We start from the raw sequence: 57,051 nt of genomic DNA on the forward strand, positions 1-57,051 counted from the left end.
TCGCGACTTGCGAGATGGGCACATTCGAGCCGTAGTAGTCGACCTGGATGTGGTCGAGCAGGCCCGTGTGCGCACGGCCCGTGCGAATCTTGGCGAGATCGGCCTTGAACGCTTCGATCGACCGCTGCATCTTCTGGTCGACGCCCTTTTTAATGTCAGCCACACTCATTTGAACCTCCAAACCTGGGTTTTACTGGCGAAAAGCGGCGCATTTCGCGCGCGGCGTTTGCCATGCCGCACGGCGCCTGATATCGCGTGAGTTTACACGTGGACGAGCGTCCCTTCGTCGTCGCCCTGCACGATGCGCTTCAACGCGCCCGGCTTCGTGATCGAGAACACGCGGATCGGCAGCTTCTGGTCGCGGCACAGCGCGAACGCCGTGGCGTCCATCACCTGCAGATTGCGGCCGATCGCTTCGTCGAAGCTGATCGTGCTGTAGCGCGTCGCGTGCGGATCTTTCTTCGGGTCGGCGGAGTATACGCCATCGACCTTGGTCGCCTTCAACACCACTTCGGCGCCGATTTCCGAGCCGCGCAGCGCGGCTGCCGTGTCCGTCGTGAAGAACGGGTTGCCGGTGCCGGCCGCGAAGATCACGACCTTGCCCTCTTCCAGCTGACGGATCGCGCGCGGGCGGATATACGGCTCCACCACCTGATCCATGCGCAGCGCCGACTGCACGCGCGCTTCGATGCCCGCGTGACGCATCGCGTCCTGCAGCGCGAGGGCGTTCATCATCGTGGCGAGCATCCCCATGTAGTCGGCGGTTGCGCGGTCCATGCCGGCCGCGCCGCCCGCCACGCCGCGAAAGATGTTGCCGCCGCCGATCACGACGGCCAGTTGCGTGCCGATCCGCACCACCTCCGCGACATCCGCCACCATCCTTTCGATCGTTGCGCGATTGATGCCGAAAGCATCGTCGCCCATCAGGGCTTCGCCGGAGAGTTTGAGGAGTACGCGTTTGTAGGCTGTGGGCATATGAGTTTCCGATCGCGCCGAGGAGGGTTGCAACAACGTAGAACTGTAGGGGTGAAACAATGCTTACTGCAAGCGGGCCGGATCGGGCGGCGGGCGCGGTGAATCAGGGTTTACCCCTAGTTCACCGCGCCCGCTCGGGTGCGAACCGGATCGCTGAATACTGGCGGCGGGACGTTCCGCCGCAGGTCATGCCGGGCCGGCGCGCGGCCGCGCTATGACAGCACACGCGCCTTAAGCGAGCCTTAGGACTGCTTGGCCGCCGCGACTTGCGCCGCAACTTCGGCGGCGAAGTCGTCCTGACGCTTCTCGATGCCCTCGCCGACCACGAACAGCGCGAACTTCTGCACCGACGCGTTGCCAGCCTTGAGCATCTGTTCGATCGTCTGCTTGTCGTTCTTCACGAACGGCTGGTTCAGCAGCGACACTTCCTTCAGGTACTTCTGGACCGAGCCGTCGACCATCTTCGCGACGATCTCGGCCGGCTTGCCCGATTCAGCTGCCTTCTGCTCGGCGATGCTGCGTTCCTTGGCGATCAGATCGGCCGGCACTTCGTCCGACGACAGCGAAACCGGCTTCATCGCGGCGACGTGCATCGCGACATCCTTGCCGATCTGGTCGTCGGCGCCCGTGAACTCGACCAGCACGCCGATACGCGTGCCGTGCAGGTACGACGCGACCTTGTTGGCCGACTCGAAACGCACGAAACGGCGGATCGACAGGTTCTCGCCGATCTTGCCGACCAGCGCCAGACGCACGGCGTCGACCGTCGAACTTTCCAGCGGCAGCGCCGACAGCGCGGCCACATCGGCCGGGTTGCTCTTCGCGACCAGTTCGGCGATCGTCTTGCCGAAGGCCAGGAAATCGTCGTTCTTCGCGACGAAGTCGGTTTCGCAGTTCAGCTCGACGAGCGCGCCCACGCCGCCTTCGACGTGCGCCGTCACGATGCCTTCAGCCGTCACGCGCGATGCCGCCTTGCTCGCCTTGTTGCCGAGCTTCACGCGCAGCAGCTCTTCCGCGCGCGCCATGTCGCCGTCGGCTTCCGTCAGCGCCTTCTTGCATTCCATCATCGGCGCATCGGTCTTCGCGCGCAGTTCTGCCACCATGCTTGCGGTAATTGCCGCCATCATTCGCTCCTTGAGTCTGTTTGATACGTGCCGCCGACTTTACGACTAGCCCACGGCAGGAAAATTGGCATTTCTATCGCTTCGACTAAAAAAAAGGGGCCTTTCGCAAAGCCCCCTTTTTTGTCGGCCGCAGGGCGCGCTTACGCCTCTGCGTTGACCTCGACGAACTCGTCGCCTTCGCCGTTGCGCACAGCCTGGACCACGTCGTTCACCGCGTTCGCGCGGCCTTCGAGGATCGCGTCAGCAACGCCTTCGGCGTACAGTGCCACGGCCTTCGACGCGTCGTCGTTACCCGGGATCACGTAGTCGATGCCTTCCGGCGAGTGGTTCGTGTCGACCACGGCGATGACCGGAATGCCGAGCTTCTTCGCTTCGGTAACAGCAATCTTGTGGTAGCCGACGTCGATGACGAACATTGCATCAGGAATGCCGCCCATGTCCTTCACGCCGCCGATGGACTTTTGCAGCTTGGCCATTTCGCGTTCGAACAGAAGCGCTTCCTTCTTGCTCATGCGCTCGGTTTCACCCGATTCCAGCGCCGCTTCCATGTCCTTCAGGCGCTTGATCGAAACCTTCAGCGTCTTGAAGTTGGTCATCATGCCGCCGAGCCAGCGGGCGTTGACGAACGGCATACCGGCGCGCGCTGCTTCCTGCGCGATGGTGTCGCGCGACTGGCGCTTCGTGCCGACGAAAAGAATCGTGCCGCGGTTCGCTGCCAACTGGCGCACGTACTTCAGCGCGTCGTTGTAGAGCGGCAGGGTCTTTTCGAGGTTGATGATGTGAATCTTGTTGCGATGACCGAAGATGTACGGGGCCATCTTGGGGTTCCAGAAGCGCGTTTGGTGACCGAAGTGGACACCGGCTTCCAGCATTTGACGCATCGTGACTGCCATGGAAATTCTCCGCGAGGGTTGGGTCTTAAGCCGGCTGCCGCATCCCGCGCCCGGTTTTTTCGCTTTCCGGACGCCGGACACCCTGGGTGCGCCGGCTTGCTAATCGACTTGAAACTACATTCCAAGCCGTGATCCGTGACTGCGTTCAGATGATCCGATTGTCCCGGAAGATCGTGACGGCAAGATGGATTACGACTTAGCCTGCGAGTATAGCATGTGAGGATTGGTCGGCTCAAGCCGCACGACCGGACCGGATTTCGTGCGCGCACCCCGCCGGCACCTTGCCGCCGCGCTTGCGGCCCCAAACTATCCGGGTGCGGCGCATTTCTTAAGGTGCGATAATGCCGCTTTCGCGGCTCACTGCCGCATACACGCATTTCTGAGCCAAGTCATGTCCATTACGCTGAAAAACGATCACGATATCGCGCAGATGCGCGTCGCCTGCCGGCTCGCCAGCGAAGTGCTCGATTTCATCACGCCGCATATCACGCCCGGCGTGACGACCGAGGAACTCGATCGCCTCTGCCACGAATACATGGTGAAGGAACAAGGCACCGTTCCCGCACCGCTCAACTATCAGCCGCCCGGCTATCCGCCGTATCCGAAGGCCACCTGCATCTCGGTGAACGACGTCATCTGTCACGGCATCCCCGGCGAGAAAGTGCTGAAGAACGGCGATGCGCTCAATATCGACATCACCGTTATCAAGAACGGCTATTTCGGCGATACGAGCCGCATGTTCATCGTCGGCGAGGGCTCGATTTTGGCGAAGCGCCTCGTGCAGACGACCTTCGACTGCATGTGGCTCGGCATCGATCAGGTGCGCCCCGGCGCGCATCTCGGCGATATCGGCGCGGCGATCCAGAAGCACGCCGAAGCGCAGGGCTACAGCGTCGTGCGCGAATACTGCGGCCACGGCATCGGGCAGGTGTTCCACGAGGATCCGCAAGTGCTGCACTACGGCCGTCCGGGCACGGGCATCGAATTGCAGGCGGGCATGATCTTCACCGTCGAGCCGATGATCAACGCCGGCCGCCGCGAAATTCGCACGATGCCCGACCAATGGACCGTCAAGACGCGCGACCGCAGCCTTTCGGCGCAGTGGGAACATACCGTGCTCGTCACGCAGACGGGCTATGAAGTGCTGACCGTTTCGGCGGGCACGCAGGCGCCGTCGCAACTGATCGCGGCCACGGCCTGATTCCGCGTCTTCCGGCGCCCGCCATCGCTGCACGCGGGCGCATTCCTTCGCCGTTCCTCGCCACCGTCCGGTCCATCCATGAGCGTCACTGCCGCCGTCGCCACGCCCTGTGAAACGTTGCGCGCTGCCTACAAGGCGGCGAAGGCGGCGCTGATCGTACGCTTCGAGGCGACCTCGAACGTCGAGCCGCTGATGCATGCCCTCGCCCGCGCCACTGACGACGCCCTCAAGGGCGCGTGGGCCGCCTGCGACATGCCCGACGGCGCCGCGCTCGTCGCGGTCGGCGGCTACGGGCGCGGCGAGCTCGCGCCCTATTCCGACGTCGACATCCTCGTGCTTCTTCCCGAGGCTTCGCCGCATACGAACGATGCGGACCTGAACGGCCGCGTCGAGCGTTTCATCGGCATGGCGTGGGATCTGGGACTGGATATCGGCAGCAGCGTGCGCTCGGTCGAGCAATGCATCGCCGAGGCGGGCAACGACATCACGGTGCAGACGTCGCTGCTGGAAGCGCGGCGCATCTGTGGCGACACGCAACTGTTCCAGCGCTTCTCGGCGCGCTACCGCGAGACACTCGACCCGCGCGCGTTCTTTCAGGCGAAAGTGCTGGAGATGCGTCAGCGTCACGCGAAGTTCCAGGACACGCCGTACAGCCTCGAACCGAACATCAAGGAAAGTCCCGGCGGGCTGCGCGATCTGCAACTGATTCTATGGATCGCGCGCGCGGCGGGCTTTGGCAGCAGCTGGCGCGAACTCGATTTGCGCGGGCTCATCACCGAGCGCGAAGCGCGCGAACTGCGCCGCAACGAAGGCTTTCTGAAGGCGCTGCGCGCGCGGCTGCACGTGATCGCGAAACGCCGCCAGGACATTCTCGTCTTCGACCTGCAAACGCCGCTCGCCGAGAGCTTCGGCTTCGAGGCGACCGCCGCCAAGCGCGCGAGCGAGCAGTTGATGCGCCGCTACTACTGGGCCGCCAAGGCCGTGACGCAGCTCGCGACGATCCTGATCCAGAACGTCGAAGCGCAGCTATTCCCGTCGACGAGCGGCATCACGCGCGTCATTTCCGGGCGCTTCGTCGAGAAGCAGGGCATGCTGGAAATCGCCCGCGACGATGTCTTCGAGCGCGAGCCGCACGCGATTCTCGAAGCGTTCCTGCTTTACGAGCAGACGCGCGGCATCAAGGGCTTTTCCGCGCGCACGTTGCGGGCGATCTACAACGCCCGCGATCTGATGGACCGCGACTGGCGGCGCGACCCTGAAAACCGACGGCTCTTCATGGAAATCCTGAAGCAGCCCGAAGGCATCACGCACGCGTTCCGCCTGATGAACCAGACAAGCGTGCTCGGGCGCTATCTGCTGAATTTCCGCCGCATCGTCGGACAGATGCAGCACGATCTCTATCACGTCTATACGGTCGATCAGCACATCCTGATGGTGCTGCGCAACCTGCGGCGCTTCGCGATCGCCGAACACGCGCACGAGTATCCGTTCTGCAGCCAGTTGATGGGCAACTTCGAGCGCCCGTGGGTGCTGTACGTGGCCGCGCTGTTCCACGATATCGCCAAGGGCCGCGGCGGCGACCATTCGACGCTCGGCATGGCCGACGCGCGGCGTTTCTGCCGCGAGCATGACATCGGCGCTGAAGATACCGAGCTCGTCGTGTGGCTCGTGCAGCAACATCTGACGATGAGCCAGGTCGCGCAGAAGCAGGACACGAGCGATCCGGAAGTCATCAAGCAATTCGCCTCGGTCGTGAAGACGGAGCGGCGGCTCGCGGCGCTGTATCTGCTGACCGTCGCCGATATCCGCGGCACGAGTCCGAAGGTCTGGAACAACTGGAAGGGCAAGCTTCTGGAAGATCTGTTCCGCGCGACGCACGCGGTGCTGGGCGGCGCGCAGCCGGACACGCACTCGGAGCTCAAGTCGCGTCAGGAAGCCGCGCTCGCGCTGCTGCGGCTCGAAACCGTGCCGGAACACGCGCAAAAGCGCCTCTGGGATCAGCTCGACGTCGGCTATTTTCTGCGTCACGATCCCGCCGATATCGCGTGGCAGACGCGCGTGCTCTACCGTCACGTCGAGAGCGACGAGCCGATCGTGCGTGCGCGGCCCTCGCCCATCGGCGCGGCGTTGCAGGTGCTCGTCTACCTGAAGGACCGGCCGGATCTGTTCGCCGGCATCTGCGGCTATTTCGACAAGAACGGCCTGTCCGTGCTCGATGCGCGCGTGACGACGACGCGCCACGGTTACGCGCTCGACAACTTCCTCGTCGCGCATCCGGATCACGACGGGAGTTATCGGGACATCGCCAATCTCGTCGAACAGCAGCTGGCCGCGCTGCTCGCGGACGAGCGCATTCTGCCGGAACCGTCGAAAGGTCGCTTGTCGCGGCTCGTGCGCACGTTTCCGATTACGCCGCGCGTGGACCTGCGTCCCGACGACCGCGGCCAGTACTACATCCTGTCCGTGTCGGCCAACGACCGGCAGGGCCTTCTTTATTCGATCGCGCGCGTGCTGGCGCAACACCGGATCGGCGTGCAGGCGGCACGGATCAACACGCTCGGCGAGCGTGTCGAGGACGTGTTCCTGATCGACGGCAAGAGCCTGTCGAACAACCGCACCCAGATCCAGGTGGAAACCGAACTGCTGCGCGCGATCGCAGCCTGAGAATTTATGCGCGTCAAACTGACAGCCAAACATCCGCGTGCCACCTCGGCGACGCGCTCCCCGGTTCGTGCCGGCACGACCACCGGGCGCAAGCCTGCTCGCGCGAGCGCGCCGGAGGAGGCGCGTCCGAAGCGCGCGGGCCAGCCGGCGGCGGATAAGCGCGAACCGCGCGCGTTCAAGCCGCGTGGTGATGATTCGCGTCCGGCGTTTGGCGAGCGTGGACCGCGCAAGTCGTTCGAAGGGCGTCCGCAGGCAGGCGACGAACGTCGCTCGTTCAAACCGCGTGGCGACGATTCGCGTCCGGCCTCCGGCGAGCGCGGACCGCGCAAGTCGTTCGAAGGCCGCCCGCAGGCAGGCGACGAACGTCGCTCGTTCAAACCGCGTGGCGATGATTCGCGTCCGGCGTCCGGCGAGCGCGGGCCGCGCAAGTCGTTCGAAGGCCGTCCGCAGGCAGGCGATGAACGTCGCCCGTTCAAACCGCGTGGCGACGATTCGCGTCCGGCGTCCGGCGAGCGCGGACCGCGCAAGTCGTTCGAAGGCCGTCCGCAGGCAGGCGACGAACGTCGCTCGTTCAAACCGCGTGGCGATGATTCGCGTCCGGCGTTCGGCGAGCGCGGACCGCGCAAGTCGTTTGAAGGCCGTCCGCAGGCAGGCGACGAACGTCGCCCGTTCAAACCGCGTGGCGATGATTCGCGTCCGGCGTTCGGCGAGCGCGGACCGCGCAAGTCGTTCGAAGATCGTCCGCAAGCGCGCGGCGAGCGTTCACCGGCAGGCGATGAACGTCGTCCGTTCAAACCGCGTGGCGATGATTCGCGTCTTGGCGCGGGTCCGCGCAGAAGCGCGGAAGGTCGTGCGCCGGCGCGCGGCGAGCGTACATCAACTGGCGATGAACGTCGCTCATTCAAACCGCGTGGCGACGATTCGCGCCCCGCGTTCGGCGAGCGCGGCGCGCGGAGATCGTCCGAGGACCGCGCGCCGGGAACCCGCCCGCCGCGCCGCGACGACAGCGATCGCCCGTTTGCCAAACGCGACGATCGCGGCGACACGCGCAAGCCTTCGCCGAAGCCCGCAGCGAAACCGGCAACGCCCGTCGCGGAATCCGCACCGAAGCACCGCGACCATCACGACGGCCTCGTGCGTCTGTCCAAGGTAATGTCGGAACTCGGCCTCTGCTCACGCCGCGAAGCCGATGAATGGATCGAAAAAGGCTGGGTGCTCGTCGATGGTGAAGTCATCGACACGCTCGGCTCGCGCATTCGTCCGACCCAGAACATCGAGGTGCTGCCCGCCGCGCGCTCCGCGCAGTCGCAACTCGTCACGATCCTGCTGCACAAGCCGGTCGGTTACGTGTCGGGTCAGGCGGAAGACGGCTACGAGCCCGCCGTCACGCTCATCAACCCGGACAATCACTGGAACGAGGACCGTTCGGGAATCCGCTTCACGCCGGGTCATCTGCGCACGCTCGCGCCCGCGGGCCGTCTCGATATCGATTCGACGGGCCTCCTCGTGCTCACGCAGGACGGCCGCGTCGCGAAGCAACTGATCGGCGGTCATTCGGAAGTCGACAAGGAATATCTCGTGCGCGTGCGCTTCGGCGAGCATACGGTCGATGTCGATCAGCATCTGCCCGCCGAACAGCTCGCGCTGCTGCGCCACGGCCTCGAACTCGACGGCGTGCCGCTGAAAACGGCGCAAGTGAGCTGGCAAAACGGCGAACAGCTTCGCTTCGTGCTGCGTGAAGGCAAGAAACGTCAGATTCGCCGCATGTGCGAGCGGGTCGGGCTGGAGGTCGTCGGCCTGAAACGCGTTCGCATGGGCCACGTCGCGCTCGGCGCCTTGCCGCCGGGTCAGTGGCGCTATCTCGCACCGAACGAAGGTTTCTAAGCCAGCTGAAACGTCCGCGCGTACGTCGACCGAACGTACGTGCGAACTCATGGTGCGTCGCAAAAATGCGACAAAAATGGGCACGATGCAGTCCCGATCGTGCCTTTTTGTTTCCTGCCGCTTTCTGATTAAAGAAAATGAATCATCGATCCGATACACCTGTCAGGCGGCTGCGCGCCGGGTCAGGTGGACGGAAGCAGGATCAGCATCGTTGAACGGCATTGAGGGAGAATCGCCATGTCAGTTGAGATCATCGTTCGTGAGACAGGAACCGGTCTGGAGATCGTAAGCGGCCGACGACGGCTCGAAGCCCTGCTCGCCCTGCGCGACGAAGTCGTCGTGATGAGCCCCGGCGTTGGTGAAATGGTCGTCGCGCGCCTGCCCGACGGACGCCTGCAAGCCTCGGCGAATCCGGAGCATGTCGCGCTGTTTCGTCAGCCCGATGTTACCGGCAGCACCAAGACGTTGGCGTAAGGAAAAGGCCGCTCCTCGCGAAGCGGCCTTCCACTCGAATTCGTTACGGCCCGAAACGCGCGGCGTTACTCGTCGCGCACCGGATCGAGCCCCGGAAAGAGCACTTCCGTGAAGCCGAACTTCGAGAAGTCGGTAATGCGCATCGGATAGAGCTTGCCGATCAGATGGTCGCACTCGTGCTGTACGACGCGCGCGTGAAAGCCCTCGGCAAGCCGCTCGATCGCGCTGCCGTACTGGTCGAAGCCCTGATAGCGGATCATCGAGAAACGCTGCACCGCGCCACGCAGGCCAGGCACGGAGAGGCAACCTTCCCAGCCCTCCTCCATGTCATGCCCGTTCGGCGTGATGATCGGGTTGATGAGCACCGTCTCCGGCACCGACGGCGCGTCGGGATACCGCTCGTTGTGCCCGAAGCCGAAGATCACGACCTGCAGATCGACGCCGATCTGCGGCGCAGCGAGGCCCGCGCCGTTGGCGTCGCGCATCGTGTCGAACATGTCCTGCACGAGCGCGTGCAGTTCGGGCGTGTCGAAATGCTCGACCGGCTGCGCGATGCGCAAGAGGCGCGGATCGCCCATCTTCAGGATTTCGCGAATCATGGTGTGACTCCTTCCAAAAGCTTGTGCATGCCGTCTTCGTCGAGAACCGGAACTCCGAGTTCCTCGGCCTTCGCGAGCTTGCTGCCCGCATCCGCGCCCGCCACGACGTAGTCGGTCTTCTTCGATACCGAGCCGGCCACCTTCGCCCCGGCCGCCTCCAGCATCTCCTTCGCTTCCTCGCGCGACAGCGTGGGCAGCGTCCCCGTCAGCACGACGGTCTTGCCGGCCAGCACGCCCTGCGGCGCCTTCGGCGCGGGCGGTCCTTCCGGCCATGACACCTTCGCGCGCAACTGCTCGATCACATGCTGGTTGTGTTCCTCGCCGAAGAAATTGTGTATGGCCTCGGCGACGATCGGGCCGACATCGTTGACTTCAAGCAATTCTTCGACCGACGCCGCCATGATCGGATCAAGCGAGCCGAAGTGCTTGGCCAGATCCTTCGCCGTCGATTCGCCCACGTGCCGGATGCCCAGCGCATAGATGAAGCGCGGGAGCGTCGTCTTGCTCGCCTTCTCCAGCGAATCGATCAGGTTCTGCGCGGATTTGTCCGCGAAACGGTCGAGCGCGGCGAGCGTCGAGAAACCGAGATGGAAGAGATCGGCGGGTGTGCGCACCAGATTCTGCTCGACCAGTTGATCGATGATTTTCTCGCCGAGCCCGTCGATATCGAGCGCGCGGCGCTGCGCGAAATGCCACAGCGCCTGCTTGCGCTGCGCCGGACAGAACAGCCCGCCCGTGCAGCGCGCAATCGCCTCGTCCGGCAGACGCTCGATCTTCGAGCCGCAGACCGGGCATTGCGTCGGCATGACGAACTCGCCCGCGCCGGCGGGACGGCGATCGAGGATCGCGCCGACGACTTCGGGAATCACGTCGCCCGCGCGCCGCACAATGACCGTGTCGCCGATGCGGATGTCCTTGCGGCGCACCTCGTCCTCGTTGTGCAACGTCGCGTTGGTGACGGTCGCGCCGCCGACGAACACCGGCGCGAGCCGCGCGACCGGCGTGATCGCGCCGGTGCGGCCCACTTGCACGTCGATCGCGAGCAGTTCCGTCAACGCTTCCTGCGCGGGAAACTTGTGCGCGAGCGCAAAGCGCGGCGCGCGCGATACGAAACCGAGCTTGTCCTGCTCATCGCGCCGATCGACCTTGTAGACGACGCCGTCGATGTCATACGGCAGCGTGTCGCGCTTCTCGCCGATCTTGCCGAAAAAGCCGAGCAAGCCGTCCGCGCCTTGCACGACCGCGCGCTCCGCATTCACCGGCAGGCCCATTTCCTTGTACCAGTCGAGCAGCGCCGCGTGCGTGGCGGGCATCCCGGCGCCGTCCAGCGTGCCGATACCGTAAGCGAAGAACGACAGCGAGCGTTGCGCGGTCATCTTCGGGTCGAGCTGGCGCAAACCGCCCGCCGCCGCGTTGCGCGGATTCGCGAATTCGCGCTGCCCGGCGTCGCGCTGACGCGCGTTCAGGCGCTCGAAATCGCGCTTGAACATCAGCACCTCGCCGCGCACATCGAGCCGCTTCGGCACGTTCTTGCCCTTCAGCGTGAGCGGAATCGAGCGAATGGTGCGCACGTTCGCCGTGACGTCTTCGCCGGTCGCGCCGTCGCCGCGCGTCGCGGCCTGCACGAAACGGCCGTCCTCGTAACGCAGGGAAATGGCGAGTCCATCGAACTTCAGCTCGCACGCGTACTCCACGGGCACGTGACCCAGCGCGTCGGACACGCGCTTGTCGAAGGCGGCGATGTCCTCGTCCGCGAAGCCGTTGTTGAGCGAGAGCATCGGCACGTCATGGACGACCGGCGTGAAACCCGCGGCCACTTCACCACCCACACGCTGCGTCGGCGAATCCGGCGTGATGAGGTCCGGATGATCGGCTTCGATGCCCTGAAGCTCCTTGAACAGCGTGTCGTATTCGGCGTCGGGCAGATCCGGCTGATCCAGCACGTAATACGCGTAGTTCGCGCGCTCCAGCTCGGAGCGCAGCCACGCCGCGCGCTCGGCCGGACGATCGGCGCTCGGCACGGTGGCTTCCGACCTGGCGGCAGCGGCGGATTCGGCTTTTGTTTTTGCGGACATGCGGCTTGGAGAAAGTGGTAAGTCAGTCAACCGACCGTTCGATTGTCTCAGAAGATCGGTCCATGGTGGCATCGGCCGAACGGCCTATGTGCGGGCGTCGGTGCGGCGGCGCGCACGCAAAGAAAAACGCCCCGGCTGGGGCGCGATTCTCTGACGCGAGCGCGGTTCGTCGAACGCGCGCAGCACGGCGCTATTGGCTGAAAAGACGCCGCGTCGCGGGCGAGCCGGCCGGAATGCCCGCCTGCTCCAGCTTCGCATACAGCGTCATCAACTGCTTTTCGATGGCGAGCAGCGCGGATTCGGGCAGCGGCCGGCGCTGATCGTCGACGACGCGCGCGCCGATGCGCTCCGACAGCGATTTCGCGTAATCGCACATCAGCCTGAACGGCAGGATGTCTTCATCGGCGACCGGCACGTCGAGCACCAGCGTGATCATCTGGCCGCCCTTGTAGGTCAGGTCGTCGCGCAGGAAGTTGGTGTCGCCGAACTGGAGCATGAAGACCGGATTCTGCTTCGCGTCGAGCTTCACGAAACGCGTGCCGTCGCGCGAGAGCAGGAGACCATCCTGCGACGCCACCGCCTGCACGTAGTTCGCGGACCACGGCGCGCCGTCGGAGAGAATGTTGATCGAGAGTTGCGCGTCGCATTGCGCGGCGAACGCGTCGAGCTCGCGCGCCATGCCGACGGTTTCCATCATGTCGGGAAATTCGGGCGCGCCGTCGATCGCGTCGGCGAGGCGCTGCACGCCGGTCACGAACTCGGAGAATTCGAGCTCGTTCAACGGTCCGCTGCGGTTCGCCAGTTGCGCGGCCGCGCGCAACTCGTCGTAGCGCACGCCGTTGCGCGGCAACTCCCATGCGCTCTCGCCCTCGCTCTTGCCTTCGATCGTCACGGGCTTCGTGCCGGCGCGACGCAGGCGTTGCGCGAGCGGAATCACGCGATCGCCCGGGACCGGCGCGGCGAGACGAATCGGCACGACGCAATCGATGCGGCGATCCACGACCGCCGGCGGCGCCGACGAAATCGTCGTCGCGGCGGGCATCACGGGTTCGGTGCGTTCGTCTTCCGTATCGCGTTCGGGTTCCTGCGCCGCGCCATTGGCGGAAGTCGCCTCGGCCTGGAGATCGACGGCTGTATCGGCCGGCGCGACCGATGGCGCCGGGTTCGCGCTGCCGAAGCTCGGCTCCATGCGCGTGTCGCGCGGCTGATCGTCGGTGGCATCGTCGCCCGCGACCGGCTCGCGGCGCGACTGGCGCACGGGCTCGATGAACGGCTGCTGCTCGTCGTCCGCTTCCTGGCGGGCGAGCGCATCCGCCGCTTCGTCGGGCATCGGACGCGGCATCTTGCGCCGCACCTTCGCGCTCTGCCACGCGTTGTACACGACCACGCCGCCCACCACCACGGCTCCGGCTCCAATCAAACCGAGTGTCAACTCGTCCATGCACGCTCCACTATTCTTTCAAGTTACGAAGCGCCGCGCGATCTGTCGCACGCATCGCGCCGCGTTCCGGCTTCTCGCCGCCGCCTGGCCGATGCGCGCCACTCCGCGTCTGGCGCACGCCCTTCACTCAATCAAAACTGTTGCGACGCGCGAGGCTTCAGCCGTTCTGCGCGAAGCCCGACGCGGCTTCCATATCCACCGCGACGATGCGCGACACGCCCTGCTCCTGCATCGTCACACCGATCAGTTGCTGCGCCATTTCCATCGCGATCTTGTTGTGCGAGATGAACAGGAACTGCGTCTTGGCCGACATCGCGCGCACGAGGTTCGCAAAACGTTCCGTGTTGGCGTCGTCGAGCGGCGCGTCCACTTCGTCGAGCAGACAGAACGGCGCAGGATTCAACTGGAACATCGCGAACACGAGCGCGGTGGCGGTCAGCGCCTTCTCACCGCCCGAAAGCAGGTGAATGGTCGAATTCTTCTTGCCGGGCGGCTGCGCCATCACCTGCACGCCGGCGTCGAGAATTTCGTCGCCGGTCATGATGAGCTTCGCCTGGCCGCCGCCGAACAGACGCGGGAACAACTCGCCGAAGTGACGGTTGACCTCGTCGAACGTGCCTTGCAGCAGGGCGCGCGTTTCCTGGTCGATCTTCTGGATCGCGTCTTCCAGCGTGCCGATGGCGTTGTTCAGATCGGCCGATTGCGCGTCGAGGAAATGCTTGCGCTCGGTCGCCGCCGAGAGCTCTTCGAGCGCGGCCATGTTGACCGGCCCGAGCGCGAGGATCGCGTTGTTCAGGCGCGTGACCTCGCCTTGCAGATACGACGGCTTCATGTCCGGCGTGAGCTTCGCGGCGAGTTCGGCTTCGTCGACGCCCGCTGCCTCCAACTGTTCGACGAACTGCTCGCCGCTGATGCGCGCCGCCTGCTCCTTCAGCTGCAATTCGTTGATCCTGTCGCGCAGCGGCTGCAGCGAGCGTTCGGCCATCAGACGCTGCTCGTCGGACTGGCGCAGCCGCGCGGTGAGATCGTCCAGTTCGACACGCGCCACGTGCAGGGATTCCTCACGCGCCGCGCGCACTTCTAGCGCGTCGTGCAGGCCGGTCTGCGCCGTCTGCTCGTTGATGGTTTCGAGTTCGGCGCGCGCATCTTCCAGCGCGCCCGCGATGCGTTCACTCTGGTCGTGCGCCGTCTCGATGTTGCGCTTGTATTCGTCGATCTTCGCGGACAGGCCGCGCACCGCGAAACTCGCGTCGCTCGCCGCGCGTTCCAGTTCGCGCAATTCATGGCGCGCGCTGGTCAACGTTTCATCGAGCGATTCGAAGGCGAGCTGGTTGTCCTCGAAACGCGCCTGCAACTGCGCGATCTCGCCATCGTGACGCTCGAACGCGGCTTCCGATTCGGCCCGCAACGCGCGCTGTTCCTCGATCTGCGCGGCGATCTCTTCGAGTTCGTCGCCGATCTGCGTGTTGCGCTGCGTGTAGCGCTCGTGCGCCTGGGCGAGCTTGAGCACGTCCAGTTGCAGTGCGTGGACGCGTTGCGTCGCGCGTTCAGCGGCGGCGCGTGCCTCCGCGAGCGTCTGCGAGGCTTGCGTGTGCGCGGCATCGGCGCGCACGGCGCTGGCTTTGGCTTCGTCGGACAGCAGCGCCTGCGCGCGAACCTGCTTCGTGAGGTTCTCGATTTCCTGCGCCCGCGCAAGCATGCCAGCCTGCTCGGAATCGGCCGCGTAGAGCTGCACGCCCACGCGCGTCACGATATGCCCCGCCTTCACGACGAACGCAGCGCCCTCCGGCAACTGATTGCGCGATGCCAGCGCGGCGCCGATATCGTCGGCAACGAAAGTCGTGGCAAGCCATTCGTTGAGGACGGCGCGCAGACCCGGATCGTCGATGCGCACGAGCGACAGCAGCGAGCGCAGTCCTTGCGGCGCCTCGACCGGCTTACCGGCGACGGGCGGCGAATAGAACGCGAGTTTGGCGGGCGGCGCATCGGTGGCGAAGGCCTTGACCCAGTCCAGATTCGATACTTCCAGCGCGGCGAGACGCTCGCGCAGCACCGATTCGAGCGCCCCTTCCCAGCCGGTCTCGACGTGCAGCTTCTTCCAGAGCCGCGGCAACGCGCCGAGCTCGTGCTTGTCGAGCCACGGCTGAATCTTGCCTTCGGTCTGCACGCTTTCCTGAAGCTGCTTCAACGCGGCGAGGCGCGCTTCGAGCTGATGGATTTGCGCGCTTTCCTTTTGCACGCGCTCCTGCGCTTCACGGCGCGCGGCGTCCAGACGCGGCACCGTTTCCTGCGCATCTGCGAGACGCGCTTGCGCTTCGGCGAGAATCTCTTCGTTCTCGGCGAGCTGCATGCGCAATTCTTCGAGATGCGCTTCGTCGGGTGCGTCCAGCCCTTTCGCTTCGCTCTTGAGCCGCTCCTGGCGCTGCTGCAATTGCTGAAGCTGTTGATCCGCGTTGCGCTGATGCGCCGCTTCGAGCTTCAGCGCCTGCTCCGCGCGCGCGATACCCGCGCGCTCATCGTTGAGCTGTGCTTGCGCGTCGCGCCAGCGGGCTTCGAGCGCGGGCAGCGCGTCGTGCTTCGCGGCGGCGGTATCCGCAGCGATCGCGGCCTTCTCTTCGCCTTCGGCGAGCGCATCGGTGGCGGTATCGATTTCATCGCGCGCCTTCTGCGCCTGCACCTGCCACTGCTCGCGCTGCGCGGTGAGCGCGGCGATCTGCGCCTGCACGCGATTGCGCGATTCGACGATGAAGCGGATCTCCGCTTCCAGCCGGCTCACTTCGGCGTTGGCTTCGTACAGCGAGCCTTGCGCGCCCTGCATCGCGTCGCTCGCGCTGTAATGCGCGACGCGCAGCGTTTCCAGTTGCGCCTCGACTTCGCGCAGACGCGCGGTCTGCGCTTCGAGCTCGACCTGCGCCTCGCGGATCGCGCGCTGCTGGCGCTCGGCCTCGTTGCCCGCTTCCTTCTTGCGCAAGAGCCACAGAAGGCGCTGCTTCTCTTCGCCTTCGGCCTGCAATTCCTTGTACTTCGTCGCGACGACCGCCTGCCCTTCGAGCTTCTCGAGATTGGTCGACAGCTCGCGGACGATGTCTTCGACACGCGTCAGATTTTCGCGCGTGTCATGCAGACGGTTCTCGGTCTCGCGACGGCGCTCCTTGTACTTCGACACGCCCGCCGCTTCTTCGAGAAACACGCGCAGCTCTTCCGGCTTCGCCTCGATGATCCGCGAGATCATGCCCTGCCCGATGATCGCGTAGGCGCGCGGGCCGAGACCCGTGCCGAGGAAGATGTCCTGAATGTCGCGGCGGCGCGCGGGCAGATTGTTGATGTAGTAGCTGGAGGTGCCGTCGCGCGTCAGCACGCGCTTCACGGCGATTTCGCCGTAGCTGCTCCACTGACCGGCGGCGCGGCCGTCGGCGTTATCGAAAATGAGTTCGACGCTCGCCCGGCTGCCGGGCTTGCGCGCCGTCGAGCCATTGAAGATCACGTCCTGCATCGATTCGCCGCGCAGCTCGGAGGCGCGCGATTCGCCGAGCACCCAGCGCACGGCATCGATGATGTTGGACTTGCCACAGCCATTCGGTCCGACCACGCCGACGAGCTGGCCGGGAACCTGGAAATGCGTGGGATCGACGAAGGACTTGAAGCCAGCGAGTTTTATCGAGGTCAGACGCACGGCGATATCGCTGTTTTGAATTGATGACGGAGGATAGATGGCAGACAGGCCGCATCGCGGCCCGTCGATCGCATTCGGTCACGCCACGCGACGACGCATGCATGTCCCGGCGAAGCGGACACCATCATACCATCGCGCGAGTCGATTTCTTTTTGCTTTCCGGCGCGTGTCCGGCGATGTCGAGTGCCTCGGGCGCGGGAGGCGAACGCTGCGCACGCGGCCGGTGCACCCACGCCGACAGCACGCACGCGACGACGATGCACGCACCGCCCGCCCATTCGCGCGGGCCGGGCACTTCGCCCGCGAAGAGCCACGCGGACAGCGCCGTGACGACGAGCTCGAACAGCATGATGATGGACGCGCGATTGGCCGGCACGCGAGCGAGCCCCACCTGCACGATGATGTTGTTCACTGCGAGCACGACGCCCAGGCCGATTACGATGAACGCCACCGTGGGCAGCAGCGCGGCGGCGGGCGGCGTGGGCATCGGCTCGAACAGCGTGATGACGCAGGCGACGAGCGCCGCGCCGCCGAAGATCACCGCGGTACGCATCTCGGGTTTCATCGCGGGCAGCGTGCGCGTGACCTTGACGACGAGCACGTTGCTCATCGCGAAACCCATGCCGCCCATGAGACCGGCCCATTCCGCGAGATCGGCGGGCAGGGGCATGCCGAGTTCGGGCGACCAGAGCATCGTCACGGCGCCCGCCAGCGAGAGCAACGACAGCGCGGCGTCGGCGCGCGTCAAACGTTCCTTCAGAATGAAGTGCGCGAAGATCGCGGTCCATGCGGGCGTCAGATAGAAGAGCAGCAGCACGCGCATCACCTGCCCGTGGATCGCGCCCCATACGAAGCCGATGTTGGTCACGCCCGCCGCCACGCCGAGCGCGACGAGCAGCCAGTGCCAGGACAGCGTGCTGAGCGAGCGGCGTTTGACCAGCAGCACGAAGACGCACGCGGCGGCGCTCGTGGTCGCGCTGGCGGCGGTACCGGTCAGGCCCATCGCGGCGAGCATGCGCATCGGATACCACACGAGCCCCCACACCGACGCGCCGATCATGATCGCGAGCGTCGGCCATGCGTTGTGCAGGCCACGGCTCATGGCTGCGCCTCAATCATTTTTGTTACGGTCATTCGTACTGTCATCCTTCGTGCCGCGCGCCGCTGCCCGCTTGCGGGCCGGGGCCGCGCGCTATAATCGTGAGCTTGCTTCGCGTCCGTTCACGTCTTCCGATGCCGCCCTCGCAGGCGCTTTGCCTCGCGCGCATCGCTCACTGCTTACCGGTCACGCCGTGAATCCACTTCTCAAGAAACTTCAGCCCTATCCGTTCGAAAAGCTCCGTGTGCTCTTCAAGGGCATCGAGCCGCGCGCCGGATTCACGCCGATCAGCTTCGGCATCGGCGAGCCGAAGCATCCGACGCCCACGCTGATCCGCGATGCAGTGATCAATGCGCTCGACGGCCTCGCCTCTTATCCGGCGACGCTCGGCAGCGAGCCGCTGCGCGCGGCGATCGCGGCCTGGGTCATGCAGCGCTACGGCCTCGAATCGGTCGATCCGGCCACTGAAGTGCTGCCCGTGTCCGGCTCGCGGGAAGCGCTGTTCGCGCTCGCGCAGACCGTGATCGACAGCCGCACCAAGAAGGACGCCGCTGATGCCGCCGAACCGCCCATCGTACTCTGTCCGAACCCGTTCTATCAAATCTACGAAGGCGCGGCCTTGCTCGCGGGCGCCGAGCCGTACTTCGTCAACAGCGACCCGGCGCGCAACTTCGCGTGCGATTATTCCGCCGTGCCCGATCACATCTGGGCGCGCACGCAACTGCTCTACGTCTGCTCGCCGGGCAACCCAACGGGCGCGGTGCTCACGCTCGAGAACTGGCGCGAGCTCTTCGCGCTGTCGGACAAGCACGGTTTCGTGATCGCGTCGGACGAGTGCTACTCGGAAATCTATTTCGACGAAACCAATCCGCCGCTCGGCGGCCTCGAGGCGGCGCGCCTGCTCAAGCGCGGCTTCGAGCGCCTCGTGATGCTGTCGAGCCTGTCGAAGCGCTCGAACGTGCCGGGCATGCGCTCGGGTTTCGTCGCGGGCGACGCGTCGGTGCTGAAGGATTTTCTGCTCTACCGCACGTATCACGGCGCGGCGCTGTCGACGGTATTTCAGCGCGCGAGCATCGCCGCGTGGCAGGATGAAACGCACGTGCGCGACAACCGCGCGAAGTATCTGGAAAAATTCCAGACGGTCACGCCGATGCTCGCCGACGTGCTCGACGTGCGTCTGCCCGACGCCGCGTTCTACCTTTGGGCGAACGTCGCGGGCACCGGGCTCACGGATACCGAGTTCGCGGCGCGCCTGTACGCCGACTATAATGTGACGGTTCTGCCGGGCTCTTTTCTCGCTCGCAGCGCGCACGGCACGAATCCCGGCGAGGGCTTCGTACGCATCGCGCTCGTGGCCGGGAACGAAGAATGTGTCGAAGGAGCCCGCCGCATCGTCGAATTCTGCCGCTCGCTCAGGTCATGAGACTTGCCGGTCCAATCCTCCATCCTTGATACCACTATGTCGCAACAACTTCAGAGCATCATCGATACCGCCTGGGAAAACCGCGCCGAGCTGTCGCCCAAGGCCGCGCCCGCCGAAGTCCGCGAAGCCGTCGCACACGCGATCGAGCAGCTCGACAAAGGTCAGATGCGCGTCGCCGAAAAGCGCGACGGCGAATGGATCGTGAATCAGTGGCTCAAGAAGGCCGTGCTGCTGTCGTTCCGCCTGGAAGACAACGCGCCGATGCCCGCCGGCGGCTACTCGCAGTTCTACGACAAGGTGCCTTCGAAATTCGCCAATTACACGGCGGAAGACTTCGCGGCGGGCGGCTTTCGCGTGGTGCCGCCGGCCATCGCGCGCCGCGGCTCGTTCATCGCGAAGAACGTCGTGCTGATGCCGTCGTACACCAACATCGGCGCATATGTCGACGAAGGCTCGATGGTCGACACCTGGGCCACCGTCGGTTCGTGCGCGCAGATCGGCAAGAACGTGCATCTGTCGGGCGGCGTGGGCATCGGCGGCGTGCTGGAGCCGCTGCAGGCGAACCCGGTCATCATCGAGGACAACTGCTTCATCGGCGCGCGTTCGGAAGTGGTGGAAGGCGTGATCGTCGAAGAGAACTCGGTCATCTCGATGGGCGTGTATCTCGGCCAGTCGACCAAGATCTACGACCGCGAAACCGGCGAAGTCACGTATGGCCGCATTCCGGCGGGCTCGGTGGTCGTCGCGGGCAATCTGCCGTCGAAGGACGGTTCGCACAGCCTGTACTGCGCGGTGATCGTCAAGAAGGTCGACGCCAAGACGCGCGCGAAAGTCGGCCTGAACGAACTGCTGCGAGGCGACTGATCGTGGCGCGCGGTTCCACTCCGACCACGGTCGTCTACGGCATTCCGAATTGCGACACCGTGAAGAAAGCGCGCGTGTGGCTGGAAGAGCACGGCGTGCCGTTCGAGTTTCACGACTTCAAGAAGGCCGGCGTGTCGAACGCGCTGATTCAGGACTGGCTCAAGGACGTGCCGCTCGAGCAGCTCTTCAACAAGCGCGGCACCACCTGGCGCGGCCTGTCCGACGTGCATAAGGCCGAAGCCGACACCACCTCCGGCGCGATCGCGCTGATGATCCACAAGCCGTCGATCATCAAGCGGCCCGTCGTCGTGGTGAACGGGCGCGTGAAAACGCTCGGGTTTTCAGCCGAGCAGTACGAAACGCTCTTCGTCTGAGCCAGAGCGATGACTGTGAACTCGACGGTCATCGCCAAATCGCTACGAGTGCCGGCCCGCGCGCCGGCATTTTTTATCGCACTCACGTGAATCGACCATGTCCGGCACCCTCTCCCTCACCGAAGCGCTGATCGAACGCGCATCCGTCACGCCCGACGATCAGGCTTGTCAGGCGCTCATGATCGAGCGGCTCGCGGCCATCGGCTTCGAATGCGAAACTTTTCGATCGGGCGGCGTCACCAACCTGTGGGCCGTGAAGCGCGGCACGGACGCTTCGGCCAGACTGCTCGCGTTCGCCGGCCACACGGATGTCGTGCCGACCGGTCCGCTCGAACAATGGACCTCGCCGCCCTTCACGCCCACGCATCGCGACGGCAAGCTCTACGGGCGCGGCGCGGCGGACATGAAGGCGTCGCTCGCGGCGTTCGTCGTGTCGAGCGAGGAATTCGTCGCGAAGCATCCGGAGCATCGCGGCACGCTCGCGTTTCTCATCACGAGCGATGAAGAAGGCCCCGCCACCGACGGCACGATCAAGGTCGTCGAAGCGCTGAAAGCGCGCGGCACGCGGCTCGATTACTGCATCGTCGGCGAGCCGACCTCGAACGCCACGCTCGGCGACATGGTCAAGAACGGCCGGCGCGGCTCGATGACGGGCAAGCTCGTCGTCAAGGGCGTGCAGGGGCATATCGCGTATCCGCATCTCGCGAAAAATCCCGTGCATCTGCTCGCGCCCGCGCTGGCCGAGCTGGTCGCCGAGTGCTGGGACGACGGCAACGAGTATTTTCCGCCGACGACCTGGCAGGTTTCCAACCTGCATTCCGGCACGGGCGCGACCAACATCATTCCCGGCCACGCCGATCTGATGTTCAACTTCCGCTTCTCCACCGCGAGCACGGTGGAAGGCTTGCAAAGCCGCGTGCACGCGATTCTCGACAAGCACGGCCTCGACTACGATCTGAAGTGGATCGTGAGCGGCCTGCCGTTTCTCACGCCGCGCGGCGAGCTTTCGGATGCGCTCGAAAAGGCCATCGCCGATGAAACCGGCGTGCGCGCCGAACTGTCTACTACCGGCGGCACCTCCGATGGACGCTTCATCGCGCAGATCTGCGATCAGGTGGTCGAGTTCGGTCCGCCCAACGGCACGATCCACAAGATCGACGAGCATGTCGAAGTGCGCTTCATCGAGCCGTTGAAGAACGTGTACCGCCGCGTGCTCGAACAGCTGATCGCCTGACTCATCTGCGTAAATTGATCTCACACAATAAAAAGGAGCCTTTGATGGCGCTGCCCTTCACCACCGTGCGCGACCTGCTGCGCTTCGGCGTCTCGCGCTTCACCGAAGCGGGCCTCTCGTTCGGCCACGGCTCGACCAATGCCTACGACGAAGCCGCGTACCTGATCCTGCACACGCTGCATCTGCCGCTCGACACGCTCGAACCGTTCCTCGACGCGCGCCTGCTCGACAACGAAATCGACGCCGTCATGAAAGTGATCGAGCGCCGCGCGAAGGAACGCATTCCCGCCGCGTACATCACGCAGGAAGCATGGATGCACGGCCGCCGCTTTTACGTCGACGAGCGCGTGATCGTGCCGCGCTCGTTCATCGGCGAACTGTTGCAGGACGGTCTGCAACCGTATGTGGCCGATCCCGATCAGGTCACGCGCGTGCTCGAACTGTGCACCGGCTCGGGCTGTCTCGCGATTCTCGCGGCGCAGGCCTTCGAGAACGCGGATGTCGATGCCGTCGATATCTCCGCCGATGCGCTCGCGGTCGCGCGCCGCAACGTCGACGAATATGATCTCGGCGAACGCGTGCGCCTTCATGAAGGCGATCTGTACGCGCCGCTGTCGGCCGAGCGTTACGAGGTGATCATCACGAATCCGCCCTACGTCAACGCCAACGCAATGCAGGCGCTGCCGGAAGAGTACCGGCACGAGCCCGAACTCGCGCTCGCGGGCGGCGCGGACGGCATGGACGTGGTGCGGCGCATCGTGCGCGACGCGCGCAACTGGCTCACCGAGGACGGCGTGCTCGTCGTCGAAATCGGCAACGAGCGGCCGAACGTGGAGGCCGCGCTGGGCGGTCTCGATCTCGTGTGGCTCTCGACGAGCGCCGGCGACGACAACGTGTTCCTGATCCAGGCCGCCGATCTTCCCTCCTGAAGCCTCCGCCCGGGCGATCGTTGCGGCGACACACGCTGCAACGATCGCTGACACTTCGCGCGCGAGGGTTGGGTAAGATGGCGAATCGCCATCAGCGAAGCCCTTCGCTCCCTACAGCACCCTGGCGCTTATGCAAGCATCCGACTGGCTACACCTCGGCACGCTCGTGATGGCCGCGCATGCGCTCGGCGTGATCGCCGCGATCCATGCCGTCATCAACACACGCACGTCGCAAGGCGCGGTGGCGTGGGCAGTGTCGCTCGTCGCGATGCCCTATTTCACGCTGATTCCCTATCTCTTCCTCGGCCGCAGCAAGTTCGCGGGCTATATCGACGAGCGGCGGCTGGAAATCGAGATCCTGCGCAACCGTTCGAAGCCCGCCGAGTGGGATTCGGGCGCGCGCAGCGATGCGCCCGAGAGCGCCCCGCTCATCGATTCCACGGGCGCGCGCGGCGAGATCGCGCCGGGACCGGCCGCCTATCTCGGCAATCCGACCATCCGCACGCTGCAGCGCCTCTCCGGCATGCCGTTCCTGCGCGGCAACTCGGCGCGCGTGCTCATCAACGGCGACGCCACCTTCGCCGCGATCCTCGATGCCATCGCCGCGGCCGAACGCTATGTGGCCGTGCAGTTCTTCATCGTGCGCGCCGACGCGCTCGGCGACATGCTCAAGGACGCGCTGATCCGAAAAGCCCAGTCCGGCGTGCGCGTCTACTTCCTCTACGACAGCATCGGCAGCTTCGATCTGCCGCATCGCTACGTGAACGCGCTGCGCGCGGGCGGCGTCGAGGCGCATCCGTTCGCGGCCACGCGCAAATTCGTGCACCGCTTCCAAATCAACTTCCGCAATCATCGGAAGATCGTCGTGGTGGACGGCAAATGCGCGTTCGTCGGCGGGCATAACGTGGGCGTCGAGTATCTCGGCGGCAATCCGCGTCTCTCGCCGTGGCGCGACACCCATGTGGAAGTGCGCGGCCCGGCGGTCGCGAGCATCCAGTTCGTCTTCACGGAAGACTGGTACTGGGCGACCCAGCGCCTGCCCGAACTCGGTCCCGCGCCGCCTTCGGACGGCAACATGCATTGCATGGTGCTGTCGAGCGGCCCTGCCGACAAACAGGAAACCTGCTCGCTCTTTTTCGTCGAGGCGATCAACGCGGCGCGCGAGCGCATCTGGATCACGTCGCCTTATCTGATTCCCGACGAAGCCGTGTTCTCGGCGCTCAGGCTCGCCGTGATGCGCGGCGTGGACGTGCGCATCCTGATTCCGAGCCGGCGCGATCATCGCGTGGTGTTCGCAGCGTCGCGGCTCTATGCGTACGATCTGTGGCAGGCGGGCGTGCGCATCTTTCGCTACGAACCGGGCTTTCTGCATCAGAAAGTCGTGCTCGTCGACGACATCGCCGCGGCGATCGGCAGCGCGAACCTCGACAACCGCTCGTTTCGCCTGAACTTCGAGATCACGGTGCTGACGGTCGATCGCGCGTTCGCCAACGAAGTGGAAGCGATGCTGCGCGCGGACTTCGCGCTCGCCTTCGAGATCGACGGCAACGACTATCGCGGCAAGGCGTTCTGGCGACGCATGGCGATGCACGTCGCACGACTTTTCTCACCGATTCTCTGAGCGCGCCGAAATTTCAGAGCAGCTTCTCGATGTCCTCGACGATCGATTCGGGCTTGGTCTGCGGCGCATAGCGCTTCACCACGTTGCCCTGGCGGTCGACGAGAAACTTCGTGAAGTTCCACTTGATCGCCTCGATGCCGAGCAAACCCGGCTCCTTGTCCTTCAGATATTTGTAGAGCGGATGCGCGTTCGCGCCGTTCACCTCGATCTTGCCGAACATCGGAAACGTGACGCCGTAGTTCTTCTCGCAGAAGCTGCCGATCTGCCCGGCATCGCCCGGTTCCTGCTTGCCGAACTGGTTGCACGGGAAACCGAGCACCTCGAAGCCGCGCGCAGCAAGCTCCTGGTAAATGTGCTGCAAACCGTTGTATTGCGGCGTGAAACCGCACTCGCTGGCCGTATTCACGATCAGCAACACCTTGCCGCGATAAGTGTCGAGACCGACGGTCGCGCCGTCGAGTGTTTCGGCCGAAAAGCCGTAGATGCCGTCACTGGCTGCGCTCATGGCACGCTCCGCAAATGAATTCGATGTACGACAGGCGATGCTAACCCGGCGCGCGTTCCTGTGCCATTGGCCGAACGGCCTACCCCTGCGCGGCAACCGGTCCGGTCTAAAATAGCGCTTTCCTTCCAAGCCGCGCCCTTTCGCCGCCAATTCGACGTGATCCGTTTCAATCAGTTCAGCCTGTCCCGCGGCACCAAGCCGCTTTTCGAAGAGACGACCTTCACGCTCAACCCGGGCGAGAAAGCCGGTCTCGTCGGCGCGAACGGCGCGGGCAAGTCCACGCTGTTTTCCGTGCTGCGCGGCGAGCTGCACGCGGACGGCGGCGATTTCTCGATGCCGCCGTCGTGGCGCATCGCGCACGTCGCGCAGGAAACGCCCGCGGTGGACCGCAGCGCGCTCGACTACACGCTCGACGGCGACACGCATCTGCGCGCGATCGAGGCGCGCATCGCGTCGGCCTCCGCCGCGCACGACGGCGCCGCCGAAGCCGAAGCGCATGCCGCCTTCGCCGACGCCGACGGCTACACCGCGCCCGCGCGCGCCGAAACGCTGCTGCTCGGCCTCGGCTTCACGCTCGAACAGACGCGCGAGCCGGTGTCGAGCTTTTCGGGCGGCTGGCGCATGCGCCTGAATCTCGCGCAGGCGCTGATGTGTCCGTCCGATCTGCTGCTGCTCGACGAACCGACCAACCACCTCGACCTCGACGCCATCGTCTGGCTCGAAGACTGGCTCGGGCGCTATGCGGGCACGCTCGTCGTCATTTCGCACGACCGCGAGTTTCTCGATTCGGTATGCAACGTCACGCTGCATCTGGAAAATCGTCAGGTGAAGCGCTACGGCGGCAATTACAGCCAGTTCGAAGTGCTGCGCGCGCAGCAGCTCGCGCTGCAGCAGAGCGCCTACGAGAAGCAGCAGAGGACGGTCGCGCATCTGCAGAGCTTCATCGACCGTTTCAAGGCCAAGGCGACCAAGGCGAAGCAGGCGCAAAGCCGCGTGAAGGCGCTGGAGAAAATGGAGCTGATCGCGCCCGCGCATGCGAGTTCGCCCTTCACCTTCGAATTCCGCGAGCCCGACGCCGCGCCCAATCCGATGATCGTCATGGAAAGCGTGCGCTGCGGCTATCACGACGAAGCAGGCGGCGAGATTCCGATCGTCGACGGGGTGACGCTGTCGATCCAGAACGGCCAGCGCATCGGCCTGCTCGGCGCGAACGGGCAAGGCAAGTCGACGCTCATCAAGACGCTCGCGCAGACGCTCGAACCGCTTTCCGGCGACGTCCGCCAGGGCAAGGGCTTGCAGATCGGCTATTTCGCGCAGCATCAGCTCGAAACGCTGCGCCCGGACGACTCCGCGCTCCAGCATCTCGCGCGCCTCGCGCCCGATACGCGCGAGCAGGAGTTGCGCGACTTTCTAGGCAGTTTCAACTTCTCCGGCGAGATGGCGACCGCGAAGATCGCGCCCTTCTCCGGCGGCGAGAAGGCGCGGCTCGCGCTGGCGCTCGTCATCTGGCAGAAACCGAATCTGCTGCTGCTCGACGAACCGACCAACCACCTCGACCTCGAAACCCGCCATGCCCTGACGATGGCGCTCGCGCAGTTCGAGGGCACGCTGATTCTCGTGTCGCATGACCGGCACCTGCTGCGCGCGACGACCGATACCTTCATGCTCGTCGCGAAGCATCGCCTGACTCCGTTCGACGGCGATCTCGACGACTATCGCGACTGGCTGCTGCAACACGCCGCCGAAGTACGCGCGGCGGCGAAGGAAGCGAACGGCGCGGCGTCGGGCGACGCGCAGGACAGCGGGCCGAATCGCAAGGAACAGCGCCGGCAGGAAGCGCAGGAGCGGCAGAAGTTCGCGCATCTGAGGAAGCCGCTGCAGTCGCGCATCGCGAAGATCGAGAAAGAGATGGAGAAGCTCAACGCCGAGAAGTCGACGCTCGAAACGTTCGTCGCGGATCCGGCGAGCTACGAAGCCGCGATGAAGGCGAAGCTCACCGAGACGATCCGCCGTCAGGGCGAAGTCAACGCACGTCTCGAAACGCTCGAACTGGAGTGGCTCGAAGCACACGAAGAACTCGAGCAAATCGGCTCATAACCGGAGATCGACGACTTGACGCCATCCCTCACAGGCCTGCGCGTGCTGGACCTGACGCGGCTTCTTCCCGGACCGGTCGCTACGTTGCGGCTCGCCGAACTCGGCGCCGACGTGCTCAAGATCGAGCCGCCGGGCGAAGGCGACTACACGCGCACGATGATGCAAAGCGAAGCGGACCGGCAAAACGGCACGCCGAGCGCGTTCTATCGCATCGTCAATCGCGGCAAGCGGCAACTCACGCTCGACCTCAAGACCGACGAAGGCCGCGCGAAACTGATCGAACTCGCGCGCGACGCCGACGTGCTCGTCGAAAGCTTTCGCCCTTCGGTGATGGCGCGGCTGGGCGTCGGCTATGACGTGCTGCGCGAGGCAAATCCGAAGCTCGTCTATTGCGCGATCACGGGATTCGGCAGCGACGGGCCGTTCGCGCACAAAGCCGGTCACGATCTGAACTACATCGCCTACGCAGGCGTGCTCGATCAGCTTGCCGCGCGCGACGGCACGCCCGTCGCACCGAATTTTCAGCTCGCGGACCTGCTCGGCGGCGCGCTGTCGGCCGTGATGGAAATACTCGCGGCGGCGTGGCACGTCGCGCGTGGCGGCGAAGGACGCTGCCTGAATGTGTCGATGACGCACGCGACGCACGCGCACAACGTGATGGCGCATGTCGCGCTGACCAATGCCAACGAAGCCGGAACGCGCGCCGGCGCGGGCCTGCTGAACGGCGGTGCGCCGTGCTACGACGTGTATCGCACCCGCGATGACCGCTTCGTCGCAGTCGGCGCGCTGGAACTGAAGTTCTGGCAAACCTTGTGCGAGGCGCTCGGCCGTCCCGACTGGGCGACGCGGCACTGGAGCCTCGGCCAAGCGATCGGCGGAACGGATGCGGCGGAATTGTCGGCGGAACTGGCCGCGCGGTTTCGCGAGCACACGCGCGACGAATGGATGGCGCTGCTGGAGCCGCTCGATTGCTGCGTCGCGCCGGTGCTCACGCCCGCCGAAGCGGCGCTGCATCCGCTGTTCCGCGCCGCCTAGCGCCGCGGCAAGACCTGGCGCGGCGGGCGTTCGTCGTCGACGAGCACGTGTTTGCGCCCCGTTACGTGTTCGCGGATGGTCGCGACGACTTCATCCTCGGTGACATCGGCCGCGACGACGCGACGCGAGATCTGGCCTTGCTCGTCGATCCATTCGACGATCCGGCAGCCGCTTCCCCAGGGCTGTTGCAGCGGCGCGGAGACACGGCATCCGCGCAGATGGAACGCGGGCTTCGGCCGGCTTGCGTTTGAGTGTTTCAATGCGTGGTCCTCTCGATCCTTCCGGTCACCTCGCTTCTTGACATGTCCATAGCGAAGTTGGCCGGTTCCGTAGCATTGAAAGGATAAGAAAACCGCGCGCCGCGTAGGTTACATTGCGCAACGGGATTTTTACGCCGCATTACCAAGGGTCCGACCACGGGTTCATTCGAGATCCCGAACCCGGTCGATCGCTTCCTCGATTCGATCCACCGCGATCACCTTCAGGCCGTCGATCGCCTGCTTCGGCGCGTTCGCCTTCGGAATCAGCGCGACCGAAAAGCCGAGCTTGGCCGCTTCCTTCAGGCGGTCCTGTCCGCGCGGCGACGGCCGGATTTCGCCCGCCAGCCCTACTTCGCCGAACGTGATGAGGCCCTTGGGCAATGGCTTGTTGCGCATCGACGAATGAATCGCGAGCAGCACGGCCAGATCCGCTGCGGGCTCGGTGATCTTCACGCCGCCGACCGCGTTGAGAAACACATCCTGATCGAAACACGCGATGCCGGCATGCCGATGCAGAACGGCCAGCAACAGCGCGAGCCGGTTTTGCTCCAGCCCCACCGCGAGCCGGCGCGGATTGGGCACATGGGCGGTGTCGACCAGCGCCTGCACCTCGACGAGCAACGGCCGCGAGCCTTCCTGCGTCACGAGCACGCACGAACCCGGCACGCTTTGCTCGTGCTGCGACAGAAACAGCGCCGATGGATTCGCGACGCCGCGCAAGCCCTTTTCCGTCATCGCGAAGACGCCGAGTTCGTTGACCGCGCCGAAGCGGTTCTTGAACGCGCGCACGAGCCGGAACGACGAATGCGTATCGCCCTCGAAATACAGCACGGTATCGACGATATGTTCGAGCACGCGCGGCCCCGCGAGACTGCCCTCTTTCGTCACGTGGCCGACCATGATGATCGACGTGCCCGTCTGCTTCGCGATGCGCGTCAGTTGCGCCGCGCACTCGCGCACCTGCGCGACCGAACCGGGCGCGGAAGTCAGCGCTTCGGAATAAATGGTCTGGATGGAGTCGATCACGGCGACTTCAGGCCGTTGCTCGTCGATGGTCGCCTGAATCTTTTCGAGCTGGATTTCCGCGAGCAGCGCGAGATCGCCCGCCGCGCTTTCCCCGATCAAGCCGAGCCGTTGCGCGCGCAACGCGATCTGCGCGCCGGATTCCTCGCCGCTCACATAGAGCGCGGGCCGCTCGCGCGCGATCTCCGCGAGCGATTGCAACAGCAAAGTCGATTTGCCGATGCCCGGATCACCGCCGATCAGCACCACGCCGCCGGGCACGAGGCCGCCGCCCAGCACGCGGTCGAACTCGCCGACGCCGGTCGTGAAGCGCGGCACGTCCGACGCCTCGATATCGGCGAGCTTGCGCACCGCCGAACTTTTCGCGAGCGCCTGGAAGCGATGCGTGGAGGGCGCCTGCTCCACGCCTTCCACCAACGTGTTCCACGCTCCGCACGCGGCGCACTGGCCGGTCCATTTCGGCGATTGTCCGCCGCATTCGCTACACGTATAGAGCGTCTTTGCCTTCGCTGCTTTTGCCACACACTGCCTTGCTGTGAGTTTTCGTTGAGAGTTATTCCGCGCGCACCGGCACGCGCTGCGCGATCGCGCACATGAGTTCGTAGCCGACCGTGCCGGCCGCGCTCGCGACATCGTCGATCGGCAGATTCGCGCCCCACAATTCGACACGCGAGCCGATGCCCGCGCTCGGGCACGGCGTCAGATCGACGGTCAGCATGTCCATCGACACGCGGCCGACGAGCTTGGTCCGCACACCGTCGACGATCACGGGCGTGCCTTCCGGCGCCACGCGCGGATAGCCGTCCGCGTAGCCGCACGCGACCACGCCGATGCGCATCGAGGTGCCCGCGGTGAAGGTCGAGCCATAGCCGATGCTGCTTCCCGCGCTGACGGTCTGCACGGCGATCAGCTCGGACTGGAGCGTCATCGCGGGCTTGAGGCCAGTGCCGGCGATGTCGGCGGTCACGCCCGACGGCGACGCGCCATACAGCATGATGCCGGGCCGCACCCAGTCGACGTGCGCGTCCGGATGCCACAGCACCGCCGCCGAATTCGCGAGGCTGCGCGCGCCCGCGATACCTTCCGCGCCGCGTTCGAACGCGTCGAGCTGATGCGCGATGCCGCGCGGGCCGTCGGCATCGGAAAAATGGGTCATGAGCGTGATCTGGCCGACGCCCTGCACGGCGCGCGCGCGCTCCCACGCGGCGCGGTACTTCTCGGGCGTGTAGCCGAGGCGGTTCATGCCGCTGTTCATCTTCAACTGGATGTTGACCGGCTTCGAGAGGCGCGCCATTTCCAGCATGCGCAACTGCTCGTCGCAATGCACGGCCGTGGTCAGGCTGTAGCGGTCGATCACGTCGATATCGGTGGGCCGGAAAAAGCCTTCGAGCAAAAGAATCGGGCCCGCCCAGCCCAATTCACGCAACTTCGCGGCTTCTTCGAGGTCGAGAAGGCCAAAGCCGTCCGTCGCGCGCAGTCCGGGGAACGCCCGGGCGAGTCCGTGGCCATACGCATTGGCCTTGACGACAGCCCAGATCCTGGATTTCGGCGCGTACTTGCGTGCAATGGCGAGGTTGTTGGCGAGCGCGGCGGTGTGGATTGTTGCTGAAAGGGGGCGCGGCATGAGCGTTTGGAGGAAGTGCGGTGAGTGCGATCGAAACGACCAGCATACGACAGCGGGACACGTCCTGCTGCCCCGATCGGGACACGTTGTGAATCAGTATCTTATGAAGAAACTCGCGCACGGACGTGTCATTTCGCACGCGATCGGGATGAGTGCTAGTCAGAATGCGCCTATTTTCGTGTTATAAAGCCGTGCGCACAACCCATTTCGAAAGGCATAAGCCCGGACGCATAACAGGCGCCCGGGGCGGATCACCCGCAGTGAGGAAAGCTTCGGATCAGATGAAAAAAGGTTTTTACACCATCATGGCCGCGCAGTTTTTCTCATCGTTGGCCGATAACGCGTTACTGATCGCTGCCATCGCTCTGCTGAAAGACCTTCACGCGCCGAACTGGATGACGCCGCTGCTCAAGCTGTTCTTCGTCCTGTCGTACGTGATACTCGCGGCCTTCGTCGGCGCCTTCGCGGATTCCCGGCCCAAGGGCAAGGTGATGTTCGTGACCAATTCGATCAAGGTCGTCGGCTGCGTGACGATGCTCTTCGGCGCGCATCCACTGCTCGCGTACGGCATCGTCGGCTTCGGGGCCGCTGCTTACTCGCCGGCGAAATACGGCATTCTCACCGAACTCCTGCCAGCCGACCGGCTCGTCGCCGCGAACGGCTGGATCGAAGGCACGACCGTCGGTTCGATCATTCTCGGCACCGTGATGGGCGGCGCGCTCATCAGCCCGCATATCGCGAGTCATCTGCTGTCGCTGAACATTCCACGCATTCACACGCCCGCCGAAGCCGCGATGCTCGTCATCATGCTGATATACGTGATCGCCGCGATGTTCAACCTGCGCATCCCCGACACCGGCGCGCGCTATCCGAAGCAGGAAACGCGGCCGCTCAAGCTCATCACCGATTTCGCCGACTGCTTTCTCGTGCTGTGGCGCGACAAGCTCGGCCAGATCTCGCTCGCCGTCACGACGCTCTTCTGGGGCGCGGGCGCGACGCTGCAGTTCATCGTGCTGAAGTGGGCCGAAGTGTCGCTCGGCATGACGCTTTCGCAGGCCGCGATCCTGCAGGCGGTGATCGCGGTCGGCGTCGCCGTGGGCGCGGTGCTCGCGGCGGCGCGCGTGCCGCTTAAGCGCTCGCTCAGCGTGCTGCCGGTCGGCATCATCATGGGCCTCGCCGTCATGCTGATGGCCTTCTACACGCGCCATCTCTTTCCCGCTCACTGGGGCATCTATTTCGGCAAGATGCACTTCCCCGGCTATCTGCTGATCGCGTATCTGTTCCTGATGATCGTCGGCGGCCTGTCGGGCTTCTTCGTCGTGCCGATGAACGCGCTGCTCCAGCATCGCGGGCACGTGCTGCTCTCCGCCGGACATTCCATCGCCGTGCAGAACTTCAACGAGAACCTTTCGGTGCTCATCATGCTGTGCCTCTACGCGGTGCTCGTGTGGCTCGACGTGCCGATCCAGTTCGTCATCGTGCTGTTCGGCTCGTTCGTCTGCCTGATGATGTACTTCGTGATGCGGCGGCATCAGGCCAATCAGCGCGCGTTCGATTCGGTCGCGCTGATCGGCGAAGCGCGGCACTGACGCGTCGCGCACGTTCCAATCGACTTTCATCATGCTCGCCGCCGACCTTTTCTCGTTCGTCACCCGCGTGCGGGAGCGCGCGCCGCTCGTCCATTGCCTGACGAATCTCGTCGTCACCAACTTCACCGCGAACGTGCTGCTCGCGATCGGCGCCGCGCCCGCGATGGTCATCGCGCGTGAGGAAGTCGGCGAATTCGCGCCGCTCGCCAATGCGCTGTCGGTCAATCTCGGCACGCTCGACGTGCCGCAGAGCCGCGCGATCCGCGCCGCCGTCGACGCCGCCAACGGCGCGGGCAAGCCGTGGGTGCTCGATCCGGTCGCGGTCGGCCCGCTCGCGTTTCGCACGGAATTCGCGTTCGAACTGCTCGATGCAAAACCCGCCGTGATTCGCGGCAACGCGTCGGAAATCATCAGTCTGTCGGGCGGTGCGTCGAGCGCACGCGGCGTCGACAGCACCGCCGCCACCGACGCCGCGCTCGACGCCGCGCAGATTCTCGCGCTGCAGTCCCAGGCCGTCGTCGCGGTGACGGGCCAGACCGACTACGTGACCGATGGCCGGCGCGTGATCGCGCTGTCCAACGGCTCGCCGTTGATGACGCGCGTGACGGGCGTCGGCTGCGCGCTGTCGGCGACGGTCGCGGCGTTCGTCGGCGCCGCGCCGGATCGCGACGCGTTCTGGAGCGCGACGGTCGCCGCCATCGCGTATTCGACCATCGCGGGCGAACTCGCCGCGCGCGATGCCGCCCTGCCCGGCAGCTTCGCCGTCGCGTATCTCGACCGGCTCGCATCGCTCGATGAAGCCGAGTTCGAGAAAACGCTCGTGCAGCGCGATATCGTGTCCGGCTGATCATGCGCGCCTCGTTCGATCTCTCGCTCTATCTCGTGCTCGATCCGGTGCAGTGCGGCGGGCACGACGCGGCGCTTGACGTCGCGCGGGCCGCGCTGGAAGGCGGCGCGACGTTCGTGCAACTGCGCGCGCCCGACTGGCACAAGCGCGCGTGGTTCGACCTCGCGCGCGCGCTGTTGCTGCTCACGCGCGCGCACGGCGTGCCGTTCGTCATCAACGATCATGTCGATGTCGCGCTCGCCGTGGGCGCGGATGGCGTGCATATCGGCCAGCGCGATCTGCCCGCCGATATCGCGCGGCAACTGCTCGGGCCGAGCGCGTTAATTGGTCTGTCGGTGTCGAATCTCGCTGAAACCGCCGACGCGGACAAGCTCGCCGGTGTCGTCGACTATCTCGGCGCGGGCCCCGTCTACGCAACGCCGACCAAGACCGACGCCTCCACGCCATGCGGCATCGACGGCCTCGCTGAAATTTGCGCCGCCGCACGCTTGCCGACCGTCGCGATCGGCGGCATCCAGGCGCACAACGCGGCGGATGTCATGCGCGCGAAGCCCGCCGGTCTCGCGGTCGTTTCCGCGCTCTGCAAGGCCGCCGATCCGCGCGAAGCGGCCGCGGCATTGCGCGCGACCATCGCGCGCGCCCGAACCTGATCTTTCCATGTCCGCAACGAAACCCATTCCCAACGTCCTCACCATCGCCGGCTCCGACTCGGGCGGCGGCGCGGGCATTCAGGCCGACCTGAAAGCCTTCTCCGCGCTCGGCGCGTACGGCGCGAGCGTCATCACGGCGCTCACCGCGCAGAACACGCGCGGCGTGACGGCGGTCCACGCGCCGGAGCCCGCGTTCATCACCGCGCAGCTCGACGCCGTGTTCGACGACATTCGCATCGACGCGGTGAAGATCGGCATGCTGGCGAACGCGGACATCGTGCGCGCGGTCGCCGCTGCGCTGAAGCGGCATCGGCCGATGCATGTCGTGCTCGATACCGTGATGATCTCCAAGAGCAATCACGCGCTGCTCGCGCCGGAAGCGGTCGCCGCGCTGCGCGACGAACTGCTGCCGCTCGCGACGCTCGTCACGCCGAATCTGCCCGAGGCGGCGGCGCTGCTCGGCGTCGAAAGCGCCGTCGACGAAGACGCGATGGTGCGGCAAGGCGAAGCGCTGCGTGCACTCGGCGCGCGCGCCGTGCTGATGAAAGGCGGCCATCTCGCCTCGTCCGATAGTCCCGACTGGCTCATCGAGGCGAACGGCTCGCTGCGGCTCGGCGGCGCGCGCGTGCCGCTCAAGAACACGCACGGCACGGGCTGCACGTTGTCGTCCGCGATCGCGGCGCTGATCCCGCAAACCGACGATCTGGCGAGCGCCACCGCCGAAGCCAAGCGCTATCTGACCGGCGCGATCGAAGCGAGCGTGCGGCTCGACGTCGGTCACGGCGTCGGGCCGGTGCATCATTTCTATCGCTGGTGGTGATCAGGGCGCCGAAGCGGCGAACGCGCGCGCACGTTCCGGCCAGTCGTCCGGCACGATGAAACCGCGCGATTCCTCGGTCCAGTTTCCGGCGTCGTCGCGCAAGTAGGCAGCGATCATCGTCGGTGAGGCGGTCGTTTCCAGACGTGTACGAATATCGTCCGATTCAGCGATGAGCGATTCGGCGTCGCTCGCATCGAGCCGCCGCGACGCGAGCCACGCCATGCGCGGCTGAACGACCCAGGCGCGTTCATCGCCCGAAGCGCGTGCCCGCGCCTCGCGCCATTCGGATGCCGTCAGCCACCATCCGCGTAAATGATTCGCGCCGAGTTCGGGCGCGGCATCGATGCGCTCGCCGGCGAGGCCGTGATAGAAGAGCCGCCCCTTGATGAACAACTGCGCGCGCCACGGCCCTTCGAAGCCGAGCGCGGCGAATTCCGCGCGCGAGGTCAGCGCGAGCTGATGCGTGACGAGCCGCGCGTGTTTCAGATCGAAGCGATCCTGCAGATTCGGACCCACGTAGTCCGACAGACGCGCCGCGCGCGACGCATCGCCATTGCCGATATGCAGGTAGAACTTCACCGCGAGTTCCCAATGCAGACGCACGTCGTTCGCCGTCTCCAGCAGGAAATCGCATTCGCCGATCGTGCGCCGCTGAAGCCGCAGCGGCACGTTCGCCGCGATGAGGCGCGCCGCCGGTCCGCCTGCCAGAAAGTATCGAAGCAGGCTTTCAGCATAGATGCCGAGGCGCGTGAATCTGGGATTGCGTGTGTGTTCGTGCAGCGATTGCGGTGACGCGTCGAGCGCCTTCAGCCATGCGAGCGTCGCATCGCGCTCCGCTTGCGAGGCGAACGGATGCGCCAGTGTCGCATCGCCCTCGCGCAGCAGATCGGGGGCGAACAGCAGCCAGGCGAGATCGCGCACGGTGATGTCGTCGAAACGATCGACGAGACGCGTGAGTTCGCTCGCCCCGGCGGCCATCAGATGCCGTCCTTCTGCGCTCCCTGCTCGACGCCGAGCGCGGCGAGCGCCTCGCGATACGTGTTGCGCGCGAGACAGAGATCGGCCCACGCCTTCGACTTGTCCTGCAGGCTGCGCAACAGATAAGCCGGGTGATACGTGACGATGACCGGCACGCCGCGATACGCGTGCACGCGCCCGCGCATCGACGCGATGCTGGCTTCGTTCTTCAGGAGACTTTGGGCGGCGAAACGGCCCATCGCGACGATCACCTTCGGCTTGACGAGTTCGACCTGCCGTTGCAGATACGGCTCGCAGCGCGCGACTTCATCGAGTTCGGGATTACGGTTGCCGGGCGGCCGGCACTTGATCACATTCGCGATATAGACGTTCGATTGCCGCGAGAAATCGAGCGCGCGCAGCATGTTGTCGAGCAGCTTGCCCGCCTGGCCGACGAACGGTTCGCCCTGCTTGTCCTCGTTCTCGCCCGGCGCTTCGCCGATCAGCATCCAGTCGGCTTCGCGGTCGCCGACGCCGAACACCGTGTTGGTGCGGCGCTCGCACAGCCGGCAGCGCTCGCAGTTCGCGACACGCTCGGCGAGCGCGTCCCAGTCGAGCGTGTGGACGTCGTCTGGCGCTTCGGCGACGACGGCGGGTTCCAGATGGACGGGGGCGTCGTCGGTCCAGGGGAGATCGTCGTAGGCATCGAGCGGCGGTGTGTCGGGGTCGCTCTGCACGACGGGCGGCGACGGTTCAGCGGATTTCGGCGCTTCGACCGCTTGCGCCGCTTGTGCGATGGGCGCGACCGGTTCGGCGGGCGCAGGTTCTTCCACGCGCGGCGCCACGGCCACGACACCGCGCCGGACCCAGACCGGCCCGATTCCCAGTTCCTCGATCAGCGATTCATCCAGCGCCATGCGCACTCTCCTTCAAAAACGCCAGACGCATGACGATGGCGTCCTCGCGCGAGCGATGCCGCGCGGGGTAATAGTTCTTGCGACGTCCGATGGCCGTGAAGCCGAAGCGCTCGTATAGCTGGATCGCGCGCGGATTGGACGGCCGCACTTCGAGCAGCACGCCTTCGAGTTTCTCGGCGCGCGTGATGCGCACCGCTTCGCGCAGCAGCGTGAGCCCCGCGCCCGCGCGCTGCGCCGCCGGCGCCACGCACAGATTGAGCAGATGCATCTCGTCGACGACTGGCATCAGCACGCAATAGCCGATCAGCGTGCCGGTCACGTGGCGCAGACACACGCCGTAGTAGCCGTTGCGCAGCGAATCCTGGAAATTGCCGCGACTCCACGGAAACTCGTAGGCGAGCTTTTCGACCGCGGCGACTTCGTCGAGGTCGGCTTCGGTCATCGGCGTGAGATAGCGGTCCGCCAGCAATACCCCGCTCACCGAAGCGCCTCCTCGCGGGCTTGCATGCGTTCGGCCGTGGTCTGGGCGACCTTGTCGCGCACATATTCCGGCGCGGCGAGCTCGGGCGCGACGGTGCGCCCCGCCCGCAGAGCGCGCAGGCCGATGAGCGCGACCGGCAGCGCATGCGGCAGCGCTTCACGATCGACGCGCGCGGCTACGGCCAGCGCCGGCAGGCGATCGCCGAACGCCGCGGCGGCGTTGCCGGCAAGCGCGAACGGCACGTCCGGCAGCGGCAGCGCGCCGGGCGCATCGAGCGCGGCCGAATGCAGCGTGCGCCATTCGGCGGCGGCGGAATCGAATTCGAAGTCGGCCCAGTACACCTCGTCCATGCGGGCGTCGAGCGCGGTGAGCACGCGCGGCGGAATCGACGGATCGTTCAGCCGCGCGCCTTCCGCGCAGGCGAGCAGCGTGCTGACCGGCACCACCGGCACGCCCAGCCCGAACGCCAGTCCTTGCGCGACGCCCGTCGCCGTGCGCAGGCCGGTGAACGAGCCCGGTCCGGCGCCGAACGCGATGGCCGCGCAATCGGCGAGCGCGAGGCCCGCTTCGTCGAAGAGTTCGCGCACGGCGGGCAAGAGGCGCGTGCTCGAAACCGCGCCGGTCGCTTCGTGACGGAACCACACGCGCGTGTCGCCGTTTACGTACTGCGGCGCGGCGGCGGAATGAGCGGAGTCGGAGGCGGTGTCGGCGAGCAGGAGCGCAACGGAGCAAAACTCCGTCGAGGTGTCGAGGGCGAGCAAAACGGTGCGTGTCATAGCCAGTATTGTAATGCGGGACATGCGCCGCATTCGCGCGAAGCACGCACGCGAATCGATCCAAAGCGCATCTGGAAGACCCGCTCGGTTCGAGGAAAGCCTCGACAGGCCGCGCGAGTCCGGCTTGCTAAGATCGTGCGGTCCAATTTCGAGAAGAACGGAGAACGCATGACCGACATCGATCAGCAATTCGCGCAGGCCCAGACCGACGTCACTGAACTACCCGAACGTCCGGGCAATCTCACGCTGCTGCGCCTCTACGCGCTTTTCAAGCAGGCGAGCGTCGGCGACGTGCAGGGCGACAAGCCGGGCTTCGCCGATATCGCCGGCAAATACAAGTACGAAGCATGGTCCGCGCTTCAGGGCACGCCCGTCGATGATGCCAAGGCGCGCTACGTCGAACTCGTCGAATCGCTCAAACGCGGCGAAGCGGCCTGAGGCCAGCGCGTTTCCCGCCGCGCCGTTCCGTGCCCAGGGACGGCGCACAAACGCGTCAAAATGTGGCGCAGTGCAGCAAAATCAGATATACTGTCGGTCAGCGCTTCACTGTGAGTCGGCTGCTTTCTGGCAAAGCCTCACGCAGCAAGGCGCTTCGTAGCGTTTTGCTCCAATCCAGTTTAGAAACTGTCCCCTCCCTGCTAGGCCGTTGCGCGGTTGTCTTGCGCGCAGTTTTCCCGGCCCGTCATGCATCAGGCTGACGTCAGCGCCCGTCGTTCTCTTCGGAACGATCGAGCCTGTCGAATCCGATACAGCTTCTAACAAAGATGCTCGCCGCACGTTCGCGCGAGTAGCCCCCGTTTTTCGATTTGCCCGCTGTTTCTTCGCTCGCTGAATCCAACGACTTGGGTATGCCGATTGGCGCCGACGCCTTATTTCCCGTTTCAAGGATCGACATGACTTCGAGCTTCACCGCTAGCCCGTTGGACAATCTCGCAGCAACCATTGGCATTCCCTCCTCGGCCGATACCCCGGCGACCGAAGCACCCGCCGACAAGCCCACCGGCCCCTCTTTCGAATCCCTCGGCCTGTGCGCCGACATCGTGTCCGCGCTGACCGCCGCGGGCTACCAGAACCCGACGCCCGTGCAGCAGCGCGCGATTCCCGCTGCGCTCGCCGGACGCGATCTGCTCGTTTCCAGCCCGACCGGTTCGGGCAAGACGGCGGCTTTCATGCTGCCGGCCATCGAAAAATTCTCGCAACTGCAAAAGCAGGAAGCGCAGCAGCCGCGCGAGCCGCGTGATCCGAACGCAGCCCGTGGCCGCCGTCCGCAGCCGGTCGCCCGCCCGCGCCTGCTCGTGCTGACGCCGACGCGCGAACTCGCGATGCAGGTTTCCACCGCCGCGACCACGTACGGCAAGCACCTGCGCCGCCTGCGCACCGTCAGCATTCTCGGCGGCGTCGCCTACGGCCAGCAGTTGATGCTGCTCGCGAAAAACCCCGAGATTCTCGTCGCGACGCCGGGCCGTCTGATCGATCACCTCGAGCGCGGCCGTATCGATCTGTCGAACCTGGACATGCTTGTGCTCGACGAAGCCGACCGCATGCTCGACATGGGCTTCATCGAAGACATCGAGCGCATCGTCGACGCGACGCCGGCCACGCGCCAGACGCTGCTCTTCTCCGCGACCATCGACAGCAAGATCACGTCGCTGACGGGGCGTCTCCTGAAGGACCCGGAGCGCATCGAGATCGTGCAGAAGCTCGAAGCGAGCGGCAACATCGCGCAGACCGTGCATTACGTCGACGACCGCGATCACAAGGATCGTCTGCTCGATCATCTGCTGCGCGGCGAAGGCCTCGATCAGGCGATCGTCTTCACGGCGACCAAGAGCGACGCGGACCTCATCGCCAATCGTCTCGCGGACGCGGGCTTCGAATCGGCCGCGCTGCACGGCGACCTGCCGCAAGGCGCGCGCAACCGCACGATCCGCGCGCTGCGCGAGCGCCGTGTGCGCGTGCTGGTGGCAACCGACGTCGCCGCGCGCGGCATCGACATTCCGGGCATCACGCACGTCTTCAATTACGATCTGCCGAAGTTCGCGGAAGACTACGTGCACCGTATCGGCCGTACGGGCCGTGCGGGCCGCAGCGGTACGGCGGTCAGCCTCGTGCATCACGCCGAAATGGGCGCGCTGAAGCGCATCGAGCGTTTCGTGCGCAATCCGCTGCCGGTGAACGTCATTGCGGGCTTCGAGCCGCGCAGGGCGCCGCCCAAGGGCGGTTTCGGCGGCGGCGGCCGTGGCCGTCCGGGTGGCGGTAACGGTGGCGGACGCCGCTTCGGCAGCGGTGGTGGCGGTAATAGCGGCAGCGGTCGCGGTTACGGTGCGGGCAACGCCAGCGGCTACGGCAATAAGTCGAACGCCGGTGCGCGCGAAGGCGGCTATCGCAGCGGCAACAGCGAAGGCGGTTATCGCGGCGGCAACAGCGAAGGCGGCTACCGCGGCGGCAATCGTGAAGGCGGCTTCGGCCAGCGCGACGGCTACAGCGCGCGCCGCAACGACGGTCCGCGCGCCCCGCGCCGCAGCAGCTAAGCGCGATCAGGAAGCGGCGCCCGCGCCGTTGTTCCACGCGATGAAAAAACCGATGCCTCGTGCATCGGTTTTTTTTTCGTCCAGTCGCCATATTTCACGATGTGCAATAGTCTTTTGCGTCGCAAAAGATGTGCTGCGCGGCACAAATCGATACGTTGCAAGATAGAAAAAGGTATTCCGCAATACGATATGACGCACGTATCTCATTGAATCATAGCGATTAAATTCATCCGGAAATCTCGCTCCGAGGGGTGTTTCGGCGAGGTCGGTTTGCCTAGACTCTTATATAAGAGTTATCGCCTCACTATTTGTCGTTCAGTCCAGTCTCAAGGAGAAACGCCATGACCTCGCGTCAACAACAAGCCCAGCAACTCCAGCAGCAGTGGGAAACCGATCCGCGCTGGAAAGGCATCAAGCGCGGCTATTCGGCGGATGACGTGGTGCGTCTGCGTGGCTCGTTGCAGCCGGAACACACGCTCGCGCGCCGTGGCGCGGAGCGCCTGTGGGCGTCGATTCACGAGGAGCCGTTCGTCAACGCGCTCGGCGCGCTGACGGGCAATCAGGCGATGCAGCAGGTCAAGGCCGGCCTCAAGGCGATCTATCTGTCGGGCTGGCAGGTGGCCGGCGACGCCAACGTCGCGGGTGAAATGTATCCGGACCAGTCGCTGTATCCGGCGAATTCGGTGCCGCTCGTCGTGAAGCGCATCAACAACACGCTCACGCGCGCCGATCAGATTCAATGGTCGGAAGGCAGGAATCCGGGCGATGAAGGCTATATCGACTACTTCGCGCCGATCGTGGCCGATGCCGAAGCGGGCTTCGGCGGCGTGCTCAACGCGTTCGAACTGATGAAGGCGATGATCGAAGCCGGCGCCGCGGGCGTGCATTTCGAGGATCAACTTGCGTCGGTCAAGAAGTGCGGCCACATGGGCGGCAAGGTGCTCGTGCCGACGCGCGAGAACGTCGCGAAGCTGTCGGCCGCGCGCCTCGCTGCGGACGTGTGCGGCGTGCCGACACTGCTCATCGCCCGCACGGACGCCGAAGCCGCCGATCTCGTCACCTCCGACGTCGACGACAACGACAAGCCGTTCCTGACCGGCGAGCGCACCGTGGAAGGCTTCTTCCGCACGAAGCCGGGGCTCACGCAGGCGGTGTCGCGCGGCCTCGCCTACGCGCCCTACGCCGATCTCGTGTGGTGCGAAACCGGCAAGCCGGATCTGGAATACGCGAAGAAGTTCGCCGAGGCGATCCACAAGCAGTTCCCGGACAAGATGCTGTCCTACAACTGCTCGCCGTCGTTCAACTGGAAGAAGAATCTGGACGACGCGACCATCGCCAAATTCCAGCGCGAGCTGGGCGCGATGGGCTACAAGTTCCAGTTCATCACGCTGGCCGGCTTCCACGCGCTGAATTATTCGATGTTCAACCTCGCGCACGGCTACGCCCGTTCGCAGATGAGCGCGTTCGTGGAGTTGCAGCAGGCCGAGTTCGCCGCCGCCGACAAGGGCTTCACGGCGGTCAAGCATCAGCGCGAAGTGGGCACGGGCTACTTCGACGCAGTAACGCAGACGGTCGAGAAGGAGTCGTCGACGACCGCGCTGCACGGTTCGACCGAAGACGAGCAGTTCTTCGACAAGAAGGTGGCGTAATACCGCAGCAGGCAGGCTGAATCAGGGAGAGCGGTGAAAAGAAGCGGCGGCCGGGCGCATGCAGCAATGCTGCCCAGGCCGCCGCTCAAACGAAAGCGCATTGCGTGCGCTTTTCGTTTGCGGCATCAGCGGTAAACGATGACCGGAATCTTGGTGTGCGTCAGTACGCGCTGCGTTTCGCTGCCGATAAGCAAACTTCCGAGGCCGCGGCGTCCGTGCGATGCCATCAGAATCACGTCGCAGCCATTTTGCTCCGCCGCTTCGATGATGCCGATGTAAGGCGCGGCATCGATGCTCGTCACGCTCGCGCACGGCACGCCGGCGCTTTCGGCGGCGCGCTCGACCGCACGCAGATGTTCGCGCGCTTCGTTCTCGGCGCGCGCGTGGAAGTCGTCGGGCGGCTCGACGGCGACATCGGCGAATGGCGAGTACGGGTACTGAGGCAGGCACGCATAGGCCGTGATGCGCGCGCCGACGGATTGCGCGAGATCGATCGCGCCGTCGATGGCTTTTTGCGAAAGCTCGGAGCCGTCGGTCGGCACGAGGATGTGTTTGAACATGGCGTCCTCCGCAATACGTGTGGGTGCGTGGTTCCATTGTAGTAACGGGGACGCAGGCGAAGAAAGTTTCGATGCTTGCGCGTGACGATATGTCGCTAGGAATCCGAAACGTCTATCCCCAATACCCTGTCGCGTTATACGTATGCTTGAGCAGATCGAGAAACAATCGCACGCGCAACGGCAAGTGTCTTCGTTGCGGAAACACCGCATGAATGCCGATGGGCGGCGCGGCGAACGCATCGAGCACGCTCACGAGCCGGCCCGCGCCGATATCCTCGCCGACTTCCCACCACGAGCGCCACGCGAGGCCGCGGCCTTCGAGACACCATTCGTGCAGCACGGCGCCATCGGAGCATTCCATCGTGCCGGAAACCTTGATCGTCACGACCTTGCCGTCCTGCCCGAACACCCAGCCGCGCTGCTGATTGGCCGACGCCCCGAGCGCCAGACAATTGTGATGCGCGAGCGCCGCGAGATCGGCGGGTTTGCCGCGCCTCGCGAGATAGTCCGGCGACGCGACGCACACGCGCCGGTTTTCCCCGAGCCTCAACGACACGAGCGACGAATCCGGCAACTCGCCCAGCCGTATCGCGCAATCGAAACCTTCGTTGACGAGATCGACCATGCGGTCGGTCAGATCGAGACTCACCGACACGTCCGGATGCAGCGTCGTGAATTTCGGCACGAGCGGCGCGACGTGGCGGCGCCCGAAGCCCGCCGGCGCCGATACGCGCAGATGCCCGCTCGCCTTCACGCCGCCCGCCGACACGCTCGCCTCCGCGTTCTGCATGTCGTTGATGATGCGCTGACAGTCCTCCAGAAACGCGGAGCCTTCGAAGGTGAGCGTGATCTTGCGCGTCGTGCGCACGAGCAGTTTCACGCCGAGCCGCTCTTCGAGCGCGTCCAGCCGGCGTCCGATGACCGCCGGCGCGATGCCTTCCGCCTGCGCCGCCGCCGACAGGCTGCCCTTCGCCGCGACCGAGGCGAAGGTTTCGATCTGCTTGAATCGATCCATGCGTGTTCGTCTTCAATGATTCAGCTTGCGCACAGATTAGGTAAGTAAAAGTAAAAGATCAAGTGATTCGACGCCTCTTTTTCCATCACTTCGATCACGAATACAATCGATTCCGACCTCTACATGGAGCGCACGGCTATGTCGGCCATAACGACACACGCATCGTCCCGATCTGTGAACCCTCCCCGCGCAGTCATCTTCGACGCCTACGGCACGCTCTTCGACGTACATTCGGTCGTCGCGGCCGCCGAGCAGCTCTTTCCCGGCCACGGCGACGCGCTGTCGCAGCTCTGGCGTCAAAAGCAGATCGAATACACGCAGTTGCGCACGCTCGCCGATCCGGCGGGCGCGCATTACGAGGCCTTCTGGAACATCACGATCGATGCGTTGCGCCATGCGGCCGCGCGACTCGATCTCGCCGATGCGCTGACTCAAGCCGCCGAAAAGCGGCTGATGGACGAATACGCGTGCCTGTCCGCGTTCCCCGACACCGTGCCCGCGCTGCGTCAGTTGCGCGAGGGCTTCGATATGCCGCTCGCGATTCTGTCGAACGGCAATCCGCCCATGCTCGACATCGCCGTGAAGAGCGCCGGCATGACCGGGCTCTTCGATCACGTGCTGTCCGTCGATGCCGTGCGCGCCTACAAGCCTGCCGCCGCCGCGTATGCGCTCGGCACGCGCGCGTTCGGCGCGGCCGCGCGCGACATCGTGTTCGTGTCGTCGAACGGCTGGGATGTCGCCGGCGCGACGTGGTTCGGCTACACGACTTTCTGGATCAATCGCGCGGCGCTGCCGATCGAAGAACTCGGCGTTGCGCCGCACGCCTGCGGACGCGGCATGGCCGACCTCATCGCGTTCCTCGACAACGGCTGCGCGCGGCAGGACATTGCGCTCGCGAGCCGTCGCGCGGGCGGCGGGCGTCGTCCGCCCGGCAGCTGATCTCATCACCTTTTTATCGCAGCAAGCGAACCACCAGCAAAACCGTCTGACCGACCAAGGAGAAAACCATGACGCATCCATCGAATCCGCTTTCGCTTCCGAAAGGCATGGACATCTCGGCCGATATCAAGCCCGGCTACGAGACCATCCTGACGCCCGAAGCGCTCGCGTTCGTCGCGTCGCTGCATCGCCAGTTCGAGCCGCGCCGCCAGCAACTGCTCGCCGCGCGCGTCGAGCGCACCAGACGTCTCGATGCGGGCGAACGTCCGAACTTCCTCGAAGAGACGAAAGCGATCCGCCAAGGCGACTGGAAAGTTGCACCGCTGCCGAAGGATCTGCAATGCCGGCGCGTCGAAATCACCGGCCCGGTCGAGCGCAAGATGATCATCAACGCGCTCAACTCCGGCGCGGATTCGTACATGACCGACTTCGAGGATTCGAACGCGCCGAACTGGGACAACCAGATCGTCGGCCAGATCAACCTGAAGGAAGCAGTGCGCCGCACGATCGCGCTCGAACAGAACGGCAAGTCGTACCAGCTCAACGACAAGATCGCGACCCTGATCGTGCGTCCGCGCGGCTGGCATCTGGATGAAAAGCACGTGAGCGTCGATGGTCAGCGCGTGTCGGGCGGCATCTTCGATTTCGCGCTCTTCCTCTTCCACAACGCGAAGGAACTGATCGCGCGCGGCAGCGGCCCCTACTTCTATCTGCCGAAGATGGAAAGCCATCTCGAAGCGCGTCTGTGGAACGACATCTTCGTCGCGGCGCAGGAAGGCGTGGGCATTGCGCGCGGCACGATCCGCGCGACGGTGCTGGTCGAAACGATTCTCGCCGCCTTCGAGATGGACGAGATCCTGTACGAATTGCGCGAGCATAGCTCCGGGCTGAACGCGGGCCGCTGGGACTACATTTTCTCGGCGATCAAGAAGTTCAAGAACGACACCAGCTTCTGCCTCGCCGACCGCGCGAAGATCACGATGACTTCACCCTTCATGCGCGCCTACGCGCTCGAACTGCTGAAGACCTGTCACAAGCGCAACGCGCCGGCGATCGGCGGCATGTCCGCGCTGATTCCGATCAAGAACGATCCCGCCGCCAACGAGAAGGCGATGGGCGGCGTGCGCTCCGACAAGGCGCGCGATGCGAGCGACGGCTACGACGGCGGCTGGGTCGCGCATCCGGGCCTCGTGCCGATCGCGATGGAAGAGTTCGTGAAGGTGCTCGGCGACCAGCCGAACCAGATCGGCAAGCAGCGCACCGATGTGCAGGTCACCGCGCACGACCTGCTCGACTTCCGCCCGGAAGAACCGATCACCGAAGCGGGTCTGCGCAACAACGTGAACGTCGGTGTCCACTATCTCGGTTCGTGGCTCGCGGGCAATGGCTGCGTGCCGATCCACAATCTGATGGAAGACGCCGCGACCGCCGAAATCTCGCGCTCGCAGGTGTGGCAATGGATCCGCTCGCCGAAGGGCAAACTCGACGATGGCCGCAAGGTCACCGCCGCGATGGTCCGCGAGATCACGATCGACGAACTGGAGAAGGTGAAGCAGGCTGTCAGCGCGTCGGGCGCCGACACGAAGCCCTACGAACGCGCGGCGAAAATCTTCGAGGAGATGTCGACGTCGGCGCATTTCACCGAGTTTCTGACGCTGCCGCTGTACGAGGAAATCTGAGCGTTTCGAGGGGTTTTGACGCACGGCGAAAAAGCGGCCTCCGGGCCGTTTTTTCGTCTGGCGCGCCTCATGGATCGAGCACGGCGTGTGCTACATTGCGCATCGTCTTTTCAACGATTCAACCGTGGAGCGCACTGACCGTGCGAACGACAGCATGAGCAATATCCAGCTCGATATCGAATGGACCGAAGCGGCATCGCGCAAGATCGAAAAACTGATGCCGCGCAACGTGAACAAGGACTCGTATCTGGCGCTGCCGCCCGTCGAATGTCTGCCGATGGAAGGCGACGTGCTTTTTCTCGGGCCGTCCGGCAAGCAGCAGCCGTTCATCGTCGCGGAGCGCCAGTATCATCACGACGGCGACGCCGACTGGACCATCATCCTGATCCTCGACGTGCCGCACGAAACGCACTGAAGACGGTCCGCGGTTCCGTCAGAGAATCTTGCTCGCGACGCGGACTTCGCCGTGCTCGTATAGATCCGGCGCTTTGGCGCGAAACGTCTGAATATGCGCCGATTCGCCGTGCTTCGCGAGCGCGGCCTCGCTTTCCCAGCGCTCGACGAAGATAAAGCGCCGCGGCTCCTTGATGTCGCGGTGCAAATCGTACTGCAGCGCGCCCGGTTCCTTCCGCGTCGGCTCGACATTGGCTTCGAGCACGAGCCTCAATTCCTCTTCCTTGCCCGGCCTGGCGACAAAAATCGCGACGACGGCAACTTCCGACATAAACGTTCTCCTGTTTTCATGAATCGATGAAACCAGGAGCATAACCGCGCGCGTCGCACGCCGCCGAAACGATCGACTCGGGTGGCCAAAGAAAAAGCCCGCGTTCCAAGCGAAACGCGGGCAAAAACCGTCGCCCTACGAGGATAGGCGACGGGGCCATCGGGGTTCGCGCGTAGCGAACCAATCGTCTGTTTATGTCGTGCGAGGCGTGTAGGGCCGCGTCTAGAGGTCGCAGAAACCGCGTTTTGCGCCATTGATGCAATGTACTGTTCGCACGGCCATTTCTATAAGCTTTTGCGCACATTTCGCGATAGAAAGAATTGTCTGCGCAATTCGCCGGTCAGCCTCGCATTTCTGTGCACACTGAAGAGAATCGTTTGCGCGCCCGTCGCGACGGTGAAGGCGCAAAAAAACCGCCTCGCGAAGGAGGCGGTTTTTCGTGGTTCAGTTGCGGAAACGATTAGCTGATCTGGTCTGCGAGGAGCGCCATGATCTGCCGCGCTTGCGGCGTCGAATCCAGGTTGCCCTTGTCGTCGACGATCGCCACGCGCGTCTGCTGCTCGGTGACCGCGCGCACGTTGACCTGATACTGCTTCGCCTTCATTTCCTTGCGGCCGTGGAACACCTGGCTCCAGAAGCCCTGCTCGGCCGATGTCTTGTCGGTCGGATCGACGTAGCGCACGTAGTAGACGCCCTTCGCACGGTCGCGGTCGTCCACCGTGAAGTTGGCGCGATCGAGCGCCGTGCCCACACGCAACCACGCGCGGTCATACGCTTCCGGCAAGGTCAGTTCAGAGGTCGTGGCCTCGGGCACCGCCTCGTTTCTGATCGGCGAGTTGCCCGCGTTCGCGGCGTTCTGCGCCGCAACCGATGCCGCCTTCGAATCGCCGCCCTTCGCACCCGCTGCACCTGCAGCCGGTGCATCCAGCGGTGTCGCGCCGCCCGAAGCGGTGCGCTGGTCCGCCATCGCCAGCGACGACATCAGCCGCTTCAGGTATTCGTTTTCGAGCGCCGGATCGTTCGGGCGCGCCTGCCACTGGCTCGAATCGTTGTTCACGCCCGTCAGCGCCTCGCGCATGCCCTTCTGGCTGATGAACACGTAGGTGCCGCCGCTGGGCGCCGTTTCGAGGCGCGTGCGGTACTTGTTGCGCTCGGCGGTGACATACGAGTTGCCGGTTGCCTTGGCGAGCGTGTCGCGGATCAGGCCGTCGGAAATCTGCGGATGGGTTTCGTTCCAGTCCGTTTCCATCACGCCCTTGTCGCGCTGATCGACCACGAGCAGAAAGCCCTGCTCCTGCCAGAAGCGACGAACCTGCGGCCACACCTGTTCGGGCGTCTTGCCGTCGATGACGAGCCAGCGCTCGGTACCTTCGCGCTGGACGTGCATGCCCGAGACGGGCGGCGCCACCGTGGGAGCGTTCGGTGCGACTTTCTGAATCTGCTGCAGATCGGAGAGCGTTGCCTGTCCGCCCTGCGGCGGCAGCGAACGCTGGTCGGCCGCTTCGTCGAGCAGATTCGGCGGAACGGCGAGAGACACCTGTTTCGAACGCTGATCGCTCTTGTAGTTGAACGCGTTGGGATTGGATGTGCCGCATCCCGCCACGATTCCGGCCACCGCGAAAAGCGCAGCCATGCGCCTGGTTACACGAAAATCTGTCATTTGGAAAATCCTTCCGCTACGCCACGGCCGTTCTTCCGTGGATCAACCCGCTATTTTACCGGTCCGGCGCGCGGCCGTGAAAAAAAGAGCGTCGGGCGACCGGGAGCCGCCCTTGCGACATGTTTCCTGCCTGTCGCCGCAAAAGACAGACCGAGGTCATTAAACAACGCATCTGAACTTTGTATTTGAGACGTTTCGCCTCGAATTGACAATTTATGACAATCACGAAAAGCGGCAATCCGATTTTTCATGATTCGTAACATGTTGATTGTAAGATGAATTTTTTCTCACCCCACCCGAGTCTCGCCGCACCTCCCCCCTCGCCGCTCCGTATCACTTCGTCTCGTCTTCATCCTAAAATCCCCTCTAAATAATAAGAAGAATCCTAATTACCTGAGAGGCAGCGATGACAAAATTCAGAATTCCTCACTGTGCGGCGGCGGGCCTCGCGATCCTCGCGATCGGCGCGACGACGTCCGTTCATGCTCAACTCGGCGCATCCGGGCGCGCCGCGAGCATGTCGCAGGGCGATGTCGTACATCAGGCTCAGGGCGGCCTCTTGCGATACTACGAGACGACCGACGCGCACGGCATCGTCGTGCGCGAATACGTCGATTCGAGCGGCGATGTGTACGCCGTGTCCTGGCACGGCCCCGCGATGCCGGACGTGCAAGCGCTCCTCGGCACGTACTTCGAGACCTTCCGGCGAGGCGCGAATGCGTCGGTTGGCGAAGCGGGTCTGCACACGGCGCGCGTCGCGCAGGGCGACCTGGTCGTCGAGAATCGCGTGCGGCTGCGCGAGTTCAGCGGCCGTGCGTGGCTCGCAAGCGGCCTGCCGCCGGGCGTGAACGCAACGGACATCCAATAGGAGGACGACGATGAAACCCCGCGCCCTTCTCGCGATTCCCGCGCTCGCGCTCTGCGCGCTCCTTCACGCATGCGGCGGAGGCGGCGGCTCCAGCAGCGCTCCCAGCGGAAGTTCCGCCGCGCCCGCCCCGCAGGCGAGCGCCCCGGAAACGGCCAGCGCCGCCACGCCCGCGAGCTCGACAGCAGCGCCGGCCACGACCGCGACGGTGCCGCAATCGACGACGCCCAACGTCCAGACGATCATCGTCGCCAGCACGCCCACCAACACGCGCAACATGCTGCAAACCAGTGTGACGATCTGCGTGCCCGGCACGAGCACCTGTCAGACCATCGACAACATTCAGGTCGATACCGGTTCGCACGGACTGCGCGTGCTGGCGTCCGCGCTCGATCCGTCGATCGCGCTGCCGCTCGTCGCGAGCGGCAACGCGATCGTCGCGGAATGCGCGGTGTTCGGCTCGGGCTACACGTGGGGCGCGGTGCGCCAGGCCGATGTCCGCCTCGCTGGCCAGGTCGCGGGCTCGACCTCCGTGCAACTGATCGCCGATTCCGCCGTGCCCAACACCGCGGACGATTGCAGCCAGTCCGGCCTGCCGATGCTCTCCGCTTCGTCGCTGCGCGGCAACGGGATTCTCGGTGTCGGCCCCTTCACCGCCGATTGCGGCGCGGGCTGCGCAGTGTCGGCCATGCCGCGCTGGTACTACAGCTGCATCTCGAGCAACTGCGTCGCGAGCACGTTGCCCGTCGCCCAGCAGGTAACGAATCCGGTCGCGAACTTCGCCTCCGACAACAACGGTGTGCTGATCGAGCTGCCCGACATACCGGACAGCGGCGCGGCCACGGTGACCGGGACGATGACCTTCGGCATCGGCTCGCAGTCGAACAACCTGCTCGGGTCCGCGACTGTGCTCAAATCGAGCTCGCTCACCGGCTACGTCACCACGGACTTCGGCGGCAACCAGTACGGGTCGAGCTTCATCGACAGCGGATCGAACGGCGTCTTCTTCCCCTCGACGACACTGGCCCGTTGCGGCGTGTGGTATTGCCCGTCGACGCCGCAGACGATCGCCGCGACGATCCGCTCGTCGAGCGGCGCGCAAAGCGCGGTGAACTTCACGATCGCGCAGTCGACGGCCTTGTTCGGCACGGGCAACTTCGCCTTCGACAACCTCGCCGGCACCGCGAGCGGCTTCTTCGACTGGGGTCTGCCATTCTTCTACGGCCGCCGCATATTCACGGCGCTCGCCGGACGCCCGACGCCCGCGGGCCCGGGACCGTATTACGCGTTCTGAGTCCAGAAGCGAAAAAACCGTCTCCAGTTTCCCGGAGACGGTTTTCTTTCGATCGAACCCGTTGCGCGACTACGCCTTGCTTTCCTCGTCGAAGATCTTCTGCGCGAGGTGAAAGGCCGAGTTCGCCGCCGGCACGCCGCAATACACCGCGGTCTGCAACAGCACTTCCTTGATCTCGTCCTGCGTGACGCCGTTGTTCTTCGCGGCGCGCAAATGCAGCGCGAGTTCTTCGCTGCGGTTCAGCGCGACCATCATCGCGATCGTGAGAAGGCTGCGCGTGTGGCGCGGCAGGCCGTCGCGCGTCCAGATTTCGCCCCACGCATAGCGCGTGATGAAGTTCTGGAATTCGATCGTCAGTTCCGTGCGGTTCGTGAGCGAGCGGTCGACGTGTGCGTCGGACAGCACCGCGCGGCGAACCTTCATTCCGGCTTCGTAGCGTTCGTCGTCGGTCATTGTTGTTCTCCGAGGAATTCGAGGACCGCGCGCGTGTAGTCGTCGCGCTTTTCGATGTTCGACAGATGCGCCGCGTCGAGTTCGACGTAACGCGAGCCCTCGATGTAACCCGCAAGCTCACGGCCCTGTTCGGCGGTCGTCGACAGGTCGTGCGTGCCGGCGATCACGAGCACCGGCAACCTGATGGTTTTCGCTTCGCCGCGCAGATCGGCATCGCGGATCGCTTCGCAGTTCGATGCGTAGCCGTCGCCCGAAGTGTGGCGGAACACATCGCGGATATTCGTGAGTTCGAGCTGCTCGCGCTCGATGAACGGCGCGGTGAACCAGCGCGCGATCACGGCGTCGGTCAGCGCGGGCATGCCGCCCGGCTCGCGTGCCTTCGCCGCGCGCGGCGTCCACACCGCGTCCGAGCCGATCAGCGCGGCGGTGTTCGACAGCACCACGCGCGCGAAGCGCTCCGGATGGCGCGCGGCCAGGCCAATGCCGGTCAGCCCGCCCATCGACAGGCCGCAGTAGCTCGCGCGCTCGATCTTGAGATGGTCCATGAGGCCGATCACGTCGCCGATCAGCTGATCGATCGTGTACGGTCCCGGCGGCACGTCCGAATGGCCGTGGCCGCGCGTGTCGTAGCGCACGACGCGGTAGTGCTGCGCGAACGCTTCGATGTTCGGCGTCCACATCGAGACATCGGCGCCGAGCGAATTCGACAGCACGAGCCACGGGGCGTCGTCGCCCGCCGTGACATCGATGCGATAGTGAATCCGCGTTCCGTTCACTTCGGCAAGAGGCATGTTTTTACTGCTCCTGTTTGTTCGAGTTGGCGTTTGCGATGGCGGCGGCGACGAACGCCTGCGCCTGACCGACGTAGTTCGCCGGATCGAGCAATTGCTTCAGTTGATCGTGCGACAGATGACGCGCGACGGTTTCGTTCGCGGCGAGTTCGTCGAACAGCGAGGAGCCGTTCGCGACCGACGCCTTCGATGCGCCCTCGACCAGCTTGTGTGCGTCGAGCCGGCCGATCGCATCGCCGAGCGCGAGCATCACCGCTTCGCCGAGCACGAGGCCATTGGTCACGTTCAGATTCCGCGCGAGGCGTTCGACGTTGACTTCCATCGTCGGGACGATGCTCTTGATGTTCGCGAGCGCGCCCGCTGTCAGACGCGCGAGGTCGGGCAGCGCTTCCCATTCGGCCTGCCAGCCGCCGAGCGCGCGTTCGTGTTCCTGCACCATGCCTGCGAAGATCGTCGCGACGAGATTGGGCGCGCGCGTCGCGGCCGTCAGCACCGCCGCGCAGCCGACGGGATTGCGCTTGTGCGGCATGGTCGACGAACCGCCCTTGCCCGCCGCCGCCGGTTCGGCGACTTCGCCGACTTCGGTCTGCATCATCAGCGAAATATCACGCGCAATCTTGCCGAGCGTGCCCGTCAACATGCCGAGAAACGACGCGGCTTCCGCGATGCGGTCGCGCTGTGTATGCCACGGCAGCGCGGGCAGCGTCAGCTTCAAATCTTCCGCAAGCGCGTGCGCAACCGGCAACGCCTGGTCGCGCAGACTCGCGAGCGTGCCCGCCGCACCGCCGAATTGCAGCACCAGCGCGCGTGAGCGCAACGCGTCGAGGCGCTCACGATGACGCGTCACCGCATCGAGCCATTGCGCGAACTTCAGGCCGAGCGTGATCGGCAGCGCCTGCTGAAGCCAGGTTCGGCCGATCATCGGCGTCTTCTTGTGCGCTTGAGCCTGTGTGACGAGCGCGTCGGAAAGTGCGAGTAAATCCGCATCGAGCAGATCGAGCGCCGCGCGCAATTGCAGCACGACGCCCGTATCGATGATGTCCTGACTCGTCGCGCCCCAGTGCACGTACTTCGCCGCTTCGGCGTCGCGCGCCTTCACGACCGCCGTCAGTTGCTTGACGAGCGGAATCGCGAGATTGCCGCCCGCCTGCGCGCCGCTCATCAACGCGTCGGCGTCGATGTTGTCGGCCTGGCACGCGGCGACGATCGCCTCGACCGCGCTCGACGGAATCACGCCATGCAGCGCCGACGCACGCGCGAGCGCGGCTTCGACGTCGAGCATCGCCTGCACGGTCGCGCGCGGCGACCAGATCTCGTTCGCGGCGACGTTGCCGCAAACCAGATCGGTGAGACGTCCCGTGGATGCGAACATGGGCTCAGACGCGCTCGATGATCATCGCGATGCCCTGGCCCACGCCGATGCACATCGTGCAGAGCGCGAAGCGGCCGCCGGTGCGATGAAGCTGATAGCTCGCGGTCGTCACGAGCCGCGCGCCCGACGCGCCGAGCGGATGGCCGAGCGCGATCGCGCCGCCGTTCGGGTTGACGCGGGGATCGTCGTCGGCGACGCCGAGCATGCGCAGCGTGGCGAGACCTTGCGACGCGAACGCTTCGTTCAGTTCGATCACGTCCATCTGATCGATGGTCATGCCAAGGCGCGCGAGCAGCTTCTGCGACGCCGGACCCGGCCCGATGCCCATCACGCGCGGCGGTACGCCTGCGGTCGCGATGCCGAGAATGCGCGCGCGCGGCGTGAGGCCGTGGCGCTTCGCGCTCTCTTCATCGGCGATCAGCATGGCGACCGCGCCGTCGTTCACGCCCGACGCGTTGCCCGCCGTCACCGAACCGTCCGGACGCACGACGCCCTTCAGCTTCGCGAGCGCTTCGAGGCTCGTTTCGCGCGGGTGCTCGTCTTTGTCGACGACGAGCGCGTCGCCCTTCTTTTGCGGAATCGTCACCGCGACGATTTCCTGCGCCAGCGTGCCGTCCTTCTGCGCGCGCGCCGCTTTCTGTTGCGAGCGCAATGCGAACGCGTCCTGATCGGCGCGGCTGATCTTGTAGTCGTCCGCGACGTTTTCGGCGGTCTCGGGCATCGAGTCGACGCCGTACTGCTTCTTCATCAGCGGATTGATGAAACGCCAGCCGATGGTCGTATCGTGGATTTCGGCCTGACGCGAGAACGCGCTCGTCGCCTTGCCCATCACGAACGGCGCGCGGCTCATGCTTTCGACGCCGCCCGCGATCATCAGGCTCGTCTCGCCCGCCTTGATCGCGCGGGCCGCGACGCCGATCGCGTCCATGCCCGAGCCGCACAGACGGTTCACGGTGGTGCCCGGCGTGCCGACCGGCAGCCCCGCCAGCAGCGCCGACATGCGCGCGACGTTGCGATTGTCTTCGCCCGCCTGATTCGCGTTGCCGTAGATCACTTCCTCGACGGCTTCCCAGTCCACTTCCTTGTTGCGCTCGATGAGCGCGCGCAGCGGCACGGCGCCGAGGTCGTCGGCGCGCACGGAGGAGAGCGAACCGCCGTAACGGCCGATCGGCGTGCGGATCGCATCACATACGAAAGCTTCTTTCATCAGTTGCTCCAGTTCTCTTTTATCTCTCAGGTTCAGGCGGCTTCGGTCAGCGGTGCGTATTGCAGCGGCACCTGGGCCAGCTTCTGCAATTCGTCGAACGACAGACCTTCCACCATCTCGCGCACGACCAGGCCTTCCGGCGTCACGTCGAACACGGCGAGGTCGGTGTACACGCGGTTCACGCACTGCACGCCCGTCACCGGATACGAGCACTCCGCGACCAGCTTGCTTTCGCCCTGCTTCGTGAGCAGTTCCATCATCACGTAGACCTGCTTCGCGCCGATCGCGAGGTCCATCGCGCCGCCGACGGCAGGAATCGCGTCGGGCGCGCCGGTGTGCCAGTTCGCGAGATCGCCCGTCGCCGAGACCTGGAACGCGCCGAGCACGCAGAAGTCGAGATGGCCGCCGCGCATCATCGCGAACGAATCCGCGTGGTGGAAATACGCGCCGCCGGTCAACAGCGTCACATGCTGCTTGCCTGCATTGATGAGTTCGTCGTCTTCCTCGCCCTTGGCGGGCGCCGGGCCCATGCCGAGTAGGCCGTTTTCGCTGTGCAGGAAGATTTCGCGATCCGCCGCGAGGTGATTGGCGACGAGCGTCGGCACGCCGATGCCGAGGTTCACATAGGCGCCTTCGGGAATGTCCGCGGCCACGCGCCGGGCCATTTCGTCACGAGTGAGTTTCTTCATGGCTTTTCGTCCTTCCTTTAAGCAGCGAGTTCGGCTTGATGCACGGCTTGCGGCACTTCGACGACGCGCTGCACGAAGATGCCCGGCGTCACGATGTTTTCGGGGTCCAGCTCGCCGAGCGCCACGACCTTCGACACCTGCACGATCGCCGTTTTCGCGGCGCTCGCCATGATCGGGCCGAAGTTGCGCGCAGTCTTACGATAGACCAGATTGCCCCAGCGGTCGCCCTTGTATGCCTTCACGAGCGCGAAATCCGCGTGCAGCGGCGCTTCCAGCACGTAATGCTTGCCGTCGATCACGCGCGTTTCCTTGCCTTCCGCGAGCCGCGTGCCGTAGCCAGTCGGCGTGAAAAAGCCGCCGATGCCCGCGCCCGCCGCACGGATGCGCTCGGCCAGATTGCCCTGCGGCACGAGTTCCAGTTCAACTTCGCCCGCGCGATAGAGCGCGTCGAATACATATGAATCCGTCTGACGCGGAAACGAGCAGATGATCTTGCGCACGCGCTTCGCCTTGAGCAAGGCGGCGAGACCCGTATCGCCGTTGCCGGCGTTGTTGTTGACGATGGTGAGTTCGCGCGCGCCCTGCTCGATGAGCGCGTCGATCAGCTCGGACGGCATGCCCGCCGTGCCGAATCCGCCGATCATGATGGTCGCTCCGTCGTTGACGTCGGCGACGGCCGAGGCGAGCGATTCGAAAATCTTGTTGATCATTGCCGTTCTTCTCCAGTCTGAGCGCCGCTTTGGCTTCGCGCGCCCGTCCCGAACTCGGGGTTTACCTGCTCGTAATCAGACTTGCATCGAAATGTTCGATATGCGAACATGGATTCGTTTAGCGAACATCGGCATGGTATTCCTGCATTCGTTGTCGTGTCAACGAAGCATCTGCAAACCTCGGGTTTTCACGGAGCCGCCACCGGTTCATGCCTTCATCATCCGCCTTATGAAGAATCCAGCCACGCTCAATCAGGAAGCCGAGTCTCAGGACGCGCCGTCGCGTCCCGGCGATGCCTATGTCCAGTCGTTCGCGCGCGGACTCGCAGTGATCCGCTCGTTCGATGCGAACCGCCCCGCGCAGACGCTGACGGATGTCGCCGGCGCGACGGGTCTCACGCGCGCGGGCGCGCGCCGTATTCTTCTGACGCTGCAGGCGCTCGGTTATGTCGAAGCAGACGGCCGCCTCTTTCAACTGACGCCGAAGATCCTCGATCTGGGTTTCGCGTATCTGACGTCGATGCCCTTCTGGAATCTCGCCGAGCCGGTGATGGAAGACCTCGTCGAGCAGGTCCACGAAAGTTGCTCGGCGGCCGTGCTGAACGGCGCGGAAATCGTCTACGTGCTGCGTGTGCCGACCCACAAGATCATCACGCAGAATCTGTCGATTGGCAGCCGCCTGCCCGCGTTCTGCACGTCGATGGGCCGCGTGCTGCTCGCCGCGCTCGACGAAGCGCGCCTCGACGAAGCGCTCGATTCGAGTTCGCTCGTCGCGCGCACGCCGC

54 protein-coding genes (2 of these 54 only partly in view) are annotated in these 57,051 nt (G+C 65.0%); 25 read left to right on the top strand and 29 right to left on the bottom strand.

Annotated features, from left to right (window positions below):
- From frr to rpsB, 4 genes are all read right to left on the bottom strand, one after another.
- A protein-coding gene (gene frr / locus AWB80_RS16030; protein ID WP_061175655.1) for a ribosome recycling factor crosses the window boundary here: on the bottom strand, positions 1-169 show its 5' portion. 392 nt of this gene lie to the left of the window's left edge; 169 of the gene's 561 nt are visible here — the first part of the coding sequence; it begins with the start codon at positions 167-169; the stop codon falls past the left edge of the window.
- A gap of 92 nt (positions 170-261) precedes the next feature.
- Complete coding sequence (gene pyrH / locus AWB80_RS16035; protein WP_061175656.1) at positions 262-975, bottom strand: UMP kinase; 714 nt, start codon at positions 973-975, stop codon at positions 262-264.
- Between the two features lie 242 nt (positions 976-1,217).
- The gene (gene tsf, locus AWB80_RS16040; RefSeq protein WP_061175657.1) at positions 1,218-2,099 is read right to left on the bottom strand and encodes a translation elongation factor Ts; all 882 of its coding nucleotides are present in this window, start codon (positions 2,097-2,099) and stop codon (positions 1,218-1,220) included.
- A gap of 140 nt (positions 2,100-2,239) precedes the next feature.
- On the bottom strand, positions 2,240-2,992 hold the full coding sequence (rpsB, locus tag AWB80_RS16045; RefSeq protein WP_061175658.1) for a 30S ribosomal protein S2: 753 nt from the start codon (positions 2,990-2,992) through the stop codon (positions 2,240-2,242).
- Positions 2,993-3,383: 391 nt separating this feature from the next.
- Between rpsB and map the strand changes: the two genes are divergently transcribed.
- The 4 genes from map (at position 3,384) to AWB80_RS43290 (ending at position 9,215) form a co-directional block, all read left to right on the top strand.
- Positions 3,384-4,193, top strand: a complete 810-nt coding sequence (map, locus tag AWB80_RS16050; RefSeq protein WP_061175659.1) for a type I methionyl aminopeptidase — start codon at positions 3,384-3,386, stop codon at positions 4,191-4,193.
- Between the two features lie 78 nt (positions 4,194-4,271).
- Entirely contained in the window at positions 4,272-6,857 is a 2,586-nt protein-coding gene (locus tag AWB80_RS16055) for a [protein-PII] uridylyltransferase (protein ID WP_061175660.1), read from the top strand.
- Between the two features lie 6 nt (positions 6,858-6,863).
- Positions 6,864-8,741, top strand: a complete 1,878-nt coding sequence (locus AWB80_RS16060; RefSeq protein WP_061175661.1) for a pseudouridine synthase — start codon at positions 6,864-6,866, stop codon at positions 8,739-8,741.
- 237 nt (positions 8,742-8,978) lie between these two features.
- Positions 8,979-9,215, top strand: coding sequence for a hypothetical protein (locus tag AWB80_RS43290; RefSeq protein ID WP_143328056.1), 237 nt, complete (start codon positions 8,979-8,981; stop codon positions 9,213-9,215).
- Positions 9,216-9,280: 65 nt separating this feature from the next.
- Here AWB80_RS43290 and def read toward each other — a convergent pair whose 3' ends face one another.
- The 5 genes from def to AWB80_RS16090 all read right to left on the bottom strand — a co-directional run bounded on the left by def (position 9,281) and on the right by AWB80_RS16090 (position 18,105).
- Positions 9,281-9,814: a peptide deformylase gene (gene def / locus AWB80_RS16070; protein ID WP_061175663.1), complete on the bottom strand. Its 534-nt coding sequence runs from the start codon at positions 9,812-9,814 to the stop codon at positions 9,281-9,283.
- On the bottom strand, positions 9,811-11,889 hold the full coding sequence (ligA, locus tag AWB80_RS16075) for an NAD-dependent DNA ligase LigA (protein ID WP_061175664.1): 2,079 nt from the start codon (positions 11,887-11,889) through the stop codon (positions 9,811-9,813). Before ligA ends, def begins: the two co-directional genes overlap by 4 nt.
- Positions 11,890-12,079: 190 nt before the next feature.
- The gene (locus AWB80_RS16080; RefSeq protein ID WP_061175665.1) at positions 12,080-13,330 is read right to left on the bottom strand and encodes a cell division protein ZipA C-terminal FtsZ-binding domain-containing protein; all 1,251 of its coding nucleotides are present in this window, start codon (positions 13,328-13,330) and stop codon (positions 12,080-12,082) included.
- A 157-nt stretch (positions 13,331-13,487) separates the two neighbouring features.
- Complete coding sequence (gene smc, locus AWB80_RS16085; RefSeq protein WP_061175666.1) at positions 13,488-17,003, bottom strand: chromosome segregation protein SMC; 3,516 nt, start codon at positions 17,001-17,003, stop codon at positions 13,488-13,490.
- Positions 17,004-17,127: 124 nt separating this feature from the next.
- Positions 17,128-18,105: a DMT family transporter gene (locus AWB80_RS16090; RefSeq protein ID WP_061175667.1), complete on the bottom strand. Its 978-nt coding sequence runs from the start codon at positions 18,103-18,105 to the stop codon at positions 17,128-17,130.
- A 190-nt stretch (positions 18,106-18,295) separates the two neighbouring features.
- On the opposite strand from AWB80_RS16090, the gene dapC reads away from it, so the two are divergent.
- From dapC to cls, 6 genes are all read left to right on the top strand, one after another.
- Positions 18,296-19,525 carry a succinyldiaminopimelate transaminase gene (gene dapC / locus AWB80_RS16095; RefSeq protein ID WP_061175668.1) on the top strand — a complete coding sequence of 410 codons (1,230 nt, stop codon included), beginning with the start codon at positions 18,296-18,298 and terminating at the stop codon, positions 19,523-19,525.
- A gap of 36 nt (positions 19,526-19,561) precedes the next feature.
- Positions 19,562-20,389, top strand: a complete 828-nt coding sequence (gene dapD / locus AWB80_RS16100) for a 2,3,4,5-tetrahydropyridine-2,6-dicarboxylate N-succinyltransferase (protein WP_061175669.1) — start codon at positions 19,562-19,564, stop codon at positions 20,387-20,389.
- Positions 20,390-20,391: 2 nt separating this feature from the next.
- Positions 20,392-20,763: an ArsC family reductase gene (locus AWB80_RS16105; protein ID WP_061175670.1), complete on the top strand. Its 372-nt coding sequence runs from the start codon at positions 20,392-20,394 to the stop codon at positions 20,761-20,763.
- A 97-nt stretch (positions 20,764-20,860) separates the two neighbouring features.
- Positions 20,861-21,997 carry a succinyl-diaminopimelate desuccinylase gene (gene dapE, locus AWB80_RS16110; protein WP_061175671.1) on the top strand — a complete coding sequence of 379 codons (1,137 nt, stop codon included), beginning with the start codon at positions 20,861-20,863 and terminating at the stop codon, positions 21,995-21,997.
- Between the two features lie 44 nt (positions 21,998-22,041).
- Complete coding sequence (gene prmB, locus AWB80_RS16115) at positions 22,042-22,926, top strand: 50S ribosomal protein L3 N(5)-glutamine methyltransferase (RefSeq protein ID WP_061175672.1); 885 nt, start codon at positions 22,042-22,044, stop codon at positions 22,924-22,926.
- A gap of 130 nt (positions 22,927-23,056) precedes the next feature.
- Positions 23,057-24,547, top strand: coding sequence for a cardiolipin synthase (gene cls, locus AWB80_RS16120; protein WP_061175673.1), 1,491 nt, complete (start codon positions 23,057-23,059; stop codon positions 24,545-24,547).
- 13 nt (positions 24,548-24,560) lie between these two features.
- Here cls and AWB80_RS16125 read toward each other — a convergent pair whose 3' ends face one another.
- Positions 24,561-25,052 (bottom strand): glutathione peroxidase, encoded by a 492-nt coding sequence (locus AWB80_RS16125; protein ID WP_061175674.1) that lies wholly within the window; start codon positions 25,050-25,052, stop codon positions 24,561-24,563.
- Positions 25,053-25,208: 156 nt separating this feature from the next.
- On the opposite strand from AWB80_RS16125, the gene AWB80_RS16130 reads away from it, so the two are divergent.
- Both AWB80_RS16130 and AWB80_RS16135 read left to right on the top strand, forming a co-directional pair.
- Positions 25,209-27,149 (top strand): ATP-binding cassette domain-containing protein, encoded by a 1,941-nt coding sequence (locus AWB80_RS16130; RefSeq protein WP_061175675.1) that lies wholly within the window; start codon positions 25,209-25,211, stop codon positions 27,147-27,149.
- Between the two features lie 15 nt (positions 27,150-27,164).
- Complete coding sequence (locus AWB80_RS16135; protein ID WP_061175676.1) at positions 27,165-28,184, top strand: CaiB/BaiF CoA transferase family protein; 1,020 nt, start codon at positions 27,165-27,167, stop codon at positions 28,182-28,184.
- Here AWB80_RS16135 and AWB80_RS16140 read toward each other — a convergent pair.
- The 3 genes from AWB80_RS16140 to alr form a co-directional block, all read right to left on the bottom strand.
- Entirely contained in the window at positions 28,181-28,444 is a 264-nt protein-coding gene (locus AWB80_RS16140; RefSeq protein WP_061175677.1) for a DUF2866 domain-containing protein, read from the bottom strand. The two genes, AWB80_RS16135 and AWB80_RS16140, sit on opposite strands and share 4 nt — an antisense overlap.
- A 162-nt stretch (positions 28,445-28,606) precedes the next feature.
- On the bottom strand, positions 28,607-29,989 hold the full coding sequence (gene radA / locus AWB80_RS16145; protein ID WP_061175678.1) for a DNA repair protein RadA: 1,383 nt from the start codon (positions 29,987-29,989) through the stop codon (positions 28,607-28,609).
- Positions 29,990-30,020: 31 nt separating this feature from the next.
- Positions 30,021-31,091, bottom strand: coding sequence for an alanine racemase (gene alr / locus AWB80_RS16150; protein WP_061175679.1), 1,071 nt, complete (start codon positions 31,089-31,091; stop codon positions 30,021-30,023).
- A gap of 281 nt (positions 31,092-31,372) precedes the next feature.
- On the opposite strand from alr, the gene lplT reads away from it, so the two are divergent.
- Genes lplT through thiD form a run of 4 tightly spaced genes read left to right on the top strand, consistent with a single transcriptional unit; the run spans position 31,373 to position 34,997 of the window.
- Positions 31,373-32,680 (top strand): lysophospholipid transporter LplT, encoded by a 1,308-nt coding sequence (gene lplT / locus AWB80_RS16155; protein ID WP_061175680.1) that lies wholly within the window; start codon positions 31,373-31,375, stop codon positions 32,678-32,680.
- 31 nt (positions 32,681-32,711) lie between these two features.
- Complete coding sequence (gene thiM, locus AWB80_RS16160) at positions 32,712-33,527, top strand: hydroxyethylthiazole kinase (RefSeq protein ID WP_061175681.1); 816 nt, start codon at positions 32,712-32,714, stop codon at positions 33,525-33,527.
- Positions 33,528-33,529: 2 nt separating this feature from the next.
- Positions 33,530-34,177, top strand: coding sequence for a thiamine phosphate synthase (gene thiE, locus AWB80_RS16165; protein WP_061175682.1), 648 nt, complete (start codon positions 33,530-33,532; stop codon positions 34,175-34,177).
- Positions 34,178-34,184: 7 nt separating this feature from the next.
- Positions 34,185-34,997 carry a bifunctional hydroxymethylpyrimidine kinase/phosphomethylpyrimidine kinase gene (thiD, locus tag AWB80_RS16170; protein ID WP_061175683.1) on the top strand — a complete coding sequence of 271 codons (813 nt, stop codon included), beginning with the start codon at positions 34,185-34,187 and terminating at the stop codon, positions 34,995-34,997.
- Here the strand turns inward: thiD and AWB80_RS16175 are convergent, their stop codons facing one another.
- Genes AWB80_RS16175 through tsaB form a run of 4 tightly spaced genes read right to left on the bottom strand, consistent with a single transcriptional unit; the run spans position 34,998 to position 38,128 of the window.
- A complete protein-coding gene (locus AWB80_RS16175) occupies positions 34,998-35,975 on the bottom strand; it encodes a DUF1853 family protein (RefSeq protein WP_061175684.1) in 978 nt (325 codons plus the stop codon).
- Complete coding sequence (locus AWB80_RS16180) at positions 35,975-36,871, bottom strand: uracil-DNA glycosylase (RefSeq protein WP_061175685.1); 897 nt, start codon at positions 36,869-36,871, stop codon at positions 35,975-35,977. The genes AWB80_RS16175 and AWB80_RS16180 overlap by 1 nt, the downstream gene beginning before the upstream one ends.
- On the bottom strand, positions 36,858-37,352 hold the full coding sequence (gene rimI / locus AWB80_RS16185; protein ID WP_061175686.1) for a ribosomal protein S18-alanine N-acetyltransferase: 495 nt from the start codon (positions 37,350-37,352) through the stop codon (positions 36,858-36,860). The genes AWB80_RS16180 and rimI overlap by 14 nt, the downstream gene beginning before the upstream one ends.
- On the bottom strand, positions 37,349-38,128 hold the full coding sequence (tsaB, locus tag AWB80_RS16190) for a tRNA (adenosine(37)-N6)-threonylcarbamoyltransferase complex dimerization subunit type 1 TsaB (protein ID WP_061175687.1): 780 nt from the start codon (positions 38,126-38,128) through the stop codon (positions 37,349-37,351). The genes rimI and tsaB overlap by 4 nt, the downstream gene beginning before the upstream one ends.
- 168 nt (positions 38,129-38,296) lie before the next feature.
- Between tsaB and AWB80_RS16195 the strand changes: the two genes are divergently transcribed.
- The gene (locus tag AWB80_RS16195) at positions 38,297-38,566 is read left to right on the top strand and encodes an acyl-CoA-binding protein (protein WP_061175688.1); all 270 of its coding nucleotides are present in this window, start codon (positions 38,297-38,299) and stop codon (positions 38,564-38,566) included.
- Between the two features lie 262 nt (positions 38,567-38,828).
- On the opposite strand, the gene AWB80_RS43295 is transcribed toward AWB80_RS16195, so the two are convergent.
- Entirely contained in the window at positions 38,829-39,023 is a 195-nt protein-coding gene (locus AWB80_RS43295) for a hypothetical protein (RefSeq protein WP_143328057.1), read from the bottom strand.
- Between AWB80_RS43295 and AWB80_RS16200 the strand changes: the two genes are divergently transcribed.
- A complete protein-coding gene (locus AWB80_RS16200; protein WP_061175689.1) occupies positions 39,022-40,659 on the top strand; it encodes a DEAD/DEAH box helicase in 1,638 nt (545 codons plus the stop codon). The two genes, AWB80_RS43295 and AWB80_RS16200, sit on opposite strands and share 2 nt — an antisense overlap.
- A gap of 6 nt (positions 40,660-40,665) precedes the next feature.
- On the opposite strand, the gene AWB80_RS16205 is transcribed toward AWB80_RS16200, so the two are convergent.
- A complete protein-coding gene (locus tag AWB80_RS16205) occupies positions 40,666-40,857 on the bottom strand; it encodes a hypothetical protein (protein ID WP_143328058.1) in 192 nt (63 codons plus the stop codon).
- A gap of 143 nt (positions 40,858-41,000) precedes the next feature.
- Between AWB80_RS16205 and aceA the strand changes: the two genes are divergently transcribed.
- A complete protein-coding gene (gene aceA, locus AWB80_RS16210; RefSeq protein WP_061175691.1) occupies positions 41,001-42,308 on the top strand; it encodes an isocitrate lyase in 1,308 nt (435 codons plus the stop codon).
- A gap of 125 nt (positions 42,309-42,433) precedes the next feature.
- On the opposite strand, the gene AWB80_RS16215 is transcribed toward aceA, so the two are convergent.
- Both AWB80_RS16215 and AWB80_RS16220 read right to left on the bottom strand, forming a co-directional pair.
- Positions 42,434-42,868, bottom strand: a complete 435-nt coding sequence (locus tag AWB80_RS16215; RefSeq protein ID WP_061124593.1) for a universal stress protein — start codon at positions 42,866-42,868, stop codon at positions 42,434-42,436.
- A gap of 112 nt (positions 42,869-42,980) precedes the next feature.
- A complete protein-coding gene (locus tag AWB80_RS16220) occupies positions 42,981-43,883 on the bottom strand; it encodes a LysR family transcriptional regulator (protein WP_061175692.1) in 903 nt (300 codons plus the stop codon).
- Positions 43,884-44,021: 138 nt separating this feature from the next.
- Between AWB80_RS16220 and AWB80_RS16225 the strand changes: the two genes are divergently transcribed.
- From AWB80_RS16225 to AWB80_RS16235, 3 genes are all read left to right on the top strand, one after another.
- Positions 44,022-44,822, top strand: coding sequence for a haloacid dehalogenase type II (locus tag AWB80_RS16225; RefSeq protein WP_061175693.1), 801 nt, complete (start codon positions 44,022-44,024; stop codon positions 44,820-44,822).
- Between the two features lie 68 nt (positions 44,823-44,890).
- Positions 44,891-46,501, top strand: coding sequence for a malate synthase A (aceB, locus tag AWB80_RS16230; protein WP_061175694.1), 1,611 nt, complete (start codon positions 44,891-44,893; stop codon positions 46,499-46,501).
- A 154-nt stretch (positions 46,502-46,655) separates the two neighbouring features.
- Positions 46,656-46,916 (top strand): hypothetical protein, encoded by a 261-nt coding sequence (locus tag AWB80_RS16235; RefSeq protein ID WP_035503563.1) that lies wholly within the window; start codon positions 46,656-46,658, stop codon positions 46,914-46,916.
- An 18-nt stretch (positions 46,917-46,934) separates the two neighbouring features.
- Here the strand turns inward: AWB80_RS16235 and AWB80_RS16240 are convergent, their stop codons facing one another.
- Both AWB80_RS16240 and bamC read right to left on the bottom strand, forming a co-directional pair.
- Positions 46,935-47,225: a putative quinol monooxygenase gene (locus AWB80_RS16240; RefSeq protein ID WP_061175695.1), complete on the bottom strand. Its 291-nt coding sequence runs from the start codon at positions 47,223-47,225 to the stop codon at positions 46,935-46,937.
- Between the two features lie 460 nt (positions 47,226-47,685).
- Positions 47,686-48,885, bottom strand: coding sequence for an outer membrane protein assembly factor BamC (gene bamC / locus AWB80_RS16250; protein WP_061175697.1), 1,200 nt, complete (start codon positions 48,883-48,885; stop codon positions 47,686-47,688).
- A 406-nt stretch (positions 48,886-49,291) separates the two neighbouring features.
- On the opposite strand from bamC, the gene AWB80_RS16255 reads away from it, so the two are divergent.
- Together AWB80_RS16255 and AWB80_RS16260 are read left to right on the top strand one after the other, a co-directional pair.
- Entirely contained in the window at positions 49,292-49,753 is a 462-nt protein-coding gene (locus AWB80_RS16255) for a DUF2844 domain-containing protein (RefSeq protein WP_061175698.1), read from the top strand.
- 10 nt (positions 49,754-49,763) lie between these two features.
- Positions 49,764-51,044 (top strand): DUF3443 domain-containing protein, encoded by a 1,281-nt coding sequence (locus tag AWB80_RS16260; protein ID WP_061175699.1) that lies wholly within the window; start codon positions 49,764-49,766, stop codon positions 51,042-51,044.
- Between the two features lie 69 nt (positions 51,045-51,113).
- On the opposite strand, the gene pcaC is transcribed toward AWB80_RS16260, so the two are convergent.
- From pcaC to AWB80_RS16290, 6 genes are read right to left on the bottom strand one after another with little or no spacing between them, the layout of a single operon-like run.
- Positions 51,114-51,497: a 4-carboxymuconolactone decarboxylase gene (gene pcaC, locus AWB80_RS16265; RefSeq protein ID WP_061175700.1), complete on the bottom strand. Its 384-nt coding sequence runs from the start codon at positions 51,495-51,497 to the stop codon at positions 51,114-51,116.
- Positions 51,494-52,288: a 3-oxoadipate enol-lactonase gene (pcaD, locus tag AWB80_RS16270; RefSeq protein ID WP_061175701.1), complete on the bottom strand. Its 795-nt coding sequence runs from the start codon at positions 52,286-52,288 to the stop codon at positions 51,494-51,496. The genes pcaC and pcaD overlap by 4 nt, the downstream gene beginning before the upstream one ends.
- A gap of 4 nt (positions 52,289-52,292) precedes the next feature.
- On the bottom strand, positions 52,293-53,660 hold the full coding sequence (locus AWB80_RS16275; RefSeq protein WP_061175702.1) for a 3-carboxy-cis,cis-muconate cycloisomerase: 1,368 nt from the start codon (positions 53,658-53,660) through the stop codon (positions 52,293-52,295).
- 4 nt (positions 53,661-53,664) lie between these two features.
- A complete protein-coding gene (gene pcaF, locus AWB80_RS16280) occupies positions 53,665-54,867 on the bottom strand; it encodes a 3-oxoadipyl-CoA thiolase (protein WP_061175703.1) in 1,203 nt (400 codons plus the stop codon).
- Between the two features lie 32 nt (positions 54,868-54,899).
- A complete protein-coding gene (locus AWB80_RS16285) occupies positions 54,900-55,556 on the bottom strand; it encodes a 3-oxoacid CoA-transferase subunit B (RefSeq protein ID WP_061175704.1) in 657 nt (218 codons plus the stop codon).
- A gap of 17 nt (positions 55,557-55,573) precedes the next feature.
- Entirely contained in the window at positions 55,574-56,266 is a 693-nt protein-coding gene (locus AWB80_RS16290; protein WP_061175705.1) for a 3-oxoacid CoA-transferase subunit A, read from the bottom strand.
- A 229-nt stretch (positions 56,267-56,495) separates the two neighbouring features.
- Here AWB80_RS16290 and AWB80_RS16295 point away from each other — a divergent pair, with 229 nt between their 5' ends.
- Positions 56,496-57,051, top strand: the 5' portion of a protein-coding gene (locus tag AWB80_RS16295; RefSeq protein WP_061175706.1) for an IclR family transcriptional regulator. The gene runs 263 nt beyond the window's last position; the window shows 556 of its 819 coding nt (coding positions 1-556); the start codon lies at positions 56,496-56,498; its stop codon lies off the right edge, out of view.

The organism is Caballeronia pedi, from assembly GCF_001544915.2.
GTDB lineage: Bacteria > Pseudomonadota > Gammaproteobacteria > Burkholderiales > Burkholderiaceae > Caballeronia > Caballeronia pedi.

Coding starts and splice junctions, on each gene's coding strand:
- pyrH (WP_061175656.1), bottom strand. CDS start 975: ATGCCCACAGCCTACAAACGCGTACTCCTCAAACTCTCCGGCGAAGCC.
- tsf (WP_061175657.1), bottom strand. CDS start 2,099: ATGGCGGCAATTACCGCAAGCATGGTGGCAGAACTGCGCGCGAAGACC.
- rpsB (WP_061175658.1), bottom strand. CDS start 2,992: ATGGCAGTCACGATGCGTCAAATGCTGGAAGCCGGTGTCCACTTCGGT.
- map (WP_061175659.1), top strand. CDS start 3,384: ATGTCCATTACGCTGAAAAACGATCACGATATCGCGCAGATGCGCGTC.
- AWB80_RS16055 (WP_061175660.1), top strand. CDS start 4,272: ATGAGCGTCACTGCCGCCGTCGCCACGCCCTGTGAAACGTTGCGCGCT.
- AWB80_RS16060 (WP_061175661.1), top strand. CDS start 6,864: ATGCGCGTCAAACTGACAGCCAAACATCCGCGTGCCACCTCGGCGACG.
- AWB80_RS43290 (WP_143328056.1), top strand. CDS start 8,979: ATGTCAGTTGAGATCATCGTTCGTGAGACAGGAACCGGTCTGGAGATC.
- def (WP_061175663.1), bottom strand. CDS start 9,814: ATGATTCGCGAAATCCTGAAGATGGGCGATCCGCGCCTCTTGCGCATC.
- ligA (WP_061175664.1), bottom strand. CDS start 11,889: ATGTCCGCAAAAACAAAAGCCGAATCCGCCGCTGCCGCCAGGTCGGAA.
- AWB80_RS16080 (WP_061175665.1), bottom strand. CDS start 13,330: ATGGACGAGTTGACACTCGGTTTGATTGGAGCCGGAGCCGTGGTGGTG.
- AWB80_RS16090 (WP_061175667.1), bottom strand. CDS start 18,105: ATGAGCCGTGGCCTGCACAACGCATGGCCGACGCTCGCGATCATGATC.
- dapD (WP_061175669.1), top strand. CDS start 19,562: ATGTCGCAACAACTTCAGAGCATCATCGATACCGCCTGGGAAAACCGC.
- dapE (WP_061175671.1), top strand. CDS start 20,861: ATGTCCGGCACCCTCTCCCTCACCGAAGCGCTGATCGAACGCGCATCC.
- prmB (WP_061175672.1), top strand. CDS start 22,042: ATGGCGCTGCCCTTCACCACCGTGCGCGACCTGCTGCGCTTCGGCGTC.
- cls (WP_061175673.1), top strand. CDS start 23,057: ATGCAAGCATCCGACTGGCTACACCTCGGCACGCTCGTGATGGCCGCG.
- AWB80_RS16125 (WP_061175674.1), bottom strand. CDS start 25,052: ATGAGCGCAGCCAGTGACGGCATCTACGGCTTTTCGGCCGAAACACTC.
- alr (WP_061175679.1), bottom strand. CDS start 31,091: ATGCCGCGCCCCCTTTCAGCAACAATCCACACCGCCGCGCTCGCCAAC.
- lplT (WP_061175680.1), top strand. CDS start 31,373: ATGAAAAAAGGTTTTTACACCATCATGGCCGCGCAGTTTTTCTCATCG.
- thiM (WP_061175681.1), top strand. CDS start 32,712: ATGCTCGCCGCCGACCTTTTCTCGTTCGTCACCCGCGTGCGGGAGCGC.
- thiE (WP_061175682.1), top strand. CDS start 33,530: ATGCGCGCCTCGTTCGATCTCTCGCTCTATCTCGTGCTCGATCCGGTG.
- thiD (WP_061175683.1), top strand. CDS start 34,185: ATGTCCGCAACGAAACCCATTCCCAACGTCCTCACCATCGCCGGCTCC.
- AWB80_RS16175 (WP_061175684.1), bottom strand. CDS start 35,975: ATGGCCGCCGGGGCGAGCGAACTCACGCGTCTCGTCGATCGTTTCGAC.
- AWB80_RS16180 (WP_061175685.1), bottom strand. CDS start 36,871: ATGGCGCTGGATGAATCGCTGATCGAGGAACTGGGAATCGGGCCGGTC.
- tsaB (WP_061175687.1), bottom strand. CDS start 38,128: ATGACACGCACCGTTTTGCTCGCCCTCGACACCTCGACGGAGTTTTGC.
- AWB80_RS16195 (WP_061175688.1), top strand. CDS start 38,297: ATGACCGACATCGATCAGCAATTCGCGCAGGCCCAGACCGACGTCACT.
- AWB80_RS16200 (WP_061175689.1), top strand. CDS start 39,022: ATGACTTCGAGCTTCACCGCTAGCCCGTTGGACAATCTCGCAGCAACC.
- AWB80_RS43295 (WP_143328057.1), bottom strand. CDS start 39,023: ATGTCGATCCTTGAAACGGGAAATAAGGCGTCGGCGCCAATCGGCATA.
- aceA (WP_061175691.1), top strand. CDS start 41,001: ATGACCTCGCGTCAACAACAAGCCCAGCAACTCCAGCAGCAGTGGGAA.
- AWB80_RS16215 (WP_061124593.1), bottom strand. CDS start 42,868: ATGTTCAAACACATCCTCGTGCCGACCGACGGCTCCGAGCTTTCGCAA.
- AWB80_RS16220 (WP_061175692.1), bottom strand. CDS start 43,883: ATGGATCGATTCAAGCAGATCGAAACCTTCGCCTCGGTCGCGGCGAAG.
- AWB80_RS16225 (WP_061175693.1), top strand. CDS start 44,022: ATGTCGGCCATAACGACACACGCATCGTCCCGATCTGTGAACCCTCCC.
- aceB (WP_061175694.1), top strand. CDS start 44,891: ATGACGCATCCATCGAATCCGCTTTCGCTTCCGAAAGGCATGGACATC.
- AWB80_RS16235 (WP_035503563.1), top strand. CDS start 46,656: ATGAGCAATATCCAGCTCGATATCGAATGGACCGAAGCGGCATCGCGC.
- AWB80_RS16240 (WP_061175695.1), bottom strand. CDS start 47,225: ATGTCGGAAGTTGCCGTCGTCGCGATTTTTGTCGCCAGGCCGGGCAAG.
- bamC (WP_061175697.1), bottom strand. CDS start 48,885: ATGACAGATTTTCGTGTAACCAGGCGCATGGCTGCGCTTTTCGCGGTG.
- AWB80_RS16255 (WP_061175698.1), top strand. CDS start 49,292: ATGACAAAATTCAGAATTCCTCACTGTGCGGCGGCGGGCCTCGCGATC.
- AWB80_RS16260 (WP_061175699.1), top strand. CDS start 49,764: ATGAAACCCCGCGCCCTTCTCGCGATTCCCGCGCTCGCGCTCTGCGCG.
- pcaC (WP_061175700.1), bottom strand. CDS start 51,497: ATGACCGACGACGAACGCTACGAAGCCGGAATGAAGGTTCGCCGCGCG.
- pcaD (WP_061175701.1), bottom strand. CDS start 52,288: ATGCCTCTTGCCGAAGTGAACGGAACGCGGATTCACTATCGCATCGAT.
- AWB80_RS16275 (WP_061175702.1), bottom strand. CDS start 53,660: ATGTTCGCATCCACGGGACGTCTCACCGATCTGGTTTGCGGCAACGTC.
- pcaF (WP_061175703.1), bottom strand. CDS start 54,867: ATGAAAGAAGCTTTCGTATGTGATGCGATCCGCACGCCGATCGGCCGT.
- AWB80_RS16285 (WP_061175704.1), bottom strand. CDS start 55,556: ATGAAGAAACTCACTCGTGACGAAATGGCCCGGCGCGTGGCCGCGGAC.
- AWB80_RS16290 (WP_061175705.1), bottom strand. CDS start 56,266: ATGATCAACAAGATTTTCGAATCGCTCGCCTCGGCCGTCGCCGACGTC.